The sequence below is a fragment of the Brevundimonas sp. genome (assembly GCF_035626975.1).
Taxonomy (GTDB): Bacteria; Pseudomonadota; Alphaproteobacteria; order Caulobacterales; family Caulobacteraceae; genus Brevundimonas.
The window spans coordinates 1-41,252 of record NZ_DASPMQ010000056.1; the positions used below are offsets into that span (position 1 = coordinate 1).

General features: G+C 69.5%; 41 protein-coding genes and 2 tRNA genes. 19 read left to right on the forward strand and 24 right to left on the reverse strand.

The genetic code is table 11. The features are described from left to right. From VEB62_RS14560 to aroA, 3 genes are all read right to left on the reverse strand, one after another. On the reverse strand, positions 1-1,185 hold a 1,185-nt coding region (locus VEB62_RS14560; RefSeq protein WP_324801222.1), incomplete at its 3' end, for a 30S ribosomal protein S1. 154 nt (positions 1,186-1,339) lie between these two features. Continuing rightward, a complete protein-coding gene (gene cmk, locus VEB62_RS14565) occupies positions 1,340-1,990 on the reverse strand; it encodes a (d)CMP kinase (protein ID WP_324801225.1) in 651 nt (216 codons plus the stop codon). Beyond that, positions 1,987-3,291, reverse strand: a complete 1,305-nt coding sequence (gene aroA, locus VEB62_RS14570; protein ID WP_414642057.1) for a 3-phosphoshikimate 1-carboxyvinyltransferase — start codon at positions 3,289-3,291, stop codon at positions 1,987-1,989. The genes cmk and aroA overlap by 4 nt, the downstream gene beginning before the upstream one ends. A 137-nt stretch (positions 3,292-3,428) precedes the next feature. Between aroA and VEB62_RS14575 the strand changes: the two genes are divergently transcribed. The 4 genes from VEB62_RS14575 (at position 3,429) to VEB62_RS14590 (ending at position 5,046) form a co-directional block, all read left to right on the forward strand. After that, a complete protein-coding gene (locus VEB62_RS14575) occupies positions 3,429-3,902 on the forward strand; it encodes a TIGR02300 family protein (RefSeq protein WP_324801229.1) in 474 nt (157 codons plus the stop codon). Positions 3,903-4,053: 151 nt separating this feature from the next. Further along, positions 4,054-4,129: transfer RNA gene (locus VEB62_RS14580), tRNA-Ala, on the forward strand. 152 nt (positions 4,130-4,281) lie between these two features. Beyond that, positions 4,282-4,701 carry an Hsp20 family protein gene (locus VEB62_RS14585; RefSeq protein WP_324801232.1) on the forward strand — a complete coding sequence of 140 codons (420 nt, stop codon included), beginning with the start codon at positions 4,282-4,284 and terminating at the stop codon, positions 4,699-4,701. Between the two features lie 87 nt (positions 4,702-4,788). Next, on the forward strand, positions 4,789-5,046 hold the full coding sequence (locus VEB62_RS14590; RefSeq protein ID WP_324801234.1) for a DUF1150 family protein: 258 nt from the start codon (positions 4,789-4,791) through the stop codon (positions 5,044-5,046). A 107-nt stretch (positions 5,047-5,153) separates the two neighbouring features. Here VEB62_RS14590 and VEB62_RS14595 read toward each other — a convergent pair whose 3' ends face one another. The 3 genes from VEB62_RS14595 to rpoN form a co-directional block, all read right to left on the reverse strand. Further along, entirely contained in the window at positions 5,154-5,621 is a 468-nt protein-coding gene (locus VEB62_RS14595; protein ID WP_324801236.1) for a PTS sugar transporter subunit IIA, read from the reverse strand. A gap of 72 nt (positions 5,622-5,693) precedes the next feature. Then, entirely contained in the window at positions 5,694-6,359 is a 666-nt protein-coding gene (gene hpf / locus VEB62_RS14600; protein WP_324801239.1) for a ribosome hibernation-promoting factor, HPF/YfiA family, read from the reverse strand. A gap of 135 nt (positions 6,360-6,494) precedes the next feature. Continuing rightward, entirely contained in the window at positions 6,495-8,009 is a 1,515-nt protein-coding gene (gene rpoN, locus VEB62_RS14605; protein WP_324801242.1) for an RNA polymerase factor sigma-54, read from the reverse strand. Positions 8,010-8,178: 169 nt separating this feature from the next. Here rpoN and VEB62_RS14610 point away from each other — a divergent pair, with 169 nt between their 5' ends. Then, positions 8,179-8,919, forward strand: a complete 741-nt coding sequence (locus VEB62_RS14610; protein ID WP_324801243.1) for a DUF805 domain-containing protein — start codon at positions 8,179-8,181, stop codon at positions 8,917-8,919. Between the two features lie 4 nt (positions 8,920-8,923). Here the strand turns inward: VEB62_RS14610 and lptB are convergent, their stop codons facing one another. The 5 genes from lptB to VEB62_RS14635 form a co-directional block, all read right to left on the reverse strand. Then, positions 8,924-9,718, reverse strand: a complete 795-nt coding sequence (gene lptB / locus VEB62_RS14615; protein ID WP_414642055.1) for an LPS export ABC transporter ATP-binding protein — start codon at positions 9,716-9,718, stop codon at positions 8,924-8,926. Positions 9,719-9,738: 20 nt separating this feature from the next. Beyond that, positions 9,739-10,215 carry an LptA/OstA family protein gene (locus VEB62_RS14620; RefSeq protein ID WP_324801246.1) on the reverse strand — a complete coding sequence of 159 codons (477 nt, stop codon included), beginning with the start codon at positions 10,213-10,215 and terminating at the stop codon, positions 9,739-9,741. A 2-nt stretch (positions 10,216-10,217) separates the two neighbouring features. Further along, the gene (lptC, locus tag VEB62_RS14625) at positions 10,218-10,874 is read right to left on the reverse strand and encodes an LPS export ABC transporter periplasmic protein LptC (protein ID WP_324801250.1); all 657 of its coding nucleotides are present in this window, start codon (positions 10,872-10,874) and stop codon (positions 10,218-10,220) included. After that, on the reverse strand, positions 10,874-11,488 hold the full coding sequence (locus tag VEB62_RS14630; RefSeq protein WP_324801253.1) for a ribonuclease D: 615 nt from the start codon (positions 11,486-11,488) through the stop codon (positions 10,874-10,876). The genes lptC and VEB62_RS14630 overlap by 1 nt, the downstream gene beginning before the upstream one ends. A gap of 71 nt (positions 11,489-11,559) precedes the next feature. Further along, positions 11,560-11,646, reverse strand: a tRNA-Leu gene (locus VEB62_RS14635). A 171-nt stretch (positions 11,647-11,817) separates the two neighbouring features. Between VEB62_RS14635 and VEB62_RS14640 the strand changes: the two genes are divergently transcribed. Beyond that, entirely contained in the window at positions 11,818-12,789 is a 972-nt protein-coding gene (locus VEB62_RS14640; protein ID WP_324801256.1) for a complex I NDUFA9 subunit family protein, read from the forward strand. A 10-nt stretch (positions 12,790-12,799) separates the two neighbouring features. On the opposite strand, the gene VEB62_RS14645 is transcribed toward VEB62_RS14640, so the two are convergent. Beyond that, the gene (locus VEB62_RS14645) at positions 12,800-13,603 is read right to left on the reverse strand and encodes an undecaprenyl-diphosphate phosphatase (RefSeq protein ID WP_324801258.1); all 804 of its coding nucleotides are present in this window, start codon (positions 13,601-13,603) and stop codon (positions 12,800-12,802) included. Between the two features lie 27 nt (positions 13,604-13,630). Continuing rightward, positions 13,631-14,815, reverse strand: a complete 1,185-nt coding sequence (locus VEB62_RS14650; RefSeq protein ID WP_324801260.1) for a citrate/2-methylcitrate synthase — start codon at positions 14,813-14,815, stop codon at positions 13,631-13,633. 134 nt (positions 14,816-14,949) lie between these two features. On the opposite strand from VEB62_RS14650, the gene VEB62_RS14655 reads away from it, so the two are divergent. From VEB62_RS14655 to queG, 3 genes are read left to right on the forward strand one after another with little or no spacing between them, the layout of a single operon-like run. Continuing rightward, a complete protein-coding gene (locus tag VEB62_RS14655) occupies positions 14,950-15,900 on the forward strand; it encodes a cation diffusion facilitator family transporter (RefSeq protein WP_324801263.1) in 951 nt (316 codons plus the stop codon). A gap of 40 nt (positions 15,901-15,940) precedes the next feature. After that, a complete protein-coding gene (fzlA, locus tag VEB62_RS14660; protein WP_324801266.1) occupies positions 15,941-16,636 on the forward strand; it encodes an FtsZ-binding protein FzlA in 696 nt (231 codons plus the stop codon). A 25-nt stretch (positions 16,637-16,661) separates the two neighbouring features. Next, complete coding sequence (gene queG / locus VEB62_RS14665; protein ID WP_324801268.1) at positions 16,662-17,783, forward strand: tRNA epoxyqueuosine(34) reductase QueG; 1,122 nt, start codon at positions 16,662-16,664, stop codon at positions 17,781-17,783. On the opposite strand, the gene VEB62_RS14670 is transcribed toward queG, so the two are convergent. Further along, on the reverse strand, positions 17,774-18,574 hold the full coding sequence (locus VEB62_RS14670) for a C40 family peptidase (RefSeq protein ID WP_324801271.1): 801 nt from the start codon (positions 18,572-18,574) through the stop codon (positions 17,774-17,776). The genes queG and VEB62_RS14670 overlap by 10 nt on opposite strands. Positions 18,575-18,643: 69 nt before the next feature. Next, positions 18,644-20,041: a leucyl aminopeptidase family protein gene (locus VEB62_RS14675; protein WP_324801274.1), complete on the reverse strand. Its 1,398-nt coding sequence runs from the start codon at positions 20,039-20,041 to the stop codon at positions 18,644-18,646. 96 nt (positions 20,042-20,137) lie between these two features. Here VEB62_RS14675 and VEB62_RS14680 point away from each other — a divergent pair, with 96 nt between their 5' ends. Genes VEB62_RS14680 through thrS form a run of 4 tightly spaced genes read left to right on the forward strand, consistent with a single transcriptional unit; the run spans position 20,138 to position 23,698 of the window. Continuing rightward, a complete protein-coding gene (locus tag VEB62_RS14680) occupies positions 20,138-20,953 on the forward strand; it encodes a tetratricopeptide repeat protein (RefSeq protein ID WP_324801277.1) in 816 nt (271 codons plus the stop codon). A 56-nt stretch (positions 20,954-21,009) separates the two neighbouring features. After that, positions 21,010-21,480 carry an iron-sulfur cluster assembly scaffold protein gene (locus VEB62_RS14685; RefSeq protein ID WP_324801279.1) on the forward strand — a complete coding sequence of 157 codons (471 nt, stop codon included), beginning with the start codon at positions 21,010-21,012 and terminating at the stop codon, positions 21,478-21,480. 44 nt (positions 21,481-21,524) lie between these two features. After that, positions 21,525-21,776 (forward strand): membrane protein insertion efficiency factor YidD, encoded by a 252-nt coding sequence (gene yidD, locus VEB62_RS14690; RefSeq protein ID WP_324801283.1) that lies wholly within the window; start codon positions 21,525-21,527, stop codon positions 21,774-21,776. Continuing rightward, positions 21,773-23,698, forward strand: coding sequence for a threonine--tRNA ligase (gene thrS, locus VEB62_RS14695; RefSeq protein WP_324801284.1), 1,926 nt, complete (start codon positions 21,773-21,775; stop codon positions 23,696-23,698). The genes yidD and thrS overlap by 4 nt, the downstream gene beginning before the upstream one ends. Here the strand turns inward: thrS and VEB62_RS14700 are convergent. After that, positions 23,689-24,231, reverse strand: a complete 543-nt coding sequence (locus VEB62_RS14700) for a MarR family winged helix-turn-helix transcriptional regulator (protein WP_324801287.1) — start codon at positions 24,229-24,231, stop codon at positions 23,689-23,691. The genes thrS and VEB62_RS14700 overlap by 10 nt on opposite strands. Before the next feature lie 64 nt (positions 24,232-24,295). On the opposite strand from VEB62_RS14700, the gene VEB62_RS14705 reads away from it, so the two are divergent. Next, positions 24,296-25,480: a serine hydrolase domain-containing protein gene (locus tag VEB62_RS14705; RefSeq protein WP_324801290.1), complete on the forward strand. Its 1,185-nt coding sequence runs from the start codon at positions 24,296-24,298 to the stop codon at positions 25,478-25,480. A gap of 27 nt (positions 25,481-25,507) precedes the next feature. Here VEB62_RS14705 and phnE read toward each other — a convergent pair whose 3' ends face one another. The 4 genes from phnE to VEB62_RS14725 all read right to left on the reverse strand — a co-directional run bounded on the left by phnE (position 25,508) and on the right by VEB62_RS14725 (position 31,029). Then, positions 25,508-26,266: a phosphonate ABC transporter, permease protein PhnE gene (gene phnE / locus VEB62_RS14710; RefSeq protein WP_324801328.1), complete on the reverse strand. Its 759-nt coding sequence runs from the start codon at positions 26,264-26,266 to the stop codon at positions 25,508-25,510. Positions 26,267-26,316: 50 nt separating this feature from the next. After that, entirely contained in the window at positions 26,317-27,315 is a 999-nt protein-coding gene (phnD, locus tag VEB62_RS14715; RefSeq protein ID WP_324801293.1) for a phosphate/phosphite/phosphonate ABC transporter substrate-binding protein, read from the reverse strand. Then, on the reverse strand, positions 27,312-28,109 hold the full coding sequence (gene phnC / locus VEB62_RS14720; protein WP_324801295.1) for a phosphonate ABC transporter ATP-binding protein: 798 nt from the start codon (positions 28,107-28,109) through the stop codon (positions 27,312-27,314). Before phnC ends, phnD begins: the two co-directional genes overlap by 4 nt. 124 nt (positions 28,110-28,233) lie before the next feature. Then, positions 28,234-31,029 carry a M16 family metallopeptidase gene (locus VEB62_RS14725; RefSeq protein WP_324801297.1) on the reverse strand — a complete coding sequence of 932 codons (2,796 nt, stop codon included), beginning with the start codon at positions 31,027-31,029 and terminating at the stop codon, positions 28,234-28,236. 263 nt (positions 31,030-31,292) lie between these two features. Between VEB62_RS14725 and VEB62_RS14730 the strand changes: the two genes are divergently transcribed. From VEB62_RS14730 to VEB62_RS14750, 5 genes are all read left to right on the forward strand, one after another. Next, positions 31,293-32,558 carry a type III PLP-dependent enzyme gene (locus VEB62_RS14730; RefSeq protein ID WP_324801299.1) on the forward strand — a complete coding sequence of 422 codons (1,266 nt, stop codon included), beginning with the start codon at positions 31,293-31,295 and terminating at the stop codon, positions 32,556-32,558. Positions 32,559-32,657: 99 nt separating this feature from the next. After that, complete coding sequence (locus VEB62_RS14735; RefSeq protein ID WP_324801302.1) at positions 32,658-33,710, forward strand: 1,9-bis(guanidino)-5-aza-nonane synthase; 1,053 nt, start codon at positions 32,658-32,660, stop codon at positions 33,708-33,710. Positions 33,711-33,850: 140 nt separating this feature from the next. Continuing rightward, positions 33,851-34,222 carry a ribonuclease gene (locus VEB62_RS14740; RefSeq protein WP_324801305.1) on the forward strand — a complete coding sequence of 124 codons (372 nt, stop codon included), beginning with the start codon at positions 33,851-33,853 and terminating at the stop codon, positions 34,220-34,222. A gap of 109 nt (positions 34,223-34,331) precedes the next feature. After that, complete coding sequence (locus tag VEB62_RS14745; RefSeq protein WP_324801308.1) at positions 34,332-34,841, forward strand: hypothetical protein; 510 nt, start codon at positions 34,332-34,334, stop codon at positions 34,839-34,841. Next, a complete protein-coding gene (locus tag VEB62_RS14750) occupies positions 34,838-35,641 on the forward strand; it encodes a phosphatase PAP2 family protein (protein WP_324801311.1) in 804 nt (267 codons plus the stop codon). Before VEB62_RS14745 ends, VEB62_RS14750 begins: the two co-directional genes overlap by 4 nt. Here the strand turns inward: VEB62_RS14750 and aguB are convergent. The 4 genes from aguB to msrA all read right to left on the reverse strand — a co-directional run bounded on the left by aguB (position 35,608) and on the right by msrA (position 40,931). Then, on the reverse strand, positions 35,608-36,477 hold the full coding sequence (aguB, locus tag VEB62_RS14755; RefSeq protein ID WP_324801313.1) for an N-carbamoylputrescine amidase: 870 nt from the start codon (positions 36,475-36,477) through the stop codon (positions 35,608-35,610). The two genes, VEB62_RS14750 and aguB, sit on opposite strands and share 34 nt — an antisense overlap. Continuing rightward, entirely contained in the window at positions 36,477-37,478 is a 1,002-nt protein-coding gene (locus tag VEB62_RS14760) for an agmatine deiminase family protein (protein WP_324801316.1), read from the reverse strand. The genes aguB and VEB62_RS14760 overlap by 1 nt, the downstream gene beginning before the upstream one ends. A gap of 158 nt (positions 37,479-37,636) precedes the next feature. After that, a complete protein-coding gene (locus VEB62_RS14765) occupies positions 37,637-40,090 on the reverse strand; it encodes a TonB-dependent receptor (RefSeq protein WP_324801319.1) in 2,454 nt (817 codons plus the stop codon). Positions 40,091-40,304: 214 nt separating this feature from the next. Continuing rightward, complete coding sequence (gene msrA, locus VEB62_RS14770) at positions 40,305-40,931, reverse strand: peptide-methionine (S)-S-oxide reductase MsrA (RefSeq protein WP_324801322.1); 627 nt, start codon at positions 40,929-40,931, stop codon at positions 40,305-40,307. Positions 40,932-41,252: the final 321 nt, after the last annotated feature.

Sequence of the window (41,252 nt, forward strand, 5' to 3'; positions counted from 1 at the left end):
GTCGTTGTCGAGGCCGATGAAGAGGCCGAACTCGGTGGCGTTCTTGACCTCGCCCTCGACCTCGGAGCCGACCGGGTGGGCGGCCACGAAGGCTTCCCACGGGTTGGCCTGGGCCTGCTTGAGGCCCAGCGAGATGCGGCGCTTGGAAGCGTCCACGTCGAGCACGATGACTTCCACTTCCTGGGAGGTGGAGACGATCTTGCCGGGGTGGGCGTTCTTCTTGGTCCAGGACATCTCGGAGACGTGCACCAGGCCCTCGACCCCGGCCTCCAGTTCCACGAAGGCGCCGTAGTCGGTGATGTTGGTGATGCGGCCGGTGTAGCGCGAGCCGACCGGGTACTTGGCGTCGACGCCGTCCCAGGGATCTTCCTGGAGCTGCTTCATGCCCAGCGAGATGCGCTGGGTGTCGGGGTTGATCTTGACGATCTGCACCTTGACGGTGTCGCCCACGGCCAGGACCTGGCTGGGGTGTGAGACGCGCTTCCAGCTCATGTCGGTGACGTGCAGCAGGCCGTCGATGCCGCCCAGGTCCACGAACGCGCCGTAGTCGGTGATGTTCTTGACCACGCCTTCGCGGACTTCACCCTCTTGCAGCTGGCCGACCAGCTCGGTGCGCTGTTCGGCGCGGGCTTCTTCCAGGATGGCGCGGCGCGAGACGACGATGTTGCCGCGCGGACGGTCCATCTTGAGGATGGCGAAGGGCTGTTCCTTGCCCATCAGCGGGGCGACGTCGCGCACCGGACGGATGTCGACCTGCGAGCCCGGCAGGAAGGCCGAGGCGCCGCCGAGGTCGACGGTGAAGCCGCCCTTGACGCGGCCGATGATGGTGCCGTTGACCGGCTGGCCGTCGGCGAAGACGACTTCCAGACGGGTCCAGGCTTCCTCGCGGCGAGCCTTGTCGCGGCTGATGACCGCTTCACCCAGGGCGTTCTCGACGCGCTCGAGGTAGACTTCGACGTTGTCGCCGAGCTTCGGGATGACGGCGCCTTCGCCGATGCCGAACTCGCGGGCCGGGATGCGGCCTTCGGTCTTCAGACCGACGTCGATGATCAGGATGTCCTTCTCGATGCCGACGACGCGGCCGTGGACGACCTGGCCTTCGCCGAGGTCGCGGCCCTGAAGGGTTTCGTCGAGCAGCGCGGCGAAGTCGTCACGCGAGGGGGAGAAGCTTTGGGTATCGGTCATGCAGGGTTGGGGTTTCTAACGGTTGTGGCGCGCGACCGAATGGCCCCGCGCGAGGTGAGTGAAGAGTGAGATCAGGTCGTCGGGATGCGAGGCAAATGAAGCCAGATCGCCCGCGGAAGCCGAGGATGGGAGCGTTGGATTTGCCCGGGCGACCTTACAGGCCGTGTCGGACGCGCGCCGCCTCGACGATACGGCGGGCCGCATCGAAGGCGGTCTCTATATCCATATCGGTCGTGTCCAGCAAGACGGCGTCTTCGGCCTGGATCATCGGGGCCGCCCCGCGGCCGGCGTCGCGCTCGTCGCGACGGACGATGTCCTCGAGCATGTCCTCGTAGGCGATGACCTCGCCCCGGCCGGTCAACTGCTTCCAGCGGCGCAGGGCGCGGACCTCGGCGGTGGCCGTGACGAACAGCTTGGCCTGGGCCTCGGGGGCGATGACGGTGCCGATGTCGCGGCCGTCGAGGACGGCGCCGCCGGGCCGGGCCGCGAACGCCCTCTGGAACGCGAGCAGGGCCGCGCGGACGCCGGTGTAGCCGGCGACGCGGCTGGCGGCTTCGCCCGCCTCGCGGCTGGTCAGGCGGCCGGTGTCGCTGAGGTGGGTTGCGTCGAGCGCCCGGGCCACGGCCTCGGCCGCCGCCTCGTCGTCCAGCGAGCCGCCGGCGTCCAGCACGCCCAGACCGACGGCGCGGTACAGCAGACCGGTGTCGAGGTGCGGCAGGCCGTAAGTCGCGGCCAGGCGAGCGGCGATCGTGCCCTTGCCGGACGCGGCGGGTCCGTCGACGGCGATGACCAGGGCCTGGCTCATGCGGTCGCCGCGATATCGGCCCCGAGGCCGCGCATCAGCTCCACGAAACCGGGGAAGCTGGTGGCGATCATGCCGGGCTCGTCGACGGTGACGGCCTCGGCCGCCGCCAGGCCCAGCACCAGATGGCTCATGGCGATGCGGTGATCGCCGTGGGTGGTGACCATGGCGCCGCCGCGCACAGCCCCGCCGGTGACGGTGAAGCCCTCCGGCTCCTCCTCGACCCGGACGCCGCAGGCCTGCAGCCCGGCGGCCATCAGGGCGATGCGGTCGCTTTCCTTGACCCGCATCTCGCCGATGCCGCGCATGACCGTGGCGCCGTCGGCGAAGGCGGCGGTGGCGGCGAGGATCGGGTATTCGTCGATCATCGAGGCCGCCCGGTCCGGCGGCACGACCACGCCCCTGAGCCTCGAATACCGGGCGGTGACGTCGCCGACCTCCTCGCCCCCGGCCATGCGGCGGTTGGCGACGGTCAGGTCCGCGCCCATTTCGCGCCAGGTCTCGAGCAGGCCGGTGCGCAGCGGATTGAGCATGACGCCCTCGACCGTCACCGCCGAACCCGGAACGATCAGGCCGGCCGCCAGCGGGAAGGCGGCCGACGAGGGGTCGCCCGGCACGGAGACGGCGGTTCCGGTCAGGGCCTGGCCGCCCGTGAGGCTGACCCGCCAGCCGGTTCCGGCGGGCAGGACGCCGACCTCGGCCCCGAAGGCCCGCAGCATCCGTTCGGTGTGGTCGCGGCTGGGTTCGGGCTCGGTCACGGTGGTGACGCCGTCGGCGTTGAGGCCGGCCAGCAGGATGGCCGACTTGATCTGGGCCGAGGCGACCGTCTGGACGTAGTCGATGGCCTTGAGGCCGCCGCCGGAGAGTTCGACCGGCAGCCGGTCTTCCTCGCCCGGCCATCCGAAGCGCGCGCCCATGCCGGCGAGCGGGCCGGTGACCCGCTTCATCGGCCGTTTTCTGAGCGACGCGTCGCCGTCGAACGTGACGCTGACCGGATATCCCGCCGCCGCGCCCATCAGCAGCCGCACGCCGGTGCCGGCGTTGCCGCAGTCGATCACGCCGCCGGGCGATCTGAAGCCGCCGTGGCCGGTCACCCGCCAGCGGCCCTCGCCGAGCCGCTCGACCCCGGCCCCGAAGGACTCGACCGCGCGCGCCGTCGCGAGGACGTCGTCGCCCTCCAGCAGGCCGTCGATTTCGGTCACCCCCGCGGCCATGGCCCCGAAGATCAGGGCGCGATGGGACATGGACTTGTCGCCCGGCGCGCGCACCGCGCCGGAGAGCGGCGGAGCGCTACGGGCAGTCAGGGAGGGGGGGATCGGCACCCGGCGGTCTCCGGAAGGGGTCAGGCTGCGCGGGCGGCGCGAGAGATGGCTTTTGACAGCGGCCCCCCTTGGTGGCAAGGGACGCGCCCGATTTCCCACTCCGCCAAAGGTCTTATCCCGTGGCCAATCCCGAACTGGGCCAGAAGCAGGTCTGCCCGAACTGCCAGGCCAAATTCTACGATCTGGGCCGCCGCCCGGCCCATTGCCCCAAATGCGCCACCGACTTCGACCCGGAAGAGGCGCTGAAGCTGCGCAACCGCCGCGGCCGCCCGGCCGGCTACGCCGCCGACGAGACGCCTGAAGAGGACGCCGAGGATCAGGTCACCAAGAAGGCCGACGGCGACGACGAGGACGAGGAAGAAGCCGTCGTCACGCCCGAGATCGACGAGGAAGGCCACGAGCCGATCCTGACGCCGGACGACGACGACGAGGCCCCGGTCGACCCGACCGAGGAGCCCGGCATGGGCGAAGCCGGCGACGACGACGATGTCCTGGCCGATGACGATGACGACGACTCCGTGCCGTTTATCGAGGACGAGGACGACGACGCGTTCGACGACGATATCGTCAAGGCGGGCAAGGACGAGGATTAGGTTTTTCAGTCTGTTCGGGGTCGCCGGCGGCGGCTCCGGACGGGCTGAAAATAAATGGTGGAACCGGGCTTGATCGCGATCAGGGCCTGACATAGGTTCCGCCGCCTCGCCGGGGGGCGGTTTCCCGCCCGGCGATCCGACCGAAAGGTTCGGGGCTTTAGCTCAGCTGGTAGAGCGCTTGCATGGCATGCAAGAGGTCAGCGGTTCGACTCCGCTAAGCTCCACCATCGAAGGCCCCGCGGGACACCGCGGGGCCTTCGCCATATCTGGCGCGGGGTCGTTGATCCCGGACGGCAAATCCCCATCTAGTCCAGGCGGCCGACGCCTTGCCGATCCCGGGAGGCGCAGACGGCCTGGCCTGCTTCGGGGGCGAAAGACGATGAATACGCGCACCATCCTGTTCGACAGCCCGTTCCTGCTGGGTTTCGACCATACGAGGGCGCTGATCGACCGGGCCGCCCGCGCGGCGGCGGACAGCTATCCGCCGTACAATGTCGAGCAGCTGGGCGAGCATTCGGTGCGCATCACCCTGGCCGTCGCCGGCTTCGGGCCCGAAGACCTGGCCGTCACCCTCGAGGGGCGGCAGCTGACCATCGCCGGCAAGCGCGAGGACGCGGGCAAGGCGGATCAGGCCTTCCTGCATCGCGGCATCGCCGGCCGCGGTTTCGTGCGCAGTTTCGTGCTCGCCGACGGGCTGGAGGTCGATCAGGCGCGGCTGGAGCACGGTCTGCTGCATGTCGAGCTGAGCCGGCCGGCGGACCTGCCGACGGTCCGGCGCATCCCCATCACAACGGGTTGATTCAGCCGTTGTTCTCCCGGTCGCCGCTCGCGGGGCCGAACCACACGGCCCCTCGGGGCGTTAGTTCAGAGTAAGGAGGCGGTCGCAATGACGCCGACGCTGATGACCAAGGAAGATCTGAGGGGCCTGGGCGCCCCGGATCTCGTTTATGTGCGTGAAATCCGCGCCGCCGATGTGCTCGCGGACACGCCCATCCCCCAGGCCAGGGGCCTGGCGATCGATCCCGAGATGACCCTCTATGCCGTTCACGGCGCCGACGGCGAAAGGCTGGCCGTCATGATGGATCGCGAGACCGCCTTCGCCGCCGCCGTGGCGCACGAACTGGAGCCGGTTTCGGTTCACTGATCGAGGGCGCTACCGCGCTTCGCGCTACTTGAGCGCGGCGCTTCGCGCGGGCCTGCCGCGTCCCGACAGACGCTCGCGGCGCGCGGGCCGCCAGCGCGCCAACAGGCTCAGGCGGCCGTGGCCGGGGCCCGGTCCTTGACGAACAGGGCGCGGATCGCGTCGGCGGTTCTCGCCTGACGCAGATGCTCCCGCATTTCGGCCGAACGCAGCGCCCGCGACACGGCGGCGAGGGCCCGCAGATGCTCGGCTCCGTCTCGCGGCGGCGCGAACAGGGCGAAGATCAGATCGACAGGCCGGTCATCCACCGAACCGTAGGCCACCGGGGTGTCCAGACGCACGAAGACCGCCGTCACCCGATCGATGCCGTCGAGGCGGGCGTGGGGAACGGCCACGCCGGACCCGAGCCCGGTCGAACCCAGGGCCTCGCGCTCCTGCAAGGCCTCCATGATCCGGGCTTCCGGCAGGCCGAGCGCCTGGGCGGCGGCTTCGGCCACGGTATGCAACGCCTGGCGCTTCGACGATGCGCCGCTGCGCAGAACGACACCGCCGTCCGCCAGCAAATCACCGATGTCCATGAGCTAATCCCGACTCTACCCGATCCCGATGGGCGGGCGCCGTGTAGACGACCCGCCTCGTTGTGGGAAGCACTATGACGCGACACCGTTTACCGAACCGTGTCCATTGAGCGATTTGCCGGTTCGCTCCGGATCGATCCAGCCGACATTGCCGTCGGGCCGGCGGTAGACCACCGACAGACCCCCGTGAGCCGCGTTGCGGAACACGACGACGGGATAGCCGGTCATGTCCAGCTCCAGCACCGCGCGCCCCACGGTGACCGTGCGGATCTCCGCCTCGGTTTCGGCGATGACCATGCCGACGGGCGGCGGCTCGCCGGGGGCGCCCGCCTCGCCGAAGGTATCGTCCTCGACGGAGTCCGGATCGCGCAGGACCATGCTTCGGGCGACCTCGCGGGCGGCCGCCTCGGTCTTCTCGGGCGAGAGCGCCTTGGGCCCGATATGATGGTCCTTGAGCCGCCGCTTGTAGCGCCGCACCCGCTTCTCGAGCTTGTCGAGACTTTCGGTGAAGGCCGAATGGGCGTCGCCGCCCAATCCGGACGTGAACACCACCTGGCCGGACGCCAGGCGCACCCAGCAGTCCACCTTGAAGCTGTGACCCTCCTTGGCGACGATCACCTCGGCGTCCTGGGCCCCTCGTTCGAAATATTTGCCGATCCCGTCCTGAAGTTCCTGGGAGATGCGGGAGCCTAACGCTTCGCCGACATCCACGTGCTTACCGCTGACCTGGATTTGCATGTCGATAGAACGCGACCGATGGCGTTTGGTGTCAACGCCGATCACCGAAATGTGGTGAGGAATCCGATGACGGCCGGACGCCGAATTCGGCGGCGGCTCGGCGATAAATGAGAGAAAAGAGGGACCTGGGCCCGGTCAGCCGGTCCTCAGCATCCGCTTGCGCTGGACCGAGGAAGGTATGCGCAGGGCCTCGCGGTATTTCGCCACGGTGCGGCGGGCGATGTCGATGCCCGCCTCATTGAGAATCTCGACGATCCGGTCGTCGGACAGAACGTCGCCGTCGCGGGCCTCGCCGTCGATCATCGCCTTGATGCGGTGACGAACCGCCTCGGCGGAATGGGTGGCCCCGCCGTCGGAAGACTGGATGGCGGCCGTGAAGAAGAATTTCAGCTCGAACACCCCGCGCGGGGTCGAGACATATTTGTTCGAGGTGACCCGGCTGACCGTGGACTCGTGCATGCCGATGGCGTCCGCGACGGTCTTCAGATTCAGCGGCCGCAGGAACTCGACGCCGAAGGCCAGGAAGGCGTCCTGCTGGCGGACGATCTCGGACGACACCTTCAGGATGGTCTTTGCGCGCTGATCCAGGGATTTGACCAGCCAGCTGGCCTGGGCCGCGCATTCGGCGACGAAGGTCTTCTCGGCATCCGAGCGCGAGCCGGCGGCGACCACGCCGTGATAGCGCTTGTCCATGATCAGGCGCGGCAGGGTGTCGGCGTTCAGTTCGACCTTCCAGCCGCCGGCCGGATCGGGCCGCACATGGACGTCGGGGATCACCGTCTGGGCCGGCTCGCCGCCGAAGCCGGCGCCGGGCCGCGGCGTCAGCGCCTTCAGCTCGGCGATCATCTCGGCCATGTCCTCGCCATCGACGCCGCAGGCCTTGCGCAGGCCGGTCAGGTCGCGCTTCGCCAGCAGGTCGAGATTGTCCAGCAGGCAGGCCATGGCCGGATCGAACCGGTTGCGCTCGATCAGCTGCAGCTTGAGGCATTCCGGCACCGACCGCGCCATGACGCCGGTCGGTTCGAAGCCCTGGCAGGTGGTCAGCACGGTTTCGACCCGCTCAAGCGAGACGCCCAGCCGGTCGGCGGTCTCGGCCAGTTCGCCGCGCAGATAGCCGCCCTCGTCCACGGAATCGATCAGGGTCAGGGCGATGGCGTGGTCCGCCGAACTGAAGCCGGCCTGGGACGCCTGGGCCTGCAGGTGCTCCCACAGCGTGGTTTCGCGGGTGTCGGGCTGTTCGCGCCCCTCGCCGTCCGGCAGGCCGCCGCCGGAGCCGGCGCGCGACCAGTCGTTGAGTCCGACCTGGGCCTCGCCGGTCCCGACGTCCTCCATCCGGTCCGAGGTCCGTTCGCCCGGGCTGGCGTCGCCGTAGACGTCGTCGGAACGGGCGTCGAGCGTCCGGTCCGCGTCCTGGACCCGTCCCTCGTCGAAGCTCATTTCGGAGGCGTCCTGGCTCTCCGCAACAGGCGCATCCGTCTCGCCGGCGGGCTCGACGTCCTCCCGCTGGAGCAGGGGGTTCTTTTCCAGCTCGGCCTCGACGAAGGCCTCGAGCTCAAGGTTCGACAGTTGCAGCAGCTTGATCGCCTGCTGCAGCTGGGGCGTGATGACGAGCCCCTGCCCCTGTCGTATCTCCAGCCTTTGTCCGAGCACCGCTGACCCCCCAGCCGGGCCGGTTGGCCCGAAACTTGCTGGCGGCCACTTTGTGGCCGAAGCGGTTAACGGCGTTCTAAGCGCCGCCGGCGCCTTAACCATCGCGCTTGGTCCCGCCTTCATATTTCACCGGTCACCCTGCCTCGTCGCACACCACGGGGGCAGCCCGATGCTGATGTTCAGACCGTTGATCCGCTACGCCGTATTCACCGGCCGCGCCCGGCGCGCGGAATACTGGCTGTTCGTCCTGTTCCATACGATCGTGGTGGGAAGTTGCCTCGGCATGGCCGTCGCCTCCCTGAACAACCCCGAGAATCCCGGCGCGGCGCTGTCCGGATTCGTGATGTGGCTGAGCCTGTACGGTCTGGCCGGACTCGCTCTTTTCCTGCCCTGGCTCGCCGTCCTCGCCCGGCGTCTGCACGACATCGGACAGACCGCATGGTGGATGCTTCTGCTGGCGCCAAGCGCCCTGTGGCCGTTTCTCGCCGGCTCGAACATGGCCGGGGCGATCGCCCGGACAAACGGCGGCGAAGGCGCTGCGGCCGGCGGCGCGATCGTTGAGGCTTTCGCCCAGGGAATGCTCATCGCGGCGGTGGCGGGCGCCTGCAGCCTGGCCCTGTTCGTGATGACCCTGTTGCCCGGGACGCGGGGGCCCAACCGACACGGCCCAGATCCGCGGGATCATCCTGACGCGCCGGTCAGGGAAACGCCCGCCGGCGGCCTCTATGACGAAGCGCGTCTGGACGAGTTGTTCGCCGAGGCGAAGCGGGAGCGCGAGAGGGACCATCGACCGGTGTTGGACTTCGGCGCCGAACCGTCCCGGCCGCAGGCCGCCGCGACGGAGGCAGGGCGCGCCGCGTGGGACGCGGGGATCGCGCCCGCCCGGCCGTTCGGCCGGCGGGGCGCGTGACGGCTCAGCCGTACATGTCGCCCAGATAGACGCGCCGGACCTCCGGGTCGCGGATCACGTCCTCGGCCCGGCCCTCGAACAGCACCGAGCCGCCAGAAATGATCGAGGCGTGATCGATGATCTCCAGCGTCTCGCGGACATTGTGGTCGGTGATCAGCACGCCGATGCCCTGCCCCGCCAGATAGCGGATGACCTGACGGATATCGGCGATGGCCAGGGGGTCGATGCCGGCGAAGGGTTCGTCGAGCAGCATGAAGCTGGGCCGGCCGGCGAGGGCCCGCGCGATCTCGCAGCGCCGCCGTTCGCCGCCGGACAGGCCCGCCGCCGGGGCGTGCCGCAGGTGGTCGATGCGCAGTTCCTCCAGCAGGCGGCTGGTCTCGTCGGCGATGGTCTGGCGCCCGGTGTGATGCAGTTCGACCACCGCGCGGACGTTCTGCTCGACCGTCATGCCGCGGAAGATCGACGCCTCCTGGGCCAGGTAGCCGAGGCCCATGCGGGCGCGCTGGTACATCGGCTGGGCCGTGATGTCCTCGCCGTCGAGGAAGATCTTGCCGCTGTCCGGCGGGATCAGGCCGGTGATCATGTAGAAACAGGTGGTCTTGCCCGCGCCGTTGGGCCCGAGCAGCCCGGCCACCTTGCCCCGTTCGACGTGCAGGGAGACGTCGCGCACCACCTGGCGCTGGCCGAACGAGCGGGCGATGTTCTCGACCCGCAGGCCCGTGGCGCGCGGGGCCGCGGCCACCGCCTCGTCGGCGGCGGCGTCATGGACGTTGAGGGCGGAGAGTTCCTTGCGGGCCACGGTTCAGTCCGAGCCGGGGCTCAGGTCCCGCTGCGTTCGGGATAGAAGACGCCCTGCACGCGCCCGCCCTCGCCGGCGCCGTCCATCTCGGCCGCCTCGGTCCGGGTGTTGTAGGTCAGCCGGCCGCCGGTCATGACGTTCTCGCCCTGGGTCAGGATCACGTCGCCGGTCAGCACGATGGTGTCGTTGGCGGGGGTATAGACCGCCCGGTCGCCGCGGATGGTCTGCTCCGGGGTCACGAAATAGACGTTGCCGGTCGCCTCGACGCGGCTGAGCCCGCCGTTGGCGATCACGCCCTCGACGCGGTCGGCGCGGATGCGGCTGTCGCCCTGGGTCAGTTCGGCCCGGCCACGCAGGGAAAGGGCCGTCGGCGTGCGGGACACCTGATCGGCGCCCCACATGATCGGCTGCCCCGCCTGGAAGCTCTGCGCGCCGCCCATGGTGGGCACCGCCGCGAGGGCCAGGGCGATCGCCGCCGTCGTCAGCGTTCTGGTCATGCTCATCCGTCCGACCTCGCGGCGTTGATGGTCCCGCGCACCTTGTTATCACCCGAGCCGCTGAATACGACCCGTTCGCCCTGTTCATAAATCGCATAGGACGAAGCGGTGACGGTTCCAAGAGGGCCGGAGCCCTGGACCCCCTTCGAGCCGGTCACCACGCCGGTCGAGGTGTTCACCACCGCTTCCGGCGTCACCAGGGTGAAACCGGAGCCGCCGTCCGAAATCCGCACATTCGGTCCGATGGTCACGGTCTCCGAGGCCTCGTCATAGACGCCCCCGTCGGCGGTCAGGGTGGTGACCTTGCGGCCGCCGAGATTGAGCCGCAGCGCCGGGCCGACGAGCCGGAAGCGGCCGGTCTCCGCATCCCGCACCGCGCGCTGGAATCCGACGATGAAGCTGCGACCCTGGGCGTCCTGGCCGAGGAAGCGGGAGTTCTCCAGCGTGACCTCCCGGGAAACGCCCGCCTTGCGCTCGACATCCGAAATGACGCTGCGCAGGACGATCCAGCTGATCGTCCCGCCGGCCAGCACGATGATCGCCACCGGCAGCACCCGCCGAAGCAGGTGGACGCGACGCGAGCGGGCGCGGAAGGCCCGGGCCGTGGCGGCGACCCGCGCTTCGTCCGCCTGGTCGCGAATGTCGGCGGGATCAGTCATCAGGTGTGCGCGAAGATGTCCATCTCGTCCCAGCCGGCCAGGTCCAGGGCGGACCGGGAGGGCAGGAAGTCGAAGCATTTGCGGGCCAGTTCGGTACGGCCCTCGCGCTCGAGCATCTCGTCCAGCCGGGCCTTGACCGCGTGCAGGTAGAGGACGTCCGAGGCGGCGTATTCCAGCTGGGCCGGCGTCAGCTCGGCCGCGCCCCAGTCCGAACTCTGCTGCGCCTTGGACAGGTCGACGCCCGCCAGCTCGCGCACCACGTCCTTGAGGCCGTGCCGGTCGGTGTAGGTCCGGGCCAGCTTCGAGGCGATCTTGGTGCAGTAGACCGGCCGCGTCTCGACGCCGAGATGCAGCTGGAACATGCCGATGTCGAAGCGCCCGAAGTGGAACAGCTTGAGCACCGCCGGGTCGGTCAGCAGCCGCTTGAGATTGGGGCAGTCGTAGCCGGGGCGGCTCATGCGCACGACGTGGGCGTCGCCGTCGCCGGCCGAAAGCTGCACGACGCACAGCGGATCGCGCCGGAAGCGCAGGCCCATGGTCTCGGAATCGATCGCCACCTCGGGACCGAGGTCGAGGCCGTCCGGCAGGTCGCCTTCGTGGAGGTGCACGGTCATGTCGGCTGTCTCATAGCGGAGAACATAAACGAACGGCGCCGTATCGCTAGGACACGGCGCCGCCGAAAAAATGGTGCCCAGAAGAGGACTCGAACCTCCACGGCCGTTAAGCCACTGGCACCTGAAGCCAGCGCGTCTACCAATTCCGCCATCTGGGCCCAGACATGTTCGCGCTTGCACACGTTCCTGTCCGGAAGGCGCGGACCCTTAAGGCAGCCCCCCGGGCGGGTCAACAGGCTTTTGTCCTGTTTGCGTTGCAGCCGTCCTGACCATCGTCTAATCCCCGCGCCGAGACCGGTCCGCACCGGCATCCGCCTTTGGAGTCTGTCATGAGCGAAGCTGCGCCCGGCCTGATCACCGTCTTCGGCGGCTCGGGTTTCGTCGGCAGCCAGGTGGTTCAGGACCTGGCCCGTCGCGGGTGGCGCATCCGCGTGGCCGTCCGCCGTCCCGATCGCGCCTGGAAGCTGCAGACCTCCGGCCACGTCGGCCAGATCCAGGCGGTGCGCTGCGACGCGACCGATCCGGCCCAGGTGGAGGCCGCGCTGCAGGGCGCCGACGCCGCGATCAATCTGATCGGCATCCTCTACGAGGCGGGCAGGCGCTCGTTCGAGGCGGTGCACGTCGAGGCCGCCCGCAACATCGCCACAGGCTGCGCCGCCGCCGGGATCGACCGGCTGGTGCATATGTCGGCGATCGGGGCCAATCCCGAGAGCGATTCGAACTACGCCCGCACCAAGGCCGCGGGCGAGATGGCGGTGCGCGAGGCCAAGCCCGACGCGGTGGTGATCCGTCCCTCGATCGTGTTCGGCGCGGGCGACAGCTTCCTGAACAGGTTCGCCGCCATGGCGTCGATGGCCCCGGCCCTGCCCCTGATCGGCGGCGGACGGACGCGGTTCCAGCCGGTCCATGTCGGCGACGTGGCCGAGGCGATCGTCCGCGCCGTCGAACGGCCCGACGCCGCCGGCCGCACCTTCGAACTGGGCGGGCCCGAGGTCATGACCTTCGAGGAGGTGCTGAAACTGGTTCTGCGCGAGACCCGGCGCAGCAACGGCCTCATCCCCCTGCCCTTCTTCGCGGCGCGGGCCGTCGGATCGCTGGCCCAGCTGACCAGCCTCGTGGGTATCGCGCCGGCCCTCACCCGGGATCAGGTCACGCTGCTGGAGACCGACAACGTGGTCGCGGACGGCGCCGAGGGCCTGGCCGACCTGGGCGTCGAACCGACCGGGATCGAGGCGATCGCCCCGTCCTACCTGTGGCGCTACCGCCGCGGCGGGCAGTTCTCGGAGCGGCCGGCGGCCTGAGTCCGGCCGGTCAGGCGTACAGCCATATGCCCAGCAGGCCGATGGTCCCGACCAGAATGCGCCAGACCGCGAACGGGGCGAAGCCGTAGCGGCCCACGAAATCGATCAGGAAGCGGACGATGAACAGTCCGCTGATGAAGGACACCACGAAGCCGATGGCGATGATGCCGGCGACGTTCGAGGTGATCAGATCCCGGCTCTCCCAGAAGTCGAGACCGAAGGCGGCGACCATGGTCGGGATGGCCAGGAAGAAGGAGAATTCCGCCGCCGCCCGCTTCTCGACCCCCAGCAGCAGGCCGCCGACGATGGTCGCGCCGCTGCGCGAGACCCCCGGAATGATCGACAGGCACTGGAACAGGCCGACGCCCAGCGCCGTCTTCCAGGAGAAGCCCATGGCGTCGTGCTCTCGCGGGACCGGCGCCCAGCGTTCGAGGGCGATCAGCGCGAAGCCCCCGATGATCAGGGTGACGCAGACGATCGTGGTGTTGAACAACACCTCCTTGATGAAGTCGTGGAACAGCAGGCCGACGATGGCCGAGGGGATGAAGGCCAGCAGCACCGAAATGGCGAACCGGCGCGCGGCCGGATCCTTGCCGGGCAGATCGAGGACGACCTTCCACAGGCGTTTGAAATAGAGGGCCACCACCGCCAGGATGGCGCCGAGCTGGATCATCACGATGAAGGTGTCCCAGGGCTCGTCGCCGAGGCCCAGAGCCTGTTTGGCCAGCAGCAGGTGTCCCGTCGAGGACACCGGTATGAACTCGGTCAGCCCTTCGACCAGACCCAGAATGATCGCCGCCAGCCAATCCGCCATCCGCGTCCCCGATAAAGGTCAGGCGGATCAGTTCGCGCCCGGTTCGGGACCCACATAGCGCAGGCGCGCCCGGATAGGCGAGCCGTTCGTCGTCTGGTCGAGCGCATGGGCCAGCAGGCCCGCGACCCGGCCGATCATCAGCAGGTCGGCGGCGGCGTCGCGTGGCAGCTCCAGCCGGCGGGCGACGGCGACCAGCGCCAGACCGAAGGTCGGCGCACGGCCGGTCATCTCCTCGCCCTCGCGCATGGCCCGGGCGAGATCCTGCGGCAGGTCGGCCTCGGAGATCAGGGCCGCGGCGCGCGGGTCGCCGCCGGGCCAGTCAGGATCGCCGAACCCGGACAGCACCCCGGCCTCGTGGGCGCGCCGCGCCGCGTCGACCGCCTGACGGCGAACGGCGACCACCCAGGCCGAGGCCCGCGACAGGTCGATAATCGTGGCCGACCCCGCCAGCGTCGCCAGTCCGGCCAGCGCCGCGCCGGCGGGCGAGGCGCCGCCGGCGGCCGCCGCCCGTGTCGCCAGGGCGGGCGCGTCGAGACCGCCGTCGGCCGACAGGACCAGGGCGCGCCGGACCAGATGGGCGTCCCCCTCCCGAACCTTCCACGCCCGCGCCAGCCGCTGGTGCAGGAACAGCCGCGGACCGGGCCCCGCCACGGCGTCGACCGCCTCGTCCAGGACCCGGGCGCACTCGATGCGCAGCCCGTCAGCCGGTCGCGGCTTGAGTTCGGCGTCCTCTTCCGCCCGGCGGGCGAGGGCGGCGAACAGCCGGCCCCGGGCCGAGTGCCCGGGCGTGGCCCCGACGCGTGGCCGCACCTCGGCGAAGGGACTGGCCGAACGCGCATCCCACATCAGGCGCGCCACGTTCTCCAGCGTCGCCGTCTCGGCCAGCTGGACCGCGTCCATGCCGCGATAGAACAGCCGGCCCTTGACGCTGATCGACACGGAGGAGCGAAGCTCGAAATCGGGACCGTTCGACTCCTCGGGCGGGGGCAGCCATTGGCCGATGTCGCCGCCGGCGGGCTCCTCTCCGCTCAGCCGGATGACGTCGGCGACCGCATAGAGGCTGCGGCGCGGATCCTCCGGATCGGGCCGGGCGGCGATACGGCCGCGGCTGACATAGGCGTACAGCGTCTGGGCCTTGACCCCCAACCGGGCCAGAGCCTCGCCGCGACCGATCCAGCGGCCGACCTGCGATGCCGTCCCTGCCGACTGCATGTCGCCTCCAAATGGGCTGGGGACCGTCATGGTCCATGCCGCGCGCAGCTTGGGGCCATTTCGTGACGATGCCGCTAACGCCCAAAACCGGTGCAAGCCTTGGCGCCGTCCAAGCTTTCCGCGACAAGGCGGCGATGACCACGACCGCCCCCGACGACGTTGATCCGGCGACCCGCAGCATCACCCGCCTGTCAGTCGGCGTGGCGGTGGTCCTGATCGCCCTGAAGGCCTTCGCCCTGGGCGCGTCGGGCTCCGTGGCCATTCTCGCCTCCCTGGCGGACTCGGCGCTCGACCTCGTGGCCTCCCTGACGACCTTCTTCGCCGTGCGCTGGGCGGCCGCGCCGCCGGACGCCGAGCACCGCTACGGGCACGGCAAGGGCGAGGCCATGGCCGGACTGGTGCAGGCAGGCCTCATCTTCGCCTCGGCCCTGTTCATCGGCTGGGAGGCAGTCCGGCAGATCTTCGATCCGCGCCCGGTGACGTCCGGCTATTGGGCCGTGCTGGTGGTGCTGGTCTCCATCGCCCTGACCGGCTGGCTGGTCTGGATGCAGGACCGGGCCATCCAGCGCAGCGACTCGATGGCGGTGAAGGCGGACCGCGCCCACTACGCCGCCGATCTGGCGGCGAGCGCCGTCGTACTGATCGGCGTTGTCTCCGGCGCGTTCCTGGCGGCGCCGGGGCTCGACGCGGCAGCCGGCCTGATCGTCGCCGTCTGGTTGTTCTGGGGCGCGCTGGGGCTGCTCAAGGAGGCGGCGGATCACCTGCTGGACCGGGCCGTGTCCGATGCGGACCGCATCGCCATCACCACAGCCGTTCTGGCTGATCCCCGTATCTCGGGCATCCATCAGCTGCGCAGCCGCATGGCCGGTCCGGTGACGATGATCCAGATGCACGTGGATCTCGAGCCCAGCCTGACGCTGGAAGACGCCCACGCCATCATCGTCGGGGCGGAGCAACGGCTGCTGGAAGCCTTCCCGCGCGCGGACATTCTGATCCACCCGGACCCGCGGGGACGGACGGCCCCGAAGGCCGATCTCCAGGACGGGGCGCCGGACGGGCGGAAAGAACGTTCAGGCGCGGTCTGATGGCGCCCATGGCTAACGCCGGCTTAACGCCCTCTGGCGCATGCATCGGCTCATGTCGGCCTGCGTCCTGTACCATTTTCCGTTCGATCCCGGCTCCCGCGCCGCGCGGCTGGCGCTGGGCGAGGCCAGGGTCGAGTTCACGGACACAGTGGTCCGGCCCTGGGAGGACGGCTGCCCCGTCGCGACGCTGAATCCGTCGGGCATGCCGCCGGTCCTGCAGACGACGGAGTCCGGGCGCGCCCTGACGCTGTGCGAGCCGGCCGCCATCCTGGGCTGGCTGGAGGATCGGTCGAACGAGCCCTTCCTGATGCCGGTCGACCCCGTCGAACGGGCCGAGACGCGGCGTCTGGTCGGCTGGTTCGACCGCCGCTTCAATGACGAGGTCGACGCCGTCCTGCTGCACGAGCGGATGGAGAAGCCCTTGCTGCGGCTGGGTCCGCCCGAGGCGCGCGCGCTGCGCGCCGGACGCGAGGCGCTGAAGGCCCACCTGCTGATGCTGGAAGGTCTGCTGGCGACGCGCGACGCGTTGGCCGGGCGGCGGCTGACGCAGGCGGACATGGTCGCCGCCGCGCATCTGTCGGTGCTCGACTATTTCGGGGAAGTCGCCTGGGCGGCGTACCCGGCGCTGAAGACCTGGTACATGAAGCTGAAGTCCCGTCCCTGCTTCCGGCCCCTGCTCGCGGACCGGTTCCCCGGGGTTCAGCCCTCCGCCTGGTATCACGACCTCGACTTCTGAGCGCCGAGGCGTCAGGACGACGCGCATGGCGGCCGATATCCGCAATTTGCTCCGCGACCGCGCGTCAGCCCTGGGTTTTGACGTGTGCCGGTTCGCGTCGGCGTCGGAGCCGTGGAACGCGGGCGAGCGACTGGCGCATTTCGTCGGGGCCGGGCGGCATGGCGACATGGGCTGGATGGAGACGACGCTGGAGCGGCGCGCCCATCCGACCGCCATGTGGCCCGGGGCGAAGACGGCCATCGTGCTGGGCCTGAACTACGGCCCGGGGCATGACCCGCTGCCCGAGATGGACGACGCCTCGGCCGGATACATCTCGGTCTATGCACGGGGCGACGACTATCACGAGCTGATCAAGGGCCGGCTCAAGACACTGGCTGGACAGGTGGCCGCCCGGACCGGCGAGGAGGTCAAGGTCTTCGTCGACACCGCCCCGCTGATGGAGAAGCCGCTGGCGCAGCGGGCCGGCGTCGGCTGGCAGGGCAAGCACACCAACCTGCTGTCGCGCAGCCGAGGCAGCTGGCTGTTCCTGGGCGTGATCCTGAGCGCCGCCGAAATCGAACCGGACGAGCCCGAGAGCGAACACTGCGGGGCCTGCACCGCCTGCCTGGACATCTGCCCGACGAACGCCTTCCCGGCGCCGTTCCAGCTCGATGCGCGGCGCTGCCTGTCGTACCTGACCATAGAGTTCGCCGGAGCGTGGCCGGTGGAATTCCGGGCCGCGACGGGGTCCCGCATCTATGGCTGCGACGACTGCCTGGCCGTGTGCCCGTGGAACAAGTTCGCCGTCACCTCACATGAGACGCGGGTGCAGGCCCGCGAGGCTCTGGTGTCGCCGAGGCTGGCGGACCTCGCGGCCCTGGACGATACGGCCTTCCGGGCCCTGTTCTCGAAAAGCCCGGTCAAGCGGATCGGGCGGGACCGGTTCGTGCGCAACGTCCTCTATGCGATCGGGAACAGCGGCGATCCCGAGCTGATCCCGGCCGCCCGTCGACTGCTCGACGATCCATCGCCCGTGGTGCGGGGAGCGGCGGTGTGGGGGCTGTCGAGGCTGATGGACGAGGCGGCGTTCGCGGGCCTGCGGGCAGAGGCGCTGCCCGGCGAGCCGGACCCGACCGTCCGGGCCGAGTGGACCGGCGATCAGGTCTGAAGGCGGCGGAACACCGGGGCGTGGAAGCCGTCGGCCCGGTAGCGGGCGTCGGCCTCGGCGAAGGGCTCGATGACGACGGCGCCGTGGTGGCCGGTGGCGTGCAGCACGCGATCGGCGTCCAGCATGAAGGCCGAGTGGCCGGTCCAGCTGTGGTCGCCGGGAGGCGAGAGCCAGACGACGACGTCGCCGCGGCGGGCGGCCTTGCGGTCGACGGCGTGGCCGAGTTCGGCCTGCTGGTCGGCGTAGCGGGGACCGGCGAGGCCGCAGGCGTAGAGGGCCTGCTGGATCAATCCGGAGCAGTCGGTGGCGGTCGAGGACCGGGCGCCGAGGCTGTGGGGCACGCCGAGCAGGCGCTCGGCCACGGCGACCGGATCGGTCTCGAAAGCGCCGATCGGGGCGAGGTCGTCAGGCGACACTCCGGAGGGGTCGGCGACAAGGGCGTTGAGCGGCAGGTCGCCGGTGACGGCCGACACCCGGTGGGTCGGCAGGCGCGCGCCGGGCTTCAGGGCCGAGGCGGAGATCCAGCCGACGAGGCCGTCGCGACGGGCGCGGCCCCAGAGGCGGTCGCCCTTCCGGTCCAGCACGTCGAAGGCCTCGCCGAACAGCAACTGGTCGATGCGCTCGGAGGCGGGATCGGCGCCGGCGTGGATGTCCGCAAGGGGCACGACCGCGTGCATCGGCCGGGTCGGGCGATAGGCCGTGGCCCGCACGCGTCCCTCCAGCGCCTGCTCGGCCAGGTCGGGCCGCGCGAGCGTGGTGCGGGGGTCGGGCGTGGCGGCGTCTGGAGTCAAGCAAGGCTCGTCCGGTTGAGCCGGCAGGATGACGCGATATGCCGAAAGGCCCGTTAACGAACGGAGGCTTTATCGTGGCGCCGCCGATCGCGGATATCTGCGCGACAGCATTTCGAAACAGGCGCGCAGCCCCTGGGCCTCGCCGCCCTCGGGGCGGCCGGGCTGGGCGCGGGGGTTCCAGGCGAAAATGTCCATGTGCGCCCAGGCCCCGGTGGCCGGGGCGAATCTCTGCAGGAACAGGGCGGCCGTGATCGAACCGGCCTGGGCCCAGCCGGCGGAATCATTGCGCAGGTCGGCGATCTCGGTCTCCAGCGCGGCGCGATAACCGGGCCACAATGGCATGCGCCACAAGGGATCGGAGACGGCCCGCGACGCTTCGAGCAGGTCGCCGGCGAGGGTCTCGTCGTCGGTGTACAGCGGGGGCAGGTCCGGCCCGAGCGCGACGCGGGCGGCGCCGGTCAGGGTGGCGAAGTCGAGCGTCAGGTCGGGCGAATGTTCGCCGGCCCGGGTCAGGACGTCGGCGAGGATCAGGCGACCCTCGGCGTCGGTGTTGCCGATCTCGATGGTCAGGCCCTTGCGGCTGTTCAGGATATCGCCCGGACGGAAGGCGTCGGCGGAGATGGCGTTCTCGACCGCCGCCACCAGCACCACCAGCCGCACCGGCAGATCGGCCTGCATGACCAGCCGCCCGAGCGCCAGGGCGTGGGCCGAGCCGCCCATGTCCTTCTTCATGTTGCGCATGCCGGCCGCCGCCTTGATGTCGAGGCCGCCGGAGTCGAAGACCACGCCCTTGCCGACCAGCGCCACCAGCGGCAGGTCGGTCCGCTCCAGATTCCAGCCCAGCTCGATCACGCGGGGCGCGCGGTGCGGCGCGGCGGCGCGGCCGACGGCGTGCACGGCCGGATAGTTTTCCTCCAGCAGGGCGTCGCCGGTGGTGACGGTGAGAGAGGCGCCCGACCCTTCGGCGATCTCGCGGGCGACGGTCTCGATCTGCAGGGGGCCCATGTCGGCGGCCGGGGTGTCGACCATCTCGCGGGCCAGGGCGCAGGCGGCGGCGATGCGCAGGACGGCGGCGACGTCCACCCCGGAGCCGGCAACCAGACGCGCGGGGCCCATGGAGCGGGCCTTGTACCGGTCGAAGCGGTAGGCCCCCAAGGCGAAGGCCAGGGCCGCTTGCGGGGCCTGATCCGCTACCAGTCCTTCCAGCCGCCACAGGCCTTCGGGCAGTTTCGCCGCCAGCACGCGCGCGGTCATCGGATCGAAGGTCTCGCCGCCCCCGAACAGAGCCCCCGACAGGCCGTCGTCGGAACACGGCAGGAGCAGCACCTGCCCGGCCTTGCCGGTGAAGTCGTTGGCGCCGGCCCAGGCGCTCCAGACGCCGTCGACGGCCGCGTCCTTCATCACGATCCGGACCGGCAGGGCGCCCTCGCCGTCGGCGGTCAGCAGGTCGGGATGGAAGACGGACATCGCAGGAGGCCTTTCCGGCCGCGAGCGGGCCGATCTTAACCAAGGATTGACGCGAAGGGGCGAGGTTGGAGCCCGAACCTTCCGGAGCGCCCTTCCATGTCGCGCACGACCGCCCGCATCGCAACCATCGCCCTGATCGCGGCGCCCCTGCTCGTCCTGGGCCCGCCCGCGCTCGCGCAACAGGCCGCACCCCAGACCGCAGCCGCCGCCGCGCCACCGGTCCCCGCCAACGCCGAGACTCGCGCGGCCTATGACCGGGCCGACCCGCTGAGCCGTTCGGTGTTCTGGACCGAACAGGCCGAGATCAATCCGATGGATCCGATCGCCGGGGTCAAGGCGGCGCAGGCGATGCGTGAACTCGGGCGATACGTCGAGGCCGCCGAGATGGCCGAGCGGATCCTGCTGGTGCAGCCGGACAACGTCGAGGCCATGCTCGAGGTCGGCCGGGGCCATATCGCCCGGGGTCATGCCTTCTACGGCGTCTCGGCGCTGGAGCGGGCGCGGGACGCCCGCCCCGACGACTGGCGGGCCTGGTCGCTGCTGGGCACGGCCTATGAGCAGGTGCGGCGGGCGCAGGACGCCCAGACCGCCTGGGCGCGGGCGCTGCATCTGTCGCCCGACAATCCCGACGTCCTGACCAATATGGCCATCTCGGCCATGACCCGGGGCGACACCGCCGGCGCCGAACCGCTGCTGCGCCGCGCCGCCGCCCAGCCGGGGGCCTCGCTGAAGGTCCGCCTGAACCTGGCCATGGCCCTGGGCCTGAACGGCAAGATGGGCGAGGCCGAGGCGATGATGCGCCGCGACCTGCCGCCCGATGCGGCCGACCGGAACCTGGCGTGGCTGCGGGCCCGCACCGGATCCGCCGCCGCCGACCAGGCCCGGACCTGGGGCTCGCTGCAGGGCGGCTGACGGGCCAGCGAGGCGGCGGGCTTCACGCAGGCCCCCTGCCCGCCTATCTTCAGACCATGATCGACGAGCTCTACAGCGCGCGCATCCTCAAGCTGGCGGCCAACATGCCGCACAGCGGGCGGCTGGCCGCGCCGCAGGGCACCGGCGAACGCGTGGCCAAGCTGTGTGGGTCGAAGGCGGTCGTGGACGTGGTGCTGGACGAGGCCGGCCGCGTCGCCGCCTTCGCCCAGGATGTGAAGGCCTGCGCCCTCGGCCAGGCGGCGGCGGGGGTGCTGGGCGAGAGCGTCATCGGCGCCTCGGTTGAAGAGATCTCGGAAGCGCGCGACGCCATGACCGCCATGCTCAAGGCGGGCGGCGACGGCCCCGGGGGCCGGTTCGAAGGGCTGCGCGCCCTGAAGCTGGTCGCCGACTATCCGGCGCGGCACGCCTCGACCATGGTCGCCATCGAGGCGACGCTGGACGCGATGCGACAGGCGATGGCCCGCAAGAGCCCGGATACGCGAACTAGCCTCGCCGGCGCTGCATAGCGCCCGTTGCTCCCGCGCGTTCGGCGAGGGATAAGCGCGGCGACATGGCACCCGGCGGAACTCTCTACGAACGCGGCGTCCGGCTGGCCCATCGCGGGTACAAGCTGACGCTGTCGCCCCTGATCGGGCAGCAGTGCCGGTTCCTGCCGACCTGCTCCGACTACGGCCGGGACGCGCTGATCCAGCACGGTCCGATCAAGGGGGGATGGCTCACCGTCCGGCGCCTCTGCAAATGCCATCCTCTCGGCAAATCGGGCTATGACCCGGTTCCGCCGCCTGCAAAGACTGAACGATGATTGAACTCAAATTCCCCGACGGCGCCCGCCGCGAATACCCCGACGGCTCGACGGGCCGAGACGTCGCCGCCTCCATCTCGCCGTCGCTGGCCAAGCGCGCGGCGCTGGCCGAGATCAACGGCAAGCAGTGGGACCTCGACCGTCCGCTGGAGAGCGGCGGCGAATTCAAGCTGATCATGCGCGACGATCCGGCCGCGCTGGAGACGATCCGCCACGACGCCGCGCACATCCTCGCCCAGGCGGTGCAGGAACTGTTTCCCGGCACCCAGGTGACGATCGGGCCGGCGATCGAGGACGGATTCTATTACGATTTCTTCCGTGAGGAGCCGTTCTCGACCGACGACTTCGCCGCCATCGAGAAGCGGATGGCCGAGATCGTCGACCGCGACGAGACGCTGGTGCGCGAGGTCTGGGACCGCGAGGAGGCCATCAAGCTGTTCGAGGCCAAGGGCGAGACCTTCAAGGCCGAACTGATCCGCGACCTGCCGGGCACGGAGACGATCACCACCTACCGCACCGGCGACTGGATCGACCTGTGCCGGGGGCCGCACTTCCCGTCGACGAAATTCGTCGGCAAGGCCTTCAAGCTGACCAAGCTGGCCGGGGCCTACTGGCGCGGCGACCATCGCAATCCGCAGCTGCAGCGCATCTACGCCACGGCCTGGGCCTCGAAGGAGGACCTCGACGCCTATCTGCTGCGTGTCGAGGAGGCCGAGAAGCGCGACCACCGCAAGATCGGCCGCGCCATGGAGCTCTTCCACATGCAGGAAGAGGGCCGGGGCATGGTCTTCTGGCACCCCAAGGGCTGGGTCCTGTGGCAGGTCATCGAGGCCTATATGCGCCGCCGCCTCGACGCCGCCGGTTATGTCGAGGTCAAGACGCCCCAGGTGCTGGACCGGACCTTCTGGGAGAAGTCGGGCCACTGGGAGAAATACCGGCCCAACATGTTCGTCTGCGAGACGGTCGAGGGCGAGACCCTGTCCCTCAAGCCGATGAACTGCCCGGGCCACGTGCAGATCTTCGGCATCGGCCAGCGCTCGTACCGCGAACTGCCGCTACGTATGGCCGAGTTCGGGGCCTGCCATCGCTATGAGCCGTCGGGCGCCCTGCACGGCCTGATGCGGGTGCGCGGCTTCACCCAGGATGACGCCCACATCTTCTGCCGCGAGGATCAGATCGTCGACGAGACGCGCCGGTTCATCGAACTGACGAAGATCGTCCACGCCGATCTCGGCATGGAGACGGCCTACATCAACCTGGCCACCCGTCCGGACGTCCGCGCCGGCTCGGACGAATTCTGGGACAAGGCCGAAGGCATGCTGGCCGAGGCGGCGGCGGCGGCGGGCGTCGAGCCGGTCATCGCCGAGGGCGACGGCGCCTTCTACGCGCCCAAGCTGGACTTCGTGGTCAAGGACGCCATCGGCCGGGAGTGGACCTGCGGCACGCTGCAGCTCGACTACGTCCTGCCCGAGCGGCTGAACGCGGAATATGTCGGCGAGGATGGCCAGAAGCACCGGCCGGTCATGCTGCACCGGGCGATCCTCGGATCGTTCGAGCGTTTCATCGGCATCATGATCGAGAACTACGCCGGGGCCTTCCCCCTGTGGCTGGCGCCGACGCAGGCGGTGGTGGCGACGATCGTGTCCGAGGCCGACGACTACGCCCGCGAGGTGGTGGCGAAGCTCAAGGCGGCCGGGCTGCGCACCGAGATCGACCTGCGCAACGAGAAGGTCGGCTACAAGGTCCGCGAACACTCGGTCGGCAAGGTCCCGGTTATCGCCGTGGTCGGCAAGAACGAGGCCGAACAGGGCACGGTCGCCATCCGCCGCCTGGGCTCGCAGGCGCAGGAGGTGGTGTCGGTGGAGCAAGCTATCCAAATGCTGACGGCAGAGGCGACGCCCCCGGATCTGCGTCAGGTCTGATCCGCATCCCCGGAAAGGATCGGCCGGTCCGCCAGGCCGATCCTGTCGTTGATGCGGTCTGAAAGCGAACGGCGCGCCAGCGCCCGCTCCAGTCGATCGAGCGCCTCGACGACGCGCCCCGCCTCCTCGTCCAGGTCTCGCGAGGCCTCGTCGAAAGCCCGCCATAGAGGGGCAAGGCGTTCGACGAAGGCGACTCCACGGGTTGTCAGCGCCAGGGTCCGCCGACGCCTGTCCCGCTGGTCCGCGGTCGGGACCAGCAGACCCGCCTCCTGCAAAGAGGCGCTGGTCTGGCTGACAGAAACATGAGTGATGCCCAGGACGGCGGCGAGATCGCTCACGGCCATGGGCCCCCGTCGCGCGATCTGGTCGAGCACCCCGAACCAGCGCTGTTCGAACGCCACCCCCGACGCCGCATAGGCGCGCGCGGCCTCCGCATCGATTCGGGCCGACAGACGCCTCAGGCGGGCGCCGAGGGCCGCCCCGCCCATCCGGGCGGGGAAATCGTCACGGTCATGGTCAGGAAGGGTTCGCATTGACATATATGTAGGCACCTACCTATTTACCGCAAGAGCTGTCAGGCCCCAGTGGAGCACAAGTATGATCCCTGTCGAAACCTCCCCATCCCGACTGGCGATCTCGCGCCGCGGGCTGATCCTCGCCGGCGCGGCGACGGCCCTGTCACCCGCCCTGCCCTCCCCGGCGGCGGCCGACGAGGCCCTCGCCGCCTTCGTGACCGACACCATGACCAGGGCGGGCGTGGCCGGCATGGCGGTGGGGTACGCCCGGGACGGGGTCGTTCGTCTGGCCGAAGGCTACGGACTGGCCGATGTCGAGAGCGGTCGGCGGGTCACGGGCCAGACCGTGTTCCATGTCGCCTCCCTGACCAAGCCGGTGATCGCCACGGCGGTCATGATGCTGGCCGAGGCCGGGCTGCTGGATGTGGACGAACCGGTCGCGCCCCATCTGGACTTCGCCATCGGGAACCCTGTGCATCCGGGCGTGGACATCACCTTCCGTCATCTGATGGCCCACGTCTCCAGCATCTCCGACAAGACCTGTTACGCGGTCGACTTCCGCCAGCCCGGCCGCGACGCCGTCATGCCGCTCGACACCTTCCTGCGGGACTATCTGACCCCCGGCGGGGCGCACTATTCGGCTGAAGGCAGCTATTCCCCGGCCGCGCCGGGGGCACGCTGGGACTACAGCAATGTCGGCTACGCCCTGCTGGGTCACGCCGCCGGACGGGTCGCGGGACAGGATCTGAGACATTTCATCGACGAGCGGCTGTTCGCGCCCCTGGGTATGCGCCGGGTCAGTTGGTCGATCGCGGGGACGCCGGCGGACGCCGCCGTTCCCTACGACAGCGTCGATGGCGTCAGGACTCGGGTGCAACCGGTCGGCTTCCCGGACTGGCCCGGGGGGATGCTTCGGGCGTCCGTCATGGACTACACGCGCTTCCTCGCGGCGGCGACGAACGGCGGCGTATGGGGCGATGCGCGGATCCTGACCGGGGCCGATCTGGAGCAGATGATGGCCCCGACGACGCCTCCGGGCCTGCCCGCCTGGCTGACCGGACAGGGTTTGGGCTGGCAGAGGTCGAAACTGGACGGCGTCGATCTGGTCGAGCACTGGGGCGGCGACCCCGGCGTCTGCAACGCCGCCTATCTGGATCCCGCGCGACGAACGGCGGTCGCGGTGTTCACCAACGCCTCGGGATCCCGCGAGGTGATGACGGCCGTAAAGGCTGTCGCCGGTCGGTTGATGAGCCGGGACACGCCCTGAACGAGCGGCCGCGCCCTTCCGCGTCCGTTACAGCAGCCGTTTGCGCATCGCCTGGGACAGCATGTCGATCAGGGTCACGGCGACGATGATCACGATGACGATGGCCGAGACATCGCGGAAATCGAAGGCGTTCATACGGTCGAACAGCACCTGGCCGATGCCGCCGGCGCCGATCAGGCCCAGCACGGTGGCCGAGCGGCTGTTCGATTCGAAGCGGTAGAGGGCGAACGAGGTCCACAGGGGACCGACCTGCGGAATCACGCCCCACATGATCTCGTGCAGCTTGGTGGCCCCGGTGGCGCGGACGCCCTCGACGGGACCCTTGTCGATCGACTCCACTGCCTCGGAGAACAGCTTGGCCAGAACGCCAGCGGTGTTCAGGGCGATGGCCAGAACGCCGGGAAGCGGCCCCAGACCCACGGCCACGACGAACAGCAGGCCGATCACCAGGTCCGGAATTGAGCGCAGCAGGTTCATCACCCAGCGGACCGGAGTGACGATCCAGCCCGGAGCGATGTTGCGGGCGGCGGCCAGTCCCATGGGAACGGCGGCGAACACAGCCAGGAAGGTCCCCCACAGTGCGATCTGAATCGTCTCCCACATCTTGGCGATGAATATCCGCCAGTCAGTGAAGTCCGGACGCAGCAGGTCGCGGGCGAAATTCTGGGTGTTCTCGCTGTTGCTGAACAGGCGCGTGGCGTTGCCCAGCTCCACCGGGCCGAAGCTGTAGATCAGCAGGGCGCCGACACCGCCCCAGATCAAAACGTCGAGCGCCCACGCGCCCATCGACTTCGAAGGCGGATTGGGGATCGTGGCGGGCCGGGCGGCGACGTCGGTCAAGGCTGGACCTCGCGCAGGCTGCGCAGGCGCTGCAGTTCGCGTTCGGCGGCGGCCACAGCGGCCGTGTCGCCTTTCGCCCGCGCCTCGCCCAGTTGCTGGTCGGCCACCATCTCGCGGACGGGATTCAGATAGTTGTCATCCGCGGCGCTGAAGCGGGAATACTCCAGCCCCGCCAGCACCCGGCGCTGGCGCTCGGCCTCGGCGGTGTCGCCCTGGCCATAGGTCAGGAAGAAGCTGCGAATCTTTTCCTTCAGCGCGGGGTCGAGGTCCTCGCGAACGACGATGCCGCTCTCCGGGATCGGCGGCGACTGCCAGATCTCCTGGATCTGGGCTGCGATCTGGGGATTCTGCTTGGTCAGGAAGACGGTGTTGACCGTGTTGGACGTGGCGACGTCCAGCACGCCCGCGGCGACCGAGAAGGCGTTCGACTGGTGGTTGGCCGAGCGCACGGTCTTGAAGCACTGGGCCGGTGCGATGCCGCGCGGGTTGAACAGAAAGGCCATCGGGGCCAGCGTGCCGGAGGTCGACTGGGCGTCGCCGATGCCGAAATCGAAGCGTTTGCCGCAGGCCAGAACCTGGTCGAGCGTGATGCCCGAGCCGGTCCGCACGATCAGGGTGGAGCGGTAGCTGTCCATCCCTTCCTTGTTCACGGTGCGGGCGATGACTTCGGCGTTGGCGCGGTCGATGGCCTCGATGGCGGGTTTGGCCGAGAACCACCCGATGTGGGTCTGCTCGCCGCGCATGGCCTCGACCAGCACGGTGTAGTTGGAGCCGAAATAGGGCTTCACCGGCACGCCGACGGCCCTGGACATGTCGTCCAGCAGCGGCTGCCACAGCGGGCCGGCGGAGGCCTGGCCCTCGGCCGAGAGGATGGAGAAGGTCAGTTCGGACGGCGCGCCGCCGGCCTTGTTGTCGTCGCCGGCGCCGCACGAGGCGACGCCGAGAGCAAGGGCGGCGGCGAGGGCCAGCCGGCGGGTGAGAAGGGGGAAGGTCATGCCTTGGTTTCCCAGAACGCGTCCTCGAACTCGGGACCGTAGATATCGATAAGCTGCTTCGTATCCAGACCTGTGGCCGGGCCATCGTAGACGATCTGTCCGGCCTTGAGGGCGATGACGCGCTCGCAGTAGCGGATGGCGTAGTCGACCTGGTGCAGGGTGACGATGACGCCGAGGCCGTCACGCTGGTTCAGCTCGACCAGCAGTTCCATGACCTTGCGGGCCGAGACGGGGTCCAGCGAGGCGACCGGCTCGTCGGCGAGGATGGCCCGGGCGCCCTGGACCAGGGCGCGGGCGATGGCGCCGCGCTGCTGCTGACCGCCGGACAGGGTGTTGGCGCGCTGGGCGGCGTAGTCGGAGACGCCGACGCGGTGCAGGGCTTCCATGGCCCGGCGTTTGTCGGCCGCAGGCCACAGCCCGAGGAAGCCCTTCCATTCCGGCAGCCGGCCGAGGGCGCCGAGCATGACATTGGAGAACAGCGACAGCCGGCCGACCAGGTTGAACTGCTGGAAGATCATGCCGAGCTTCTGGCGCGCCGCGCGGGTGGCGCCGGTGGTGCGGCCGTTCTTCTGCACCGTCTGGCCGAACACCTCGATGACGCCCTTGCCCGCGTCGATGGTCTGCAGGCCGGTGATCGAGCGCAGCAGGGTCGACTTGCCCGAACCGGACGGGCCGATCAGGGCCACCATCTCTCCGGCCCCGACCTCGACGGACACGCCGTTCAGGGCCTTGCGGGCGCCGAAGGTCTTGGACACGTCCCGGACGGACGCGACGGCGGCGGCGGATGCGGTCATGAACAGACTGTTGGCGGTTGCAGGGGCGCGCCGCATGGCCCGAACGGGCCCTTGGGGCAAGTCTTAATGGCACGCCCGCGACGATTTCGTCCAGCGTGACGGCGGAAGAGGCCGGATGGCCCGCCTACTGCGCCGCCCGGACCTCCACCTCCAGGCCGAGGCCTTCCAGCTGGGGCCGGACCACCGAGGCGTCGCCGACCACCACCCAGACCATCCTGGAACTGTCGAGAACCTCACGGGCCGCCGCGTCCATGACCTGCGGCGTCATCGCCTCGTAGCGGGGCGCCAGCGTCTCCCAGTAGTTGTCGGGACGGCCGTAAAGGGCGTTGGTCCGCAGGGCGTTCAGCACATTGGCCGAGCTCTCGAAGCTGCCCGGCAGCTGGCGGACGTTGCCGTTGACGGTCCGCTCGCGCTCCGCGGCGGTGACGCCCCGGTCGCTGAGGAAGGCGCGGTACTGGTCGATCAGGACGGCGATCGACTCCCCGGTGCGGTCCGACTGGACCGGGGCGTTGACGATATAGGGCGTCTGGTGCTCGAGCAGGTTGATCCGGCCGTTGAGCCCGTAGGACCAGCCGCGGGTCTCGCGGATGTCCTGGTTGATGCGGGACAGGAAGCCGGCGCCGATGACCTCGTTGGCGGCGTTGAGGGTGACCAGATCATCGCGGCCGGTCACAGGCAGGACGATCCCGCCCATGATCAGCGACTGCGGCGACTGCGGCCGGTCGATCAGGACGACCCGGGGGCGGGCCGCCGGGACCGGCGCGTCGAAGGCCTTGGCTCCCCTGGCGACCGAAGGCGCGGTCCAGGCCCCGAAGCGGGCTTCCAGGAGGGGCGTCAGTTCGGCCAGCGGCCGATCCGAAACGATGAACAGCTGCGCGTTGTCGGGCCGGATCCAGCGCTGGTGGAAGCCGGTCAGATCCCCCCGATCCAGGGCCTGCACCGCCTCGGTGGCGCCGAGGCCGGACCAGGCGCGGCCATAGGGGTGGTCAGGCCCGTACAGCACCACCGGCAGGGCGCGCGCGCCCATGCCGTTGGGCGAGCTCTTCTCCTGGGCGATGGCGGCCAGTTGCTGGTTGCGGCGGCGTTCAATATCGGCCGGGCGGAAGGCCGGATTGCGGATCACATCGGCCAGCAGGTCCAGCGAGGGCTCCAGATTGGGACTGACCGCGTTCAGGGCGACTGTGGTGCGGTCGACCGAGGCGAACGCCGCGACACTGGCGCCCAGACGCTCGGCCTCCTCGGCGATCTGGACCGCGGTCCTGCGGGTCGTGCCCTCGGTCAGCAGATCCAGCATCAGCCGCTGGGTCCCCGGCGCATCGCCGGGGTCGGCCGCAACGCCGGCGTTGAACTCCACCGCCACCCGGGTGACGGGGACTGTGGTCGAGCGGGCGTAGATCACCTCAATGCCGTTCGACAGACGGGTCCGTTCGACGGCGGGGAAGTCCAGCGCCTTCATCGGGCCGACAGGCGGCATCGGCCCGCGGGGCGTGACCTGCAGCGGTTCAGCCGGAGCCGGGGCGGGGCGGTTGTCGGCGGCCTCGACATAGGGCTCGCGTTCGCCGGGATCGACGCGGGTGGCAAGCACGGGACGGGTCAGCCAGCGGCCCATCACAGCCTTGACCGAGGCGGGGGTGACCGCGGCCATCGCGGCCAGTTCCCTGCGATAGAAGCCCGGATCGTCCGCGTAGAGCTCGCCCTCGGCCAGCACGACCGCCTTGCCGCCGAAGCCGCCCACGGGCTCCAGCGCCTGAATCTGACCCGACAGGGTGCTGGTCACCGTGCGGGCGATCTCGTCTTCGGTCGGACCGTTGGCGACGAAGTCGGCGATCAGCTCGTCGAGCTTGCGCGACACGGCGTCCGCGTCCTGGCCGGGCTTTACGTCAACGGTGACGCTGAACATGCCGATGCGGTGGAAGGCCTGGTAGCCGGTGGTGACCGCCGTCGCCGACTCGTCGCCACGCACCAGCGCGTTGTCGAGCCGCGAACTGGCCAGACCGCCCAGGACCGAGGCCGCGACCTGCAGGTCGGCGGAGTCGTCGGCCAGCAGGCCGGGGACCACCCAGGTGCGGTACAGGCGGGTGTTGGGCACGCGGTCGTGCATCAGTTGGTCGATGCGCGCCGGGAGCGTGGGAATATCGGCCTGGGCCGGCTCGTTCGCCGCTCCGCGGGGGATATGGCCGAAATACTGCTCGACCTTCTGGCGGGCCGTCGCCGCGTCGATGTCGCCGGCGATGACCAGCACCGCATTGTTCGGGCCGTAGTTGTCCCGGTGCCACTGGCGCAGGTCCTCCAGACTGGCGGCGTCCAGATCGGCCATCGAGCCGATGGTCGAGTGGCGGTAGGGATGGCCGGGCGGGAAGAGCGCCTCCAGCTGGGCGTAGTAGACCAGGCCGTAGGGCTGGTTGTCGCCCTGCCGCTTCTCGTTCTGGACGACGCCGCGCTGGTTATCGAGCCGCTCCTGATTGAGCGCGCCCAGCAGGTGGCCCATCCGGTCGCTCTCCATGTAGAGCGCCTGGTCGAGGGCCGAGGTCGGCACGGTCTGGAAGAAGTTGGTGCGGTCGAACCAGGTGGTGCCGTTCCAGTCCGTCGCGCCGATGGCCCGCAGCGGCTCCATAAGGCCGCCAGGCAGGTTCTCGGTCGGATTGAACAGGCCGATGTGCTCGAACAGGTGGGCGTAGCCGGTCTGGCCCTCGGGCTCGTCCTTGGCCCCGACGTTGTACCAGGCGGCCACCGCGACGACGGGCGCCTTTCGGTCGGTGTGGACGACGACGCGAAGGCCATTGTCGAGGGTGAACGCCTCGAACGGGATGTCCACGCTGCGGGCCAGTTCGGACGCGGGAACCGGCTGGGCGGTCTGGGCGAGGGCCGCGGGGGGCGCGACGGCGAGAAAGACGGCGGCGAGCAGGGCGGCGTGGCGCATCGAAAATCCCCCGGATGGTCCACGGGACGGTATCAGCGGCGGGGTCGTCGGCAAGTTACGGCTGAGTCACAAAGCGCGCGACGGGAAGCCGCGATTGTTCCGGGATCGGAGCAATCCACGCAAGCCCCGGACCCGCCAAGAAAAAACCGCTTTACATGACGGACCCCTGACCCTACATGGCCGCTTCCGGCGGACCCCGTGGTCTAACCGTTATGCGCTGCTAACGCCGGTCTGGGTTTAACAATTACAGGGGTTTACGTGAATTGCGCACGTATCCATTTCCCCTGGACCTGGTCCGCGAGCGGTCCCCCGAACGTCCCGTCGCCCTCGTGCGACCGCGTTCGGTTTCCGTAGCGGCGCGCTGGTTCCAGGACAATCTAAAGGCTGACGTCTTCTATGCGGTGAAGGCCAATCCCTCGCGCTGGGTCATCGAGACCCTGATCGAGGCCGGCGTCACCGGGTTTGATGTCGCATCGCTCGCCGAGGTCGAACTGGTGCGTTCGGTCAGCGCGGACGCGCGCCTGGCCTTCATGCACCCGGTCAAGAGCCGGGGCGCCATCACCCGCGCCTATTTCGAGTTCGGCGTCCGCACCTTCTCGCTCGACAGCCATGACGAACTGGCCAAGATCATCGACGCCACCGGCGGCGCGGCCGACCTGAACCTGGTCGTGCGCATGGCGGTGTCGGCCGACGGCGCGGCCTACTCCCTGTCGGGCAAGTTCGGCGTCTCGCCGGATCAGGCCCCGTCGCTGCTGCTGGCCACGCGCCAGGCGGTGGAGGACGGGCTGATGGGCGTGTCGTTCCACGTCGGTTCGCAGTGCATGCGCCCGTCCGCCTATGAGGCCGCCATGGCCCAGGTCGGCCGCGCCATCACCCGCGCCGGCGTGATCGTCGACATCGTCGATGTCGGCGGCGGCTTCCCCTCGGTCTATCCGGGCATGGTTCCGCCGGACATGAGCGAATACGCCGACGCCATCCATCGCGGCTTCGCCGAGATGCCGGTCACCCACACCACCGAACTATGGTGCGAGCCCGGCCGGGCGCTGGTGGCCGAGTCCTCGTCGGTGCTGTGCCGGGTCGACCTGCGCAAGGGCGACGCCCTGTACCTGAACGACGGCTCGTACGGTTCGCTGTTCGACGCCACCCACTCGCGCTGGCCCTTCCCGACCAAGCTGGTCCGGGACGGCGCGGCTTCGGCCGATCTCAAGCCGTTCCGCTTCTACGGCCCGACCTGCGACTCCATCGACCACATGCCGGGCCCGTTCTGGCTGCCGGCCGATGTGCAGGAAGGCGACTTCATCGAGATCGGCATGCTGGGCGCCTATGGCGTGGCCATGTCGACTGGCTTCAACGGCTATGGCGAGCACGAGCTGGCCATGGTCGGGGACGCCCCGATGGCCTCGCTCTACGGTCTGGCGCCGCGGTCGATCCCGACGGTGCGCACCTCCGCGGAAGAGCAGGCCCGCAAGGTGGTTCGCCTGTCCCGCCCCAAGGGTAAGGCCGGCCAACGCAAGCAGCGGCGGCGCTAAATCGTCGCTTACGCATTGTAATCAGCAGCGGCCCGTCGCTCCGTCCGGGCCGCTGCTTCCTTTGACGACGGGCGCTCAAACCAAAGGGAAACCCTTGCAATGAACGCTCCCGTTCAGTCGAACCAGAAGGCCCAGCTGCTCCAGAACACGGTGGAGCACGTGGACATCACCTCCTTCGATGCGCGTCCGATCATCGACAGCATGCGCAAGATGTCGTTCTCGAGCCGCGACACGGCCCGGGCCGCCGACATCTTCAACATGGCGCTGGAGGACAAGGACTGCTCGCCGTGGCTGATCCTCGCCGGGTCCACCTCGGCCGGCGGCTGCATGCACGTGTACCGCGACATGGTGAAGTTCGGCATGGTCGACGCCGTGGTCGCCACCGGCGCCTCGATCGTCGACATGGATTTCTTCGAGGCCCTTGGCTTCAAGCACTATCAGGCCGCCGGCGAGGTGGACGACAACGTCCTGCGCGACAACTACATCGACCGGATCTACGACACCTACATCGACGAGGAAGAGCTCCAGGCCTGCGACCACACCATCCTGGAGATCGCCAACCGGCTGGAGCCGCGCGGCTATTCCTCGCGCGAGTTCATCTGGGAGATGGGCAAATGGCTGTCCGAGGGGAACGCCAGGAAGGAAGGAAGCCTGATCCAGACCGCCTATGAAGAGGGCGTGCCGATCTTCTGCCCGGCCTTCGTCGACTCCTCGGCCGGTTTCGGCCTGGTCAAGCACCAGAAGGAGCGGGCCGCCGCCGGCCAGCCCTATATGATGCTCGACGCCATCGCCGACTTCCGGGAACTGACCGACATCAAGATCGCCGCGGGCGTGACCGGCCTGTTCATGGTCGGTGGCGGGGTGCCGAAGAACTTCGCCCAGGACACCGTCGTCTGCGCCGAGATCCTCGGCGTCGAGGCTGAAATGCACCGCTACGCGGTCCAGATCACGGTCGCCGACGTCCGCGACGGCGCCTGCTCGTCCTCGACGCTCAAGGAAGCCGCCTCGTGGGGCAAGGTGCAAACCACGCACGAGCAGATGGTCTTCGCCGAGGCCACGACCGTGGTGCCGCTGATCGGCTCGGACGCCTACCATCGGGGCGCCTGGAAGACCCGCGAGAAGCGCCGCTGGGCCAAGCTGTTCGGCAAATAGGCCGGCTTTCCGAACCCCTGTCGGACGAAGGAGGGCCGGATGCGAATCCGGCCCTTTTTTCTGCTCGGGAAGACGTCGGGACGGGCGGCGGGCGGAACCGCTCACCCGGCGGTTCGCTTACCCGGGCGAAGGAGTTCGCCATGACCCAGCAACAGCATCCGCAGCAGACCGAGGACGCCCGCGAGGCCGACGACATGGGCGAAAAGCCCGATCTGGGCCGGACGCCGGACGCCCTGACCGAAGCCGTATCCGGCAGCGGGATGGGCTCCGACACCCGGGCGGGCTCCCTGGAGGGCGGCGCCGCCACCGGCTCGGAAATCGATCCCGACCAGGACCGGATCGACAAGGCCCTGGCCGAAGAGGGCAAGACGTCCGCCGCCCCCCGTCCGCCGGTCGGAACGAATCCGGACCAACCGGTCAACAACACCGGCCACGACTTCACCGGGCCGGCCGGGGACCCCGCGGAAGGCAAGCCCGGGGTCGGCGACGGAGCCGACGCGGCGACGGGCTGACCCTCACGTCATTTCGCGCCTTATGCGGGGCGTGAACCCGCCTTGCCGCCGCCGCAGGCTTGCGCCACGGTGAAGCCAACAACACAGTCTGTTCAGGGACGACCAAGGGATGAAGCGTAGTCTAGCGGCCACCGCCATCATGGGGGCCATGGCTCTGGCCGGGTGCGGAGAGCGCCAGCCCGCTGATGCGGCCGCGGACGCCGGCGTCGCCGCGGTCGAAGCAGCCGCTCCGGCCGCCGATGCGCGGGTCGCCGCAAGCCCGGCGCCGGCAGCCGGCAGCGCGAGCGCCCTGCCCGCCGCCGAAGGCGCGCCGGTTTTCGCGGTGATCTATCCCGGCGGCGAACCCGGGGGTCCCGCGACCGTGGCCCACAGCCCCGAGGGACCGGGAGGGATCGTCGAGTTCACGACGGACGCGCCGCCCGCCGACGTCGTCGCCTTCTATCGCGAGCGCGCCGAAGCGGCCGGGCTCAAGCCGATCAACACGATGAACCGCGGCGACTCCATGGGCTATGCGGCCGGAGACGGCGCCGGGGGCCGGGGTCAGTTGCTGAGCGTCGTCGCCACCCGCGTCGAGGGCGAACCGACCAGCGTACAGCTGACCTGGACCGCGGGACGATGAAGCGGGCGGCCGCCGTGGCCGCCTGCACCCTTGTGGTCGCCTGCGCCGGCCTCGGCGGACCGCCGCCGCAGACTGCCGAAGCGCCCCCGGGATATCTGCCGCCTGACCGCATGGACGCGCTGACCGCGCAGGCCGGGACGTGGGCGGACGACGGCGACCTGGCCGCGTCGCAGACGCTGCAGGGGCTGGAGGACACCGATCGTTGGTGGTTGGCCACCGCCCACGCCGAGATTCGCCCGCCCGAAGCGGCACAGCATTTCGATTGCGTGCTCGGGACGCGGCTGTCGGCCCGCCCCCGCCCCGCGCTGACGCGGATCATGCACAGGTTGCTGGTCGATTCGGCCACCCTGACGGCGCGGCTGGCGGGCTCAAATCCGAGATCCAGGCCGATCGCCCTGGACCCGTCGCGCCGGGCCTGCCAGCGGGTGACGGAGGACCAGCGGTCCGGAGGCTCCTGGCCGGCGGCGGCCGCGGTGGCCGGCGCCGCCTATGGCGAGTTGTTCGCGGGGCTCGCACCCGACCGCGCCGACGCCGCCCGCGCCATGGGCCGCGAGATCGGGATCAGCCGCGCCGTCTGCGCCATGAACTGGCCGTCGGACGTCGAGGACGGACGCCGGCTGGGGCAGGCCGTCTACGAACAGGCCGCGGCGGCGCCGGATTTCCACGCCGAGCTGGAAGCCGCCCGGATGGAGCTCGCGTCCGCGCGCGCGGAGAGGCTGGGCAGTCCGGCCTGCGCCGCCGAGCGGCGGGCGCTTGGGACGAACGATCAGGCGGGACGCGGACTGACCAGCGAACCGTAGAGGTCGGTGCGCCGGTCGCGGAAGAAGCCCCAGGCGGCGCGATGACGGTCGATGTAGTCGAGGTCGAAGGCGTGGACCACGACGCCCTCCTCGTCCCGCCCCAGGCTTTCGACGAGGTCGCCGCGATGATCGGCGATGAACGACGAGCCGTAGAAGACCTGGCCCACGTCGGTGGCGTATTCGGCCCCGATGCGATTGGCGCCGACCACGGGCACGACGTTGGACACCGCGTGGCCCTGCATGGCGCGCCGCCACGGGTCGGCGGTGTCCAGCTCCTTGTCGTGCGGCTCGGAGCCGATGGCGGTGGGGTAGAACAGCACCTCGGCGCCCTGCAGCATCATCGCCCGCGCCGTTTCGGGGTACCACTGGTCCCAGCAGATGCCGACGCCGATGCGGCCATGACGGGTGTTCCAGACCTTGAATCCGGTGTCGCCGGGCCGGAAATAGTATTTCTCCTGATAGCCGGGGCCGTCGGGGATGTGGCTCTTGCGATAGACGCCCATGGCCGAGCCGTCAGCGTCCAGCATGACCATACTGTTGAAATAGTGCGGTCCCTCGCGTTCGAAGATCGACACCGGGATGGCCACGCCCAGTTCGGCGGCGACGGGCTGCAGGGCGTTCACGCACGGATGCTCGCGCCACGGATGGGCGGTGGCGAACCACTTCTCTTCCTGGCTGACGCAGAAATAGGGGCCCTGGAACAGCTCCGACGGCAGGATGACCTGCGCGCCCTTGCCCGCCGCCTCGCGGATCAGGGCGATGGTCTTGTCGATATTGGCCTGCAGGTCCTCGCCGTAGGACGTCTGCAGGGCGGCGACGGAGATCATGCGGGTCATCACGCGGGCTCCTGCTGGGAGATGCAATGGAAGGACCCGCCGCCGGACAGAATGGCGAGCGACGGCAGGGGAATGATCTCCCGGTCCGGAAACGCCGTCTTCAGTCCCTGGCAGACGAGGTCGGCGGCGCGGGCGTCGCCGTAGGTGGGCACGATCACCGCCCCGTTGGCGATGAGGAAATTCATGTGGCTGGCGGGAATGGGCTTCTCGCCCTCGTCGCCGACGAAGCCGGGCGACGGCAGGGGCAGCATCCGGATCGGCCCGCCGTCGGCGTCGGTCATTTTCGACAAGGCCAGCGCCACCCCGGCATAGACGTCGTCGTTCGGGTCGCCGCGGCCCCAGGCGACGGGATAGGCCACCACGCCCGGCGCGACGAAGCGGGCGAGGTTGTCGACATGGCCGTCGGTGTGGTCGTTAAGCAGGCCGTCGCCCAGCCACAGCACCTTGCGGGCGCCGAGCGAAGACGCCAGCGCCGCCTCGGCGGCGGCCTCGGTCCAGCCTGGGTTCCGATTGTGGTTCAGCAGGCATTGGCGCGTGGTCAGGATCGTGCCCTGCCCGTCGTGATCGAGCGCGCCCCCCTCGAGGATGAAATCGTGACGCTCGAGAGCGACGCCGGCGGCCTCGCCGATCTGGTTGGCGACGGTGTCGTCGTATTCGAGTTCGTACTTGCCGCCCCAGCCGTTGAAGCGGAAGGCGGCGGCCGTCGCGGAGCCGGCGCCGAAGATCGGGCCGGTGTCCCTCAGCCAGATGTCCCCGAAGCGGCCGTCGACGATCTCGACGTTGGCCACGCCGGCGAAGCGCGCGCGCGCGTCATCGAGCGCTTCGGGTTTGCCGACCAGCAGCCGGACCCGTTCGCGGCCGGGGCCGGCGAGGGCGCGGACCAGGGCTTCGACCTCGGCCTGGGCCGGCTGGAGGTTCTCCTCCCACAGCTCGCCGTGGCTGGGCCAGCCGACCCACATGGCGCGATGCGGCGACCATTCGGCGGGGACGGGCGTGGTCATGGGGCGGGGGTGTCCTGGAACGGCGAAAGGCAGCCGCGCCAGATAGACACGGCCGGACCCGACTTCAACATCTGCAAGATCGCCTGCCTCCACAGGCGAGCCACGAAAAAGGGCGGCCCTCGCGGACCGCCCTTTCCCGCCGATTGGTTGCGAAAGCCCTAGAAGGTCATCCGCAGGGTGGCCATCGAGGTCCGCGGCGCGCCCAGCTGAGCGGTGCGGTTGCCCGAGATCTCGGTCGAGATGTTGCCGAGGTACTCTTCGTCGAGCAGGTTCAGGACGTTGATCTGAAGGTACATCCCCTCGTTGATGAACGACAGGTCGTAACGGGCGTCGAGGTCGACGATCGTGTAGTCCGGGGTCTGCTCGTCGTTGACCAGGTTGGTCCAGCGCTCGCTGACGTACTTGCCTTGCAGGCCCACGGTCAGCGGGCCGGTCGTGTACTCGGCGCGCAGGGCGTACTGCCACTCCGGAACCTCGAACAGCTCCTTGCCGGCCGTCGGGAACGGGGTGGGGGTGTTCGGAACGTTCTCCTTCACCTCGCTGCCGAGGTAGGACACCGAGCCGTAGAGCGAGAAGTTGTCGTTGAAGACAAAGCCCAGCTGGCCGTCCGCGCCCCAGCGATCCACGGCGCCGACGTTGACGTTGGTGACGATGGTTTCACCGGTCGGAACGCCGTTCGAGTCGAGCACGTCGGTAACGGCGCGGGCGATGTAGTTCTCGAACTTCGACGAGTAGGCCGACACCGAGGCGATCAGGCGGCTGGTCTGATAACGGTAGCCGAGATCGACGTTGGTGCTGGTTTCCGGCGACGGATCCGCCGGGATCCGGTCGTAGAGGTCGTCCGTCCGCGGGGCCGACAGATTCTCCGAGTAGGAGGCGAAGATCTGCTGGTTGGGGGCGAAACGCCAGGTCACGCCGGCGTTCGGCAGGACGTCTTCATAGTCGCGCTCGAAGCTGACCGGGGCGCCGGCGGTGGGGTTCGAGAACGGCGTCTGGGCCGAGCAATACGCATCGAAGGTGTTGATCTGGTAGCAGTAGTTGGTCAGCTCGCGGTGGAAGAACGGCGCACGCACGCCGATATCCAGGGTCAGGGCGTTGGCGAAGAAGTCGCCGACGTACTGGAACGAGACCTGGTTCAGCACGGCCTTGGAGCGGCGATCACGCTTCTGGAAGATGTCGCCGTCGCGGGTCAGGATCGGCTCCTGGCCACCGTTCTTGTGGCCCGCCCACGGATCCAGCGGATCGCCCGACCGGCTCAGGAAGCCATACTCGCCGGTCTGGCGGTGGTTGCCGGTGTCGAAGGTGTACGACAGACGCACGCGATGATCGTCGTTGATGTCGTAGATCAGCGACGAGTTGATCGAGTAGCGGTTGGTGTTGGTGTTCGACGGCGAGTACAGCTTGATCCGGTCGAGGATGTCGCCGTCGCCGTTGAGGTCAACGCCGTTCGCCCGGCGGGTCGCCGCCGTCGCAGGATTGAAGAACGAACCCGCGAGCCGCTGGTCGAACTCGTCAACGTTGGTGGTGCCGCCGCCGTTGGCCATCACGTACTGGTAGGTCGGGTCGACCGTCAGCGTCAGATTGTCGGTGATCGAGAAGCGGGCCTGACCGCGGATGCTCGCCGTGTCCGACGGATTCATGAAGTAGTTATAGTAGGTTCCGCAGCCGGGGTTGATGTTCCCCGCCGGGGTCCCGACCGGGTTCGACACGCCCTGGTCGTCGCGAACGCCGGGCCGGGCCGGATCGAACAGGCACTGGGCGCCGTTGCCGGGGGTGATGGTGCCGGCGTTGAACAGGTCGACGTTCTTGCCGCCGTAGGTGTTGTTGCGGTTACGGTTGTAGTTGAACGCGACCGAAAGGAAGTCACCGTTGCCACGGATCGGCTGATAGATGCGGCCGTTGTAGGTCTGCTTGGACAGTTCGCCCGGGTTGCCGAACTGATCGTAGTTGGTGGCCGAGGTCGAGAACCACGCCGTGGTTCCCCACGGGCCGAACTCGCCGGTGTCCACCAGGGCGAAGATGCGCTGGTAGTTCTCTTCGCCGATCGAGGGCTGGACGATCGCGCCGAACTCGCGGGCGGGGCGACGGGTGACCAGGTTGATGGTGCCGCCGGTGGCCGAGGCGGTCGGGCTGTCGACGTCGGTCGTGCCCTGGTTGACGCTGGCGCGCTCCAGCAGTTCCGGGTCCAGCTGCTGGTTCGAATAGATCTGGTAGTTGCCGGTGTCGTTCAGCTGAATCCCGTCGAGGTTCAGCGAGATACGCTGGGCGTCGAAGCCGCGGATCGTGACGTCGCCGCCCGAGTTGCCATACGCGTCCTGGTTGGTGAAGTTCACGCCCGGTTGCAGGTTCAGCGACTGAAGGACGGTCTGGCCCGGAGCCTGGGTCGACAGGTACTCCTGGGTGATCGTCGAGCGCGATTTGCCGACCTGTTCGGCCACGATAACGCCATCGACGTTGCGCGGACCGCGCTGGCCGGTGACGACGACCGTCTCGACTTCCGTCGACTCCTCGACGGTCATCGATCCCGTCGACTGGGCCGCGGCGGCGCCCGCCATAAGGAAGCCGCTGCAGAGGGCGGTCGTCGCCCAGAACACGCGTTTGCGGTTCGTCATTTGTCGTTATCCCCGATGAACAAGGGCGCAAGCGCCCGCCGACCGGCCTCAGCCGGCTGAAATCCCGCTCCCTCTACGGGCCCCGTCGGAAACTGGGACGACATTCGTGTGACAGTGATATGACAGCCTGACCGGGTGGCGCGGGAGACACACCGTTGTGGGCGGATTGTCTGTGGATGGGTCTCGAATCCGTCCGCTATCGGACGATCCAGGCCTATGCCTCGCCCCAGACGGCGCGCAGCCGCGCGGTGCGGCCGCAGAACCGGCTGTAGCCGCCGTATCGCGCCGGATTCCGGCGGGCGAAGTCCTGATGGGCGGCGTCGGCCGGCCAGAACCGGACGGAGTCGCGGACAGGCGTGACGAATCGGCTCGCGCCGATCCGGGCGGCCGCGGCGCGGCGGGAGGCCTCGGCGTCAGCCTTCTGGGCCGGGCCGGCGAAGACGGCCGTCGCGTAGGACGGCCCCTGATCGCAGAACTGTCCGTCGGGATCGGTGGGGTCGATGGTCAGCCAGAACCGGTCGACCAACTGGCGATAACTGATCCGGGCAGGGTCGAAGGTCACCTGGACCGCTTCGAGGTGACCCGTGCCGCCGCGCACAACCTGATCGTACGACGGATTGGCCGTGGCGCCGCCAGCGAAGCCCGACACCGCCGCCACCACGCCCGGGATCGCCTCGAAATTGGCCTCGACGGACCAGAAACAGCCGCCGGCGAAGACGGCGGTCTCGCGACGACCGCTGTCGTCCGCCCGGGGGACGGAGGGCGCGCTCGCGGCCGGCTCGCCGGGCGAACAGGCGGCCATGCCCAGAAGGAGGAGGCTGAGAAGCGGGCGACTGGACATCGGAACCTCCGGCGGGACGTCGCGTCCGGCCCGTAACGGCCGGAACCGCAGGGTCTCACCAATCCCCCGGAAAAAACAAGACCGCCGGCCCCGTGAGGGACCGGCGGTGCTGTTGTCGCAGACCCCTCGGCCTTCCGGGCGGCAGGTCCGGGCGCTTCGTGCAGCGCCCGGACGAACCGTCCTAGAAGTTGATGCCGATGGTGGCGCGGCGGTTGAGAGGCTCGCGAACGCCGTCGGCGGTCGGGCGGGCCAGTTGGGTTTCGCCCTTGCCGTCGAGCGAGATGACGCCGCCGTTGACACCCTGGGCGACCAGCGCGTCCG

Bases quoted from the DNA above. Each gene is read 5' to 3' on its own strand.
- cmk (WP_324801225.1), bottom strand. From the start codon at position 1,990: ATGAGCCAGGCCCTGGTCATCGCCGTCGACGGACCCGCCGCGTCCGGC.
- VEB62_RS14585 (WP_324801232.1), top strand. From the start codon at position 4,282: ATGAATACGCGCACCATCCTGTTCGACAGCCCGTTCCTGCTGGGTTTC.
- VEB62_RS14590 (WP_324801234.1), top strand. From the start codon at position 4,789: ATGACGCCGACGCTGATGACCAAGGAAGATCTGAGGGGCCTGGGCGCC.
- VEB62_RS14595 (WP_324801236.1), bottom strand. From the start codon at position 5,621: ATGGACATCGGTGATTTGCTGGCGGACGGCGGTGTCGTTCTGCGCAGC.
- hpf (WP_324801239.1), bottom strand. From the start codon at position 6,359: ATGCAAATCCAGGTCAGCGGTAAGCACGTGGATGTCGGCGAAGCGTTA.
- VEB62_RS14610 (WP_324801243.1), top strand. From the start codon at position 8,179: ATGCTGATGTTCAGACCGTTGATCCGCTACGCCGTATTCACCGGCCGC.
- VEB62_RS14620 (WP_324801246.1), bottom strand. From the start codon at position 10,215: ATGACCAGAACGCTGACGACGGCGGCGATCGCCCTGGCCCTCGCGGCG.
- lptC (WP_324801250.1), bottom strand. From the start codon at position 10,874: ATGACTGATCCCGCCGACATTCGCGACCAGGCGGACGAAGCGCGGGTC.
- VEB62_RS14630 (WP_324801253.1), bottom strand. From the start codon at position 11,488: ATGACCGTGCACCTCCACGAAGGCGACCTGCCGGACGGCCTCGACCTC.
- VEB62_RS14640 (WP_324801256.1), top strand. From the start codon at position 11,818: ATGAGCGAAGCTGCGCCCGGCCTGATCACCGTCTTCGGCGGCTCGGGT.
- VEB62_RS14645 (WP_324801258.1), bottom strand. From the start codon at position 13,603: ATGGCGGATTGGCTGGCGGCGATCATTCTGGGTCTGGTCGAAGGGCTG.
- VEB62_RS14650 (WP_324801260.1), bottom strand. From the start codon at position 14,815: ATGCAGTCGGCAGGGACGGCATCGCAGGTCGGCCGCTGGATCGGTCGC.
- VEB62_RS14655 (WP_324801263.1), top strand. From the start codon at position 14,950: ATGACCACGACCGCCCCCGACGACGTTGATCCGGCGACCCGCAGCATC.
- fzlA (WP_324801266.1), top strand. From the start codon at position 15,941: ATGCATCGGCTCATGTCGGCCTGCGTCCTGTACCATTTTCCGTTCGAT.
- queG (WP_324801268.1), top strand. From the start codon at position 16,662: ATGGCGGCCGATATCCGCAATTTGCTCCGCGACCGCGCGTCAGCCCTG.
- VEB62_RS14675 (WP_324801274.1), bottom strand. From the start codon at position 20,041: ATGTCCGTCTTCCATCCCGACCTGCTGACCGCCGACGGCGAGGGCGCC.
- VEB62_RS14680 (WP_324801277.1), top strand. From the start codon at position 20,138: ATGTCGCGCACGACCGCCCGCATCGCAACCATCGCCCTGATCGCGGCG.
- VEB62_RS14685 (WP_324801279.1), top strand. From the start codon at position 21,010: ATGATCGACGAGCTCTACAGCGCGCGCATCCTCAAGCTGGCGGCCAAC.
- yidD (WP_324801283.1), top strand. From the start codon at position 21,525: ATGGCACCCGGCGGAACTCTCTACGAACGCGGCGTCCGGCTGGCCCAT.
- thrS (WP_324801284.1), top strand. From the start codon at position 21,773: ATGATTGAACTCAAATTCCCCGACGGCGCCCGCCGCGAATACCCCGAC.
- VEB62_RS14700 (WP_324801287.1), bottom strand. From the start codon at position 24,231: ATGCGAACCCTTCCTGACCATGACCGTGACGATTTCCCCGCCCGGATG.
- VEB62_RS14705 (WP_324801290.1), top strand. From the start codon at position 24,296: ATGATCCCTGTCGAAACCTCCCCATCCCGACTGGCGATCTCGCGCCGC.
- phnE (WP_324801328.1), bottom strand. From the start codon at position 26,266: ATGGGCGCGTGGGCGCTCGACGTTTTGATCTGGGGCGGTGTCGGCGCC.
- phnD (WP_324801293.1), bottom strand. From the start codon at position 27,315: ATGACCTTCCCCCTTCTCACCCGCCGGCTGGCCCTCGCCGCCGCCCTT.
- phnC (WP_324801295.1), bottom strand. From the start codon at position 28,109: ATGACCGCATCCGCCGCCGCCGTCGCGTCCGTCCGGGACGTGTCCAAG.
- VEB62_RS14725 (WP_324801297.1), bottom strand. From the start codon at position 31,029: ATGCGCCACGCCGCCCTGCTCGCCGCCGTCTTTCTCGCCGTCGCGCCC.
- VEB62_RS14735 (WP_324801302.1), top strand. From the start codon at position 32,658: ATGAACGCTCCCGTTCAGTCGAACCAGAAGGCCCAGCTGCTCCAGAAC.
- VEB62_RS14740 (WP_324801305.1), top strand. From the start codon at position 33,851: ATGACCCAGCAACAGCATCCGCAGCAGACCGAGGACGCCCGCGAGGCC.
- VEB62_RS14745 (WP_324801308.1), top strand. From the start codon at position 34,332: ATGAAGCGTAGTCTAGCGGCCACCGCCATCATGGGGGCCATGGCTCTG.
- VEB62_RS14750 (WP_324801311.1), top strand. From the start codon at position 34,838: ATGAAGCGGGCGGCCGCCGTGGCCGCCTGCACCCTTGTGGTCGCCTGC.
- aguB (WP_324801313.1), bottom strand. From the start codon at position 36,477: ATGACCCGCATGATCTCCGTCGCCGCCCTGCAGACGTCCTACGGCGAG.
- VEB62_RS14760 (WP_324801316.1), bottom strand. From the start codon at position 37,478: ATGACCACGCCCGTCCCCGCCGAATGGTCGCCGCATCGCGCCATGTGG.
- VEB62_RS14765 (WP_324801319.1), bottom strand. From the start codon at position 40,090: ATGACGAACCGCAAACGCGTGTTCTGGGCGACGACCGCCCTCTGCAGC.
- msrA (WP_324801322.1), bottom strand. From the start codon at position 40,931: ATGTCCAGTCGCCCGCTTCTCAGCCTCCTCCTTCTGGGCATGGCCGCC.